Source organism: Mucilaginibacter yixingensis, assembly GCF_041080815.1.
GTDB classification, from domain to species: Bacteria; Bacteroidota; Bacteroidia; order Sphingobacteriales; family Sphingobacteriaceae; genus Mucilaginibacter; species Mucilaginibacter yixingensis.
Genome location: NZ_CP160205.1, coordinates 519,045 through 576,715 on the forward strand (window position 1 = coordinate 519,045; position 57,671 = coordinate 576,715).

The window sequence follows — 57,671 nt, forward strand, 5'->3', positions numbered from 1 at the left end:
ATACGGTCCGGTCGGGGTAAAGATCAAGGGCGGGCGCACCCTGCGTCATGAAAAGGAGAGTCCTGTTGCCGTCCCCGAAAAACAAAGAGCCAAGGGCGTTATCATCTGCACCGCCGCACTCGAGCTTTCCACCAATCAGGTGCACCATTTTTACTCCGAAAAGAAAAACACCTTTGAGATGATCAAGCTGATCGACCTTCTGCTCGCACGGTATGCCGACCAGTCCAGGATCTACCTCTGCTGGGACGCCGTCAGCTGGCACAATTCGCTCATCCTCAAACAATATATTCAGGACCACAATGCCACCGCGAAACCCGAGATCAGAATAGCACCTTTACCCGCCAGTACCCAGTTCCTCAATGTGATCGAAGCCGTCTTTGGCGGTCTGGCCAAAGCCGTCATCCATAACAGTGACTATCCAACACTGGAAGCCTGCAAACAAGCCATCGATCTGCACTTCAGTATCCGCAACGCCTATTTCCTGGCCAACCCAAAAAGAGCCGGCAAGAAAATATGGGGCCAGGAACATATCAGAGCCAGATTCAGTGAATTGCAGGATACCCGGAAAAGAAGCGCCATGCACGGCGCCAGGTGAAATGATCGCCTTGGCTGTAAAAGACTTGTGTTCTGATAGGGGGCTAATCGTTCATTCCATCGTACATCGCTTCCCATAATGCGGTTGGACGCCGGCTGAGTATCTGCTGAATCCGGACCCGCAATTCAGCAGATGTTTCCAGAAGCTGGTTGAGCTTCCTGCCGATGACCCGCGCACAAACCAGCTGAAGATAATTCATCCGGCCGGTATCGTAAAGATCCATGGTGTCAAAATGGTCCTCATAGATACGAGTGGCATACAGATCGAAATAGACTTGGATGATATGTTCAATATCCGTGATATCGTGCGTCCGTTGTGGACGGTCATTATTGGAGATGAGTTTCAGCAGCACGATCCCTTCCAGCGTACATACCTTGATCTTCTGACCCCCGATCTGCAATTCTTCCACAAAAGGATAGATTTCCCGGAACCCCGGCATGTTGATGATGAAGAGCGAAGGTTCGGTGAAAGTGATCGCACGGTCCGGACCTTCAATTTCCCCAAATGGCAGCAGGTCTAGTTCGATGCCGCCTTTGTAAAATACTTTAATCGCTTCTGTCGGATGGGGCTCAAAGTTTCCGGTAGCAAAAAGTTTTTGTTTCAGCGCTTCATATTGGCCTGCATCGTTGATGGATATGGCGAGGTCCACATCGTCCGTCTTCCGCTTAGCAGCGGCTGTGCTGTCAGCAGATAGATGGATGTCCCTGGCAATGGCGCCGACCACATAATAATCGATGCCGAATTCTGAAAAGATGGTATTCAAATCCTGGATCATATCCGCGATCTCAGGATTCAGTAAAAAATTATTCAAAGTAATCTGCTTTAATACGTTTAGCGGTTTCTCTGTTTCGGCTGTCAAAATTAGTGCTCAGTTCCGCATAAACAACCAGCGGTGGGGCGCTGTTGGGCCCTCGTTCAGGGTTAGGATCTAGTCTCCAGAAAGGCTTCAATAACTCAACATTGCCATCGGGATCAGGCTTTAGCAATAGCTTCCTCATGATTTCCGTTTTAGGTAAGTCGCTGTAAAGTGTGTGTCGTTCAGGATGCAGGAAGCCGGTCAAAAGATGGCCGCCGTTTTCGCCCCCCCATTGTATGTTATGATCTCCTTTATTTTTCCAGTATTTATTGGCGCTGCTATCAATGAATGAAAATCTTCCTTCCGTTAATTTGGGGCGCAGATTGGCCATGAAATAATCTGACCAGCGTTGAATAAGCCTTTCCTGCCCCTCCAGTAAATATTTAGGGCCAGTAGTCTGGCCGGTCTCTTTCAGAAACTGTTCCTGTTTTAATTCATCCAGCAAGCCGCCAATAGTGCCTAAGGCGATCTGCGCGTGATCGGCAATTGCGCGATAGGGCGCATTCAACAGCCCGGGTTCCGTTATAATGGAGAACAGAAATTTTAATCCTGAACTGCGCCATAGTTTTCCTTGCGCCGGGACCCTGGTCTCGGTGACTTGCTGGTCATTGATCAATATATACAGCCCTTCGGTATGTATAAAACAGTTTCCTGATGCTTCCAGGTAATTAATGCCGTTTTCCCGGAATTCCAGTTTGAGAGGCTTGGGTATATAGCGGGCAACGATTAGCAATGGCCTGTCAGTTTTGAACGGTTTGGCTACCGTGAAAACTTTGCTTTGTCGTAGTTCATAGCGGATGTCCGCTAAGAATTGGGCTTCATATGCTCCGCTCTTTAAATACAGAATACCATCATATCCGGCATCCTGATGTGCAGGATCGCCGGTTGTTTTAAATGCGGTCCCCATACCCGTAAGTTTAGCCAGCTTTTGAATGCCCTCGTTAAGTATCTGTAGATCGTTGTTCATTTAAATTTTTTGTTCGTGTTTCATGAACAGTCAAATTTAATGAACATGATTAAGTAATGCAAACAAATGTTCAGTTTTATTTAATGTTCATGATTCACGAACATTGTAATTAAACGAACATTTGTAAGACACTAACTCAGGAAATGATTAGGTATATGGCGTTATAAATGTCGGGTATTTAAAGGGCTTTACTTGCGTCAGCAACGCACGTCTGTTGCGAAGCAACAGCGGGCGACCGGAGTTTTTTTGTCTAATATGGTGGGGTAGATCTATCCCGCCAAGCTGTTAGCAAATAGAGGCAGGCTGCTGTAGCCCGCACCCTAAACACTCAATTGAAATTCAATACCTCATTACCATATTTGGCAAAGCCCGTACAAAGGTCAAAGCCGACTGATTCTTTTTCAGCGCATCGCCATAGAATAGCGAACGAAATTTGATCTCATCGTCTTTGAAATTGCGGACATTTTGGAGATAACCCGTTACCGCGTTATACGCCCCGAACAAAGTGCCCCGGGTAGTGTTTTCTAGTTGGCTTTCCGCCGTTAGGGCGTACTCCATCACGCCATTTACCAGGTTATTGAACTGGCCGGAAAGCTCCTCCTCTTGTCCCAATTGCAATTTGCTCAGCGCCTCCGGGTTAGGCGCCATGGCCAACTGAACCAGTCGTTTTAATTCCGGGTCGCGCAGCGTAATGCGTGACCAGCGGTTATAGATCGCTTCCAGTTCAACGGCCAGTTGATAGACAAACCTAGCATCTCATGCGCGGTCCTTAACTTATCCGCTGCGCTCACCGTGTGCCGGATCTTGATCGCGTTGGTACAGTTCTTTAACGCGGCATTCAGCGTATTGCGGCAATAGATCCGCACCGGCGTAAAAGCGATCGTAATGCTGCCCGAACCATCGTGCGAAGTGGTCAGGAAGTAGGCTCGAGACCTGGCGCCTTGCACTACATTGCTGTAGTAGGTTTCCCTGAATCTGCCCCCGAACCGTACGTACCCGTCTCCGAGTATACGGCTCTCCATCAATTCATTCAGTCTAACTTTCCTGCGTGTAATTTGTCGTGACATGTTGAACATACTGCTAAGGTTTTTCTTCTTCTTGCAATCATTTTCTTTTCCCATTCCGTTTTACCCTTAAGGTCTTTCAGTTTCCTTACATGGTGCATTTCTATATCATCCGTGGCTTCGCAATACTCACAAATGCGTGCTTTTAGCCTGTCCGATAAGCTGTTTCTGCCCCCTGTGTAGGTTACTGTTTTGGCAATGGTGTCTACTTCGCTGTCGTACGTAGGTGTCTTTCGTTTGAAACCCCCATTGTAGAGAGGACGATACTTTGTCTGGCCCTTTTTATTAGTGTAGGGTATAGAGAAAGTTTTATTTACTCTGTATTTGTACATCAACTTCGATATCGTGGAGCGGTATTTACTTGCATAAGTACTATACATACTGTATCGCATGATGTAATAAAAAGAGTTGATAATGTGGCTGTTATTGGCAATTGAATAGTAATTATAGAAGCCTAATATCTCGGCATTGTATTGGGTGATTATTTCCAGTGCATCAAACCCTATCATATTTCCACGGGACTTGCCTCTCCAAACTTCTTTCTTATTGGGCGTTGTTATTTTCAAAGCCTTATATTCCAGTAGTTTATTTCTCATTACCTCTGTGGTGACGTAAAGTACCACCTTACTATTGAAGCATCTGATAGGATTACCAGTTTTATCCGTTAACGTATTATTTGATTTACGTACGAATACATCGTAGCCCAAGAACGTTGCATGACAATTCGCATTGGTTATCAGGGTCTTTTCATCTGAAAGTTCCAATTTAAGTGTGTCATTAAGGAAAGCCTTAATGTCTTCTTTTACTTTTCTGCAATCATCTTTGCTACCTATGATACCTATGAGAAAATCGTCTGCATACCTGACATATTTTAGTTTCCTGAAACCTTTATCCATATCATCCATAGGAGGATATTTCTGTCGTTCCTTAACTATTCCCTTAATTTGTTCAATTAACTGCTTTCTAACATTCTCGTCCTTTTCAATTTTGAGTTTCTTAACTAAGCGGTGTTTCTTTAGTACCAGTTGGCGGAGTACGGGGTTAAGCTTTCTTGATGTTCCAATATCAAACTGGCTAATGTAATTTTTAATATACTTGTCCAGTTTGTCAAGGTATATGTTAGCCAGTATTGGGCTAATGATACCACCTTGAGGTGTACCACTATATGATCTGTGATATACCCAATCTTCAACGTAACCTGCATTGAGGAACTTTCTTACTAATCGAATGAACCTTTCATCTGCGATACGTTCACCTAAAACATGGATGAGAACGTCATGGTTAATATTATCGAAGAAACCTTTTATATCTCCCTCGATAAACCATTTTGCTCCTGTAAATGTCTTTTGAACTTTGGTCAGCGCTGTGTGACAACTTCTTTCAGGTCTGAAACCATGAGAAGTATTTTCAAAACTACCGTCATATATTGCATTGAGTATCATCCGGATGACTTCCTGTAGCAGTTTGTCGATGAATGTTGGAATACCTAAAGGACGTTTCTTGCCATTTTTCTTGGCAATGTATATCCTTTTGGATGGTGCTGGTTGATAAGTTTCGTTTTGCAACGTAGCTATCAACCGTTTAACTCGGGATATACTCATGCCATCGATGGTTGTGCCATCGGTGCCTGCCGTCATATTACCTACTTTGCTGTAGATATTCTGATAAGCAGTGTAATACATCTCTTCGTTAAACAGTAGCCTGTACAGCCGTTCAAACTTGTAGTTTAAGTCACTGCTGTGTTCGGTTAGACTGTTTAATACTTTTTCGGGACTTCTCATGTCTCTCACAATTTCCTTTAATCATATTAAACTGAATCAACTGCATCCCCTTCGCCATGTACAAGGCTTTCCCTTGCTCGGACTACTACGGGAGCTCCGTTACCATGTCGAATATTCAGGGGCTATCCCCATAGCCACGCCAGTGGCATTCCGATTTAGGTAATCCCCATTTAGATATATAGTGACCTGGCTTTGTAGATTGTCGGATGCGATTTAACCTGTTTCTACTTATTGTAGCTGCGATTGTGATACGTTATGCTACATCCGCTATCTGTTTACGTTGTAGTATCACAATACCGACGTTTATAACTGTCTTCCGTCCGTGCTTAGACAACTAACCGCTAAGGCTCTCGTTCAATCAGAATAGATTTCATCCTCATATCTACTTTTCAACTTGCCATTCAGTCGCAACACGACAATTAGTTGACTTATGGCTTTTCCGACATGCTACACTCCCTGTCCAGTTTCCCTTTCAGATAAGTCGGCTGTTGATAGGCGATATAAACACTTGCCTAATAGCTTGCCAAAGCTACATTCACTATATACCCTTATGGGCGCACAATATATTGCTCGATCAGGTCATCCCGGCCCACCCGGATATGCTCCGGCAGTTTGGCTGTGATATAAACCACCTCCCCATAACCCAGCGCACCCGCACTTTCGTAATGGACGCCGCCATACTCCCGCACAATACTGTCAAAGAAAGCAAAAGCCTCGCTGTTATTCACCACCTCATAGTCCGGACCGATCTTATCGCCCAGCACCGCCTCCGTATCCGTTCGGAACGTGAAATAACTGTTCTCCGAAATCACATTCATCCCGCTCGGCAGCGGATGTACATTCGGACGTTTCAATACCTCAAAATCCAGCCCGGCCTCCGCCATCGCCTCCGCACTGGTCTCGCACTTCGTGATCGTTTTACCTAATAGCTGCCAAACCTTTGGTTTAACCGCTGCATTATTGATCGTTGTCATCGTTCTTAATATTAATAGTTTTCAGATAGGCAGGCTACAACCTGCTTTTTAATTTGTAATCCATGGCCTTCACGGCCATTACCTTCACCTTACGGGTATTAGATACACGGATAGTCGCCTGGTGCTGGCACATACTTTCTTGTTTCCCGCCCGTATTGGTCATAGGCTATTGGCGTTACTATATCTTTGTCCCCATTTCCTGAGGCCTGCCAGTTCACCTGTTGCATCGGGCGGCCCAGGCCATCAAAAAATTGAATTATATTTAAGAATGGATTTTTAGTGGAGAATTCGCTGATATTGACCACCTGATTTCGGCGCAAACTGACCACCGATTCCGCGGGAAAGTGACCACCTGATTTCGGAGGAAACTGACCACCCCGAACGAGCCACATATGCTGTAGAAGCAGGCCTATTTTTGAGGTTTAACAACTTCACTAATGGCCAACACTACGATAAGCATGAGTAAGATAAGACAGATCCTCAGGATGTACAGCCAGGGCCGCAGCAAGCTATCGATAGCGGCCCAGACCGGCGTGTCACGCAATACCGCAAAGAAGTACCTTATTGCGTTCGATGCCAGCGGCTTTACGTTCGAGGAAATCAATACCCTTAATGATAAGGAGCTGGAGGACTTCTTTGGCAAAAGCAGTGAACGTCCCCCGGACAAGCGAATGGTGGCCCTGCAACGCTGTTTCCCGCAGATAGATAAAGAGTTAAAGCGTGTCGGTATGAACCGCCGCATCCTGTGGGAAGCTTATATCAAAGAGTTCCCTGACGGGTTCAAGTACACCCAATTCTGCTTTTATTACAACCAGTGGAAAGCCCGCGTGAACCCCACGATGCACCTGGATCATAAAGCCGGTGATAAGCTGTATGTGGACTTTGCCGGTGAAAAGCTAAGCATAGCGGACAAGGATACCGGTGAGGTCATCGAGGCCGAGGTGTTCGTTGCTATCCTTGGCGCCAGCCAACTAACTTACGTAGAAGCTGTGCTGAGCCAGCAGAAAGAAGACTTTATAGCAGCCTGTGAGAATGCCCTGCACTTTTATGGCGGCGTACCTGCCGCCATCGTTCCCGACAACCTGAAGGCTGCCGTTACCAAGAGTAACCGCTATGAGCCAACGCTGAACGAGACCTTTGCTGACTTTGCCGACCATTACGGAACGACCATCTTACCAGCGAGGGCGTACCGCCCTCGTGACAAAGCACTGGTAGAAGGAGCCGTTAAGATCGTTTACAGCCGTATCTACGCACCTGTTCGCAAAGAGGCCTATCATACCCTTGCAGAACTGAATATCGCGATCAAGGTCGCTTTAGAAGCACATAACAGCCAGCCGCTGAAAGGCCGCAATTACAGCAGAAAGCTCCAGTTCGAGGAGATAGAACGCCAGGCACTCTCGCCATTACCGGCATTACGTTATGAGTTCAAACGGCAGCACCAGGCCACTGTAATGAAGAACGGACATGTTTGTCTGGGTATCGACAAACACTACTACAGCGTACCGTACCGCTTTATCGGCAGGAAGGTCAAACTGCTGTATTCCCGCACCAACGTAGAAGTCTACTACCACTATGAACGCATCGCCATGCACAGGCGCATCAAAAGCCCTTACAGCTACACAACGGATAAAGATCACCTGGCTTCGACACACCGCTTTATGACCGAATGGACACCCGATAAGTTCCTGGAATGGGCAGCATCCATTCACGAGGATGTGAGGCTTTACATCCTGAAGATACTGGACCGAAAGCAACATCCGGAACAAGCTTACCGCTCCTGTATCGGTATCCTCAGCCTGGCGCGCAAGGCAGGTAACGAAAGGCTGGCCAGCGCTTGCAGGCGTGCGCTCGGCTATGGCGTGTACAACTACAAGACCATACAGCAGATACTGGAGAACAAGATGGACAGCTACGAGGAAAGCTTATTTGCTGACGAGCTGCCTATGCCCAGCCATGACAATATCCGGGGAGAGAACTACTATAAATAACCATTAATGAACAGATCGATATGAACACGAACACCTTAGACAAACTTCGCAAACTGAAGTTCTATGGCATGTACCATGCCTTTAAAAGCTGCCTGGAAACGGGACAGACCGCAGAATACACCACTGATGAACTGCTGGCCCACCTGGTAGAGGCCGAATGGGACGACCGGCAGAACAGGCGCATAGAGCGTACGATCATGTATGCTAAGTTCCGCTATAAGGCCTCGGTAGAGAACATCCACTACCATGCCGACCGTAGTATCGACCGCAATCAGGTAATGCGCCTGGCAGACTGCCACTTTATTGACCGGAATGAGAACCTGTTGATCACAGGCAGCACCGGTATCGGCAAAAGCTATATCGCTTCTGCTATCGGACACCAAGCCTGCATACTGGGTTACCGCGTGTTCTATGCCAGCACACCCAAACTCTTTGCTAAGCTGAAGATGGCCAAGGCAGATGGTTCCTACATGAAGGATGTAGCCAAACTGGAACGCCAGCAACTACTGATCCTGGATGACTTCGGTATACAACCTTTTGATGCGCAGAGCAGGGCCGCACTGATGGAGATCATTGAGGACAGGCACGGTAAGACATCCCTGATCATCACCTCTCAGCTGCCGGTCAGTAAATGGTATGAGGTCATTGGTGAAAAGACGATCGCTGATGCTATCCTCGACCGCATCGTGCATGATGCGCACCGGATGGAACTAAAGGGAGAGTCGATGAGAAAAAGAAGGCCCGCAGAGCCCGAAAAAAGCTATCTGCAAAACACACTTTAAATAACTACTTTTGACAACGCTTCTACAGCGTTCGCTGCGCTCGTTCGCCAGCACTTTGGGTGGTCAATTTGCCACGGAATCACCTGGTCAACTTCTCCGTATTATACATTTTAGCGCCATACCGTTCCCGAAGTATGAATCCATCCATATTTATTTTTTATTATTTATCCGCTTTTGAAAGAAGTAATTAAAAATAGTAGGGAAGATTGGAGCGTCTAGCAGTTTGCCAAACTGTCCTGTAGTTTTTTATCAGTGATTGTTTCCTAAAGTTTGTTTCAAACTTGTATGGAGAAGCACCTTGCATGCATAATCACGTTACCATAAACGGTATTTTAACAGAAAAGCCAGGCATACTGCCCGGCTTTCCTTTGGAATAAGTTAATACTATTATTGATTATCAACTACAGTCTCCACCGCATCCTGAACAGATTGCGGAAGTGCTGACAGCAGGTTATAACCCGTAGCCGATTCAATGCTTCGTACGGTACAACGATAAGTTTTCCAGTCACTGTTGATGGTATTAATGTTCGGCGTATTGATCGCGATCACACGGGTCGAGGAAGTGATACGCGCCAAATCACCGTTACCATTCGGGATCACCACGGCAACTTTCCAAACGTTTGACGGCACAGCAACGTGACCATTATCAACTGAAGTAACGGTACCACTTGAGCCAGTACCACCGGTACCATAGCTGCCCATCACGATATAAACCTCGTTACCGGCAGTTACCAGTGAGCGCAGATAATTTTCAAAGTTCGCCCAGGTCTGCTGGTTATTGTTCGGTGCCTGCGGGATCATATTGGTCATCAGGAAAGTCGCCTCATTCGCGGTGGTGGTAGTCGTACGATCCGCGCTTGGACAGTTATGACCACGGTCAAAACCGCTGCCTGAATAGCTCGTGCTTTGTACCGCATACCAGCCAGCAGGCAGGTTAGGATCCGCACGGAAAGCATCAGTACGGGCGGTAGAACCCAGTGAAGTAGCACCCAGATACCAGCTCACCCAGTTCGGTTCGCCGCGGGTGCTGTTATAGCTTTCCACAAAATAGGTCTGATCCCACAGATAGTTGTTCGGAGCGGTGGTCGTGCTGGCTACCGCACCACTTGGGTTACCCAGCAGCAGGTTAGTATTGTCGCCGGTAGAACCGCCACCACCAGTACCACCACCCGTGCCGCCACCAGAACCATTATCATAACTGTTAACTGTAAAGTCATCGATATTGATACGGTTCGAGCCGCCCGATACCTTACGTAACTGGAAGCGGATCGTGCCCGCAGTGTTCACCGTAAAAGTAGCCGTAGCTAAAGTAGCCGATGAAGCGGTGATCGTTGAACCTACCTGGCTATAAGAAGAACCGCTGTTGGTCGACTGCCACAACTGGAAAGTTGATGCACCATCAGAACCGTAAACCGCATATTGCATGGTCACGGTCGATGCGCCGGTGCTCACATTAAAATTCATGGTCATGGTACCAGTGCTCGTGATACGCACGCTCTTGCTACCGTTCTTATGGTCAGTGCTCAGCGTTCCGATCAGCGCATTGTCCAGATTCCAGCTGCCGCTGCTCAGCGTAACATCCGCTGCTGCATAAGCACCTTTTGTACCGGACTCAAAGGTCTCGTCAAAAGTCTGGGTGATCGTTTCGGTTTTCAGTTTGGCCACGGCCGCTGTCTGCTCAGCAGCGGCTACGGGTGCAATGGTTTGATTTTTGGCGCAGGATGACAGCAATAGCATAGCCGCCGCCGGCAGGGCCAGTAAATGTTTAAATTTCATGTTAATGTTTGTTTTTGAGCAGAAAGGTAAAAGTGCAACCCCTATATGAACCGGGTGTTAAGGAAAGATTTTCAGTTTATTACCCTTGCTGGCTTGCTGCCAATGGATTGCTTATACGTTAAACTTTACGGGAAGGTTTTGGTTTTTTATCAAAACCCAAGCGTCGTTCAATTACCATAATCCATGTACACCATACCATGCATTTGCTTTCCCGAAGATCCAGCAGGCAGGATCTATATCTACTATCATTACAACGGAATCCGGCATCGCGAATACAACGGAAAAGGCCTGGGGCTGGCGATCCACCCCAACCGTTACCGGGATCATGAAAGTCGGGAAAGGCTGGCCGTAGCATTACAAACCGCATTCCATCAGGCGCTTCTGGCAGGCTGGCAACCTAAAGGAACCCCGCCCAAGGGGCACTCACTGCGATCCGCCCTGCAGTTGGTACTGGAAGAAAAGCAGACCTCAGAACTTTCAGACGTCTACAAAAAGAATTTGAAAGCCCTACACCAGCATTTTACCGATTTTCTGTTACCCCATGAACTCGCCAGTCCCTACGATTATTTGCTGCCAGGCAGGGTAGAAGCTTTTCTCAGCAAGTATCACACCAAGGAGCGGAGTTATACCAACTACCGGAGATGCCTGAGCGTATTCTTCAAAGCCATCGTCAGAAAAGGTTACGGCACCAAAGACCTGATCGCACACACACGGCCCGGTCGTCCCAAAGCTGTCCGGAACATCCCGTTCACTGATGAACAACTCAAAGGCATCCTAAAATACCTCGAGCCTCATTATCCTCAACTTTATTTATACTGCCTGCTCACCTACGGCAGCCTGCTGCGACCGCACAAAGAGATCCGGCTGCTCCAAAAACAACACATCGTCAAAGACTGCACAGAGATCGTATTGTCAGGCAAAGAAAATAAAAGTGGCAAAGTACGCATCGTTTACCTGCCGGAATACGTACAGCAAAAGATCCGCCCGAGGTTCCAGGCGATCAGCAAACCCGGCGGCAACCTGTTCACAGTGGCAACCAAGCCCTACAACACCAGCTACTTCAACCTCCAATGGCGCAGAGCCAGCATCCAGCTAAAAAAAGATGGCTTACTCCAACCAGGCCAAACGATCTATTCCTTTCGCCATACTGCCGCCATCCGGATCTATCAGAAATGCAAAGACCCTTACGTCCTGCAGCAACTACTACAACATTCCAGTTTAAAAGTAACCTTGGATTACCTCCGCGGCCTTGGCGAGCTCCGGCAGGAGCACCTGAGAGCATTCCTGCCGGAGCTTTAGTTTGGTCTCAGCATCATTTATTAAGGTATAGTCGGCGCCCTAAAGCTTATTTTTCGCATACCAGGGCAAAAGCGGCCATCGTGACCTTTCCGGCCTGCGTTCCTGATCAGGGGAAGCTGGATAGCGCTCCTTTCTGACCCCTTCATACCGCATCACCTCAGCCGGATCGATACCTTTCATCCACTCATCCGGACCCATCACCAGCGGATCAAACCAGTCCGCCTTCTGCCTCGCCCAGGAAATCCAGGCTAAAACCTCCTCACTCAGCTCACCTGAAGCTTGCGCCCGGCCTTCGACCTCAGCAATATAACCTCGTAAAGCATCAGCCTGCTGCCAGCGCTCCGCATCGCTTACCGCGCGCTGAAAGGCCAGTATCTCCTGTTTTTGACGTTCCGCAGCTAAAGCCGCCTGTTTTCTTTCCTCTTCCTGCCTAGCCCAGCGCGCCCTGTTCTCTGCCATCAGGATCCTGACCTTTTCCATCATCAGCTCCAGCCGGGCAATGATCTTGACTAACTGCTCCTCCATTGGAACTTTTCCATCACGTCCCGTGACCGACTCCAGACTAATGAACTTTAGCTCTAATTTACCCTGTCCTGGTTGATCCTTTGCTACAATAGACACTCCCGCTTCCCGCATTGTAAACTCCGCGCGTTCCTGGCCAAACACGACAAAGCTTTTATCGCCCTGGAGATCAAAATCCCGCCCGCGCTTCCGCATCACCTTCACGAAAGCATCCAGCAAACAAAGCCCCCGAATCTGCTGTCCCGCCGTTAGCCTGACACTCAGCATCCCCGGACCGCTGAATAAGGTGCCTCCCGGCTCATAATGTTTAGCTTTCTTCTGCTTTTCAAAAGCATCCTGCAACGCTACGGTCAGCGGATCAGGATCCGTTAGCACCGAGAACACCCGCAATTCCGCCGCACATTCCCGCTCGATCAGTTGCTGCATGGCAGCCACCGGCGTCATACCATCCACCAGCGCCGGATGCGCCTCATCCCGTAAGTACAACGACACTTTAACCTGCCCTGAATGCACCGGGGGCAATGACGTCACCTTCGGCTTATGCCCATGCTGCACCTTAGCCCAATAACCCGCCACAGGCATCGGCACACCCATCCGCTTACAGATCTTCCGCAAGCCAACATCCGAAATAAGATATTTTTTAGAAAGCGTCAATAGCGAAGTAGACCACACCAGGTCATACAACTGCTGCCGGTCAAAGGTGTCCTGATCGTTTTTCACTGGAAATGATTTGAAGGTAATGTGCTACAAATGTAGCGTTTAAAGCCGCACCCCACCCGCAATGTCAGGATGAAAACATTCGGAAGGATAATCACTTTAAGACCAACTTATATGTATGGACCATTGAAATGGTCCATACATAACTTAGGATCTATCTTCGTTGCTACATTACATGCTTTTCTGGTACTTGCGAGAAGTACAAAATCTCTATGAACGGTTAGTTTCAGACTAAGCTAAACTAATTGGAGGACTGTTACTGGTGGACTGATGGAAAGCGAACATTTAGTTGCGCTGCGCCTTTTTGATCTCTTCTTTCTTCAGTTTTTCAGAATTGTAGGTAGAAATCGCCCAGAAAAATAGGCCAGACACACCCGTTATGACACCCGCGATCATTAACCAAAGCGAATAGTGATCATATGCGAGGGAGTGTTCTTGTAACAGGTTTATTTTTTGTTGATTATACTTTAATATTATTTGCTTAACGGTGACTTGCTGTTGTTGTTTTTCTAAGGAGTCAAGCTGTACTGAAAAAGTTTTCTTAATTGTCGACATCTGAATGTCAATCTGCTTCGACTGCTTATTGTCTTTAGCTTTGATAGATTTAAGCCTTTTTAGATCCTCCATCGAAGTTTTAGACAAAGCCTTACACTCTTTAACTTTAACGTAAAGATCCTTGATGTTTTGGTTAAGGAATTCAGCCTGTTTATTATAAGTATTGATCTCAATCTCAAGTTCCTGTTTTTTTTGCAGGGGGTAGACCATTGAAAAACAGAACATAACAATTCCACCAACAAATAGGAATTTGTAAAGGTTGTCACCGCTTGAAAAAAGACTACTAAAATCCATGGTTACTTAAACGCATTTATTTTGTCCCTGTCTACCTTAAGTTCATCAATACCTTGTTCCGCTTGTTGTATAGTATCCTGATGGATGGTTACAAACTTTTCCAGTTTGTGGTTGTCTGCAGTGGAAATCTGATCACTGTTTAGCGTGCACCCACTTGCAATGCTCAAAACAGCCGCCAAAATGATAAGTGTCTTTCCCGAATGAAGTTTAAATTCAATCTTTCCGGGTGATTGCAAATTTAATCTGATAGAACTCGAGTCAATGTTTTCATTCAGATTGAATTCAATATTTATTTGTTTCGCAAGTTCTTGTAAGGATTCTATTAGCGTTAAAAGGGCCTTCACATTAATATCATCTTGTGTTTTGATGTCTAACACAAAGTGACCATAGCCTTCCTTGATGTAAAGATGATCAGTCACATTATCGATATACTTTTCAAATCTTTTGATATTGCTGATTGCATGCCGCGAAACTTTGATCTGATAAAATACAGGATCCAGCGAGCTCACTTGCTTAATGGCAAGCCATTTTACTTTTCGTCTCTTATGATAAGAACAGTCATTGGTTTCTTTGCTGTCCACATAGATGGTTGAATCTTCGATGACACCGAACGCATAGCGGCTCGAACTTGCACTTGGAATAATAACGATATCTCCTTTGGCTAAACTATCAAATCTTTTAAGTTTATTATAAATTGCCGAAACCTTACCCTTCCCTTTGGTGATACCTAGATCATAGCCTTCTGATTGTGCAATTTTAGTTTTAATCTCAACTTCACTGCGTTTATGTAAATCCTCTACAGTGATCTGATTCCAGCCAATTCCAATAAAATCATGTTTAGTATAAGTATCAAAATATAGACCGCTATCTGTTCTGACAAACCAGTATTGCTTGTCAGCCTGCAGGTTATTTACATGATTTATTAATTCTTCAAAGATCATTTAATTATAATTAGGGTACTTGAACGGTTAACTGAGCAAATTTAATATTGTTAAACTACATTAATATTGTGCGCTTCAATATGTGGATTCCTTATTCACTTTGAATGGTAGGTTTTCAGGATGGCTCACCCATCATCATAAGATAATGTTCTTGGTGGCGGGAGTGTTCAAAGATCTTTTTAAATACCTCAAAATAACGCTCCGTCACATCTTCAGGTTGTTCCACAAAAAGGTCGTCGGGTATTGTATGGGACCCATCATTGATCCAGCAAAGCAGGGAACGACATATCTGCTGATCATCTTGATCTTCAAATTGTTGAATTATCTGATCATCGCCAAGTTTTCCCAGAATCTTAAAATAATGTTCAATAATTCTACGCATCGTGTTCTGTAGCGTAAGAGGCGAGCTATGTTGTCTGTTTTGTAGTTCCTTCCACAATAACTGATAGGCAGTTTGTATCGGATTTTTACGACCATGTGCTTGAAGTTCCGACTGGCTACTGTTTTTTCGAAGGATCCAAAATGCAGTATCTGCGCAGTCTTTAGTCCTGCCATCTATAAAAGATACCTCCTTGTGAAAATAAGTATTGTGAGTGAGAAGGATCAGTTGTTTAATACTTCCCGAGCCTTTTTTGATATCCTTAATGATTTCCTTAACGAGCGAACTCACTACATATAATACATTGCTGTCCAAACTGGAGATCGGGTCATCAACGATCAAGATACGGTCTTCCGTTATGGTTTGTTCAGATAGCCCGCCTTTGCATAACTGGAGGAAATATAAGAAGGTAATAAAAGTAATTTCGCCCTCACTTAAAGTCGTTTCCGCAATTTCCCCATCTTGGCGTTTAATCTGGTATTTATTTTTTTCAGGAGATGGAACGATCTCAAAATTACGGAAGCCAAAAGCTCTAAGCGTTTTGTTGATCTTGTTAATAGATGGCTGTACGCTGGTTACATTATCACTTAGGTTAATGATTTCCTGTTTAACCGTGTGGTAATTTTGTTTGGCTGTTCTGACAGTCGTTTCAATTCCCTTAATAGCCTTTTCCAAGTTCGCCTTTTGATCAACGAATTGTTTTAGCATTGCTTGGTGATCGTCTATAAGCAACCGCCAGATATCAGCGACAAGTTCTTGTCGTTCCCGGGCAAAGTTGACAACTATTTGATTGTGTTTGTTAATTTCATCATTGGCAGCCGTGATCAAGTTACTAATGTTTTCCAGTTGCACTTTTACAGAGATCAGTTCAATACTACGGCTGGGCTCTTTTATCTTATTGTTTAATTGCTCCTGATTTGAAAGTATCTGAGTGGAGAAAGTATGCACATAAGCTTTAAACAAAGTTAGATCAAGTTTTCTTCCTGCGTTTTGTTCTTCTGTTACAGTAATCTGATTTAATATGGCCAGGAGGTTTTGGGTCTCGCGCTGATAACTAGCAGCTTGTTCGCCAACTTTGGCTGTATCAGTAAGAAAAGTTTGATCAAAATAGGATTCCAGCTGATCTCGGAAATTCGAAGTGATGGTGTTCTGCTGACAAAAAGGGCAAGTATCGCCGGTTTCCTCCAAAAACTCACGACCGGTATTAACCCAATCGTTCATATTCAGACGCTGGATAAGTTGAGCAATATTAACATCTGCCTTACCAATGATCTTTTTTTGCCATATCGGGTCATTTTCTAAAGCAATTATTTTTTCTGGATCAAACGTTCCCAGTAAATTAAGCGCGGTCGGTGGTTGTCCAAAGATTGTATTCGCTTTCTCCGTAAGAACTTCCCTTGTTTTTAATGTTCTTGCGCTGCTTGCATATTCTTCCAATATCTTCTTCTTGAAATTTTCTTTGGTCATAAAACCAGAAAAAGCATCTTTGAAGGTCCCTTCATTTTTTTTATAAATATCTCGCCATACTGTTTCTCTAAAATCCTCTTCATGTATCGCCAACTCAGAAACCTTTTTATCATGCGTTTCCTTTCGGTTTTCCCAGTCTTGTTTATGTTGCTGTCTTATCTTGACCTTCGCTTCGATCTCTTCGATCTCTTCTTTTGTTGCCTGTCCCAGCGTAAACACACCGTCAATCTGCCCATTGCCGAAATTCTTTTCCCTAAAGTCCTTATTGTAAACTAAGGTGCGCAAAGGGAGTGCATTCTGCCAAGTTATACGGCACTGTGCATATTTGTTCTGTTTAGTATCCGATAAAAAATTACTGATCGTTGTTTTACCGCTGCCATTGGTTCCATAAATAAAATTGATTTTTTTTAGGTCCTGGAATTCAGCGCCATCGCGATCATAGGTCGCGATTTCTTTGAGGGAAATACCGGTGATCATAGAAGTGTGATAAAAGGTTCGGTCAAATATAACAGTTTCTTTAACAAAAGAAATTACTTAAGATGTTCGTATGTTTGATTCTTGTGGACAAGCCACTCGTGTTGCCTCTTTAGAATCCTGATCACATCAGTTATTTTTTGGTTTACTAATGGTGTTAGTAAATGTAATGCGCAATTCGTATCATTGAAAACCGGCAAACGCCGATAATGATACCATGAAAATAACCAGCATTCCCCGAAAAACATTCTTTACCTGCAGCCTGACTGCCATTACCTTACTACTAGCCTCCTGGGGCTTCAAAGGTCATCGGGCAGTCGCTAGCATCGCCCAAAAACATCTCACCTCTAACACAGCCTATGTCGTAGCGGCTTACCTGAGAGGAGAGCGGATGGCCGATGTCAGTACTTGGGCCGACGAGAACCGCAATCCTAAAACAGCCCCCTGGCACTTTCTTAATTTACCATTGGGGCTAACCCATGAACAATTCGTCAAAGCCGTTACAGAAAGCGACAACAATGTTTACAGCGCTATCCTCAAAACAGAAGCCCAGCTCAAAGACAAAAGTCTGAGCACGGATGAAAAGAACGAAGCACTCAAATATCTTATCCACCTGGTAGGGGATGCCCATCAGCCTATGCACATCAGCCGCAAGGAAGACAAAGGTGGCAACACCATTCAGGTGCGTTTTGATGGTAAAGGCACCAACCTTCACAGCCTCTGGGACAGTAAGTTAATTGACCATGAAGGAAAGTCAGAAGCGGACATCGCCAAAGATTACGATACCGCTACACCCGCTGATATCAAAAAATGGCAGGCAGACAGCCCTATGGAATGGATTTGGGAAAGCTACCAGATCTCCAGCGAACTTTACGCAAATATTAAATCCGGACAGACCATCGACGAAGCTTATTACAACAAATATATACCAACCATCCGTAAGCGCATAGACCAGGCTGGCATTCGCCTGGCAGGAGAGCTCAATAAGCTGTTCAACAATGAACCCGTACCGCAAATTAGCTCCACAGCCCAAACGATACAAAGCGGCCCAACAACCGCTCAGACCGTAGCGGTCATTACTACTATCAAAGCCGAAGAGGCCAAAAACAACATTGGAAAGACGGTTACCGTGAACGGTAAAACCTATAGTAGTAAAGATATTGGCAGCATGATCCTGGTCAATATGGGTGCCGCTTATCCCAATCAGTTGCTGACCATCGCTATCAAAGGCGAGGCCAAAGCAAGCGCTGACAGTCTTGAAGGAAAGACCATTACCGTAACCGGCCAGCTCATTAACTATAAAGGCAAACCAGAGATCATCGTCACCGATCCTAATCAACTCAAGATCCAATGAACGAGCCATTTATCCTGGAAGTCAGTTATCAGAACAAAGCACTGGAATTCCCAGCAGCTTTCCAGCGATACGGCTATACCTACCGCATAGCTGTAGCTATTAGTGATGAGAATTATGTGTTTGAACTCGACGAGGAAGGCAATTACCGCGTGCTGAACAGCAATCATAACAATCAGCAGGCGCCAGACCCTGGCCTGTTGGAAGCCATTGCGGGAAAACTCAAACGGTTACAATAATAACAATACCAGTGGTTATATTACGTATCCGAACTTGAAACCTAATCAGTTCAATTGAGGTAAGGTTTAAATCTACGCCTTCTGCATTCACTGTAGAAGGGCGTTCTTTTTTACCGCAATTTATTACAACTCCACAGATTTATTTAACTTCAATACATGACCCTTTACGAGTTCAATATTCTAAGCCCTAAAGAACAAGAGATCGCTACCGTCAACGGTGAGTTTCTTGAAACCCGCAAAGAAGCCGGACAGACCGTAGCGCTTTACAGCATCAGCAACTTCTTCGTCGAGCTCTGGTACGACTGCACTCAAAACAAAATCACCAGGCTCAACTCTTTTAAGTCTATCAGCCGACTTGATCCCTATGTATCACAAATTCATCTGAAAATAGATCTTTACTAAAATCATCGAATCTAATCAACAAGATGATGCGGAGAATAAATGCATTATTCTCCGCAATATTGCGGTGAATAACCCAAGATCGGATAGAAAAGAGGATGGGAAAAAGAACGAAGTGGTGAAAGGAATACAACTTATAGCCTATCGGCATTGACAGATCAGTATCAGCTAAAGTAAATATGTGATTGATTTTTAGTTTATTATAAGGTTCTTCAGAGAAAAGATTATCTTTAATAAGATACTCGATAACCTACTTAATCAATTCGCCATGAAACCTCTACTTTTATTACTAGCAATAGCATTAGGCACGACCAGTTTCCATTCTTTAAATCCATCGACAATAAAAAAACACCCAATGGCAACCTGCACTGGAGCGAGTCCATGTCAAGCGTGCAAAAATTGTAAGTACTGCAAGCATTGTGCGAAAGACAAAGGAACCTGTGGCGTTTGTAAAAAATAACCAGTTTAAGGTTTTGTATTTACACTAGACTGCAAAGGCGTGGAGAGCAGCTGATTGTTCTTATGCAAAATGTACTTGTCGTACATATATTCAGTCAACGGTTTTAGCCACCTAACCGTATCTATCGGATGAAAGCCAGCCGTTGTATAGAACTCCAAATGACCTTTGTTCTTAAAATACCAGACCTTTCCGACGGAGGCTTTAGTGATGGTACTATAATCTTTTATTGCATGAAAGCGAGCTAGACGCACACTGTCATAGGGAACAAGTGGTACAGGTCGCTGGACGTGACAGGCAGATCTTTCGAAATGATCATCTTTCCAAAACATACATCCGTTAGCATAAGGATCAACAACCTTAGTAGGCCAGTAATAATAAGTAATTCCCCCTAAGAATACAGCACCTAATAAAACAACTAAACGGTTCCTTACCTGAGTAACACGTTTGTTTTTTCCAGGAAGTTGAATGACTGTGCCCATTGGCGCAGCAGGAATATCTGGCTCGTCCGTTTTTGGTGCTTTTTCAGTAGTAGGATCAGATATATCGATAATGGCTGCTGAACTTTCTGATTTGACTGGCTCATCGGCCAGGTTCGTAAAATCAGCAATCTCCACAACCGGCTTTGTTTCCTGATTCGGGCGAAATTGATAAGGGCGGTCTGGGTAATCGATCAACCAAGCCAACAACTCTACGTTCTTGTCTTCTGTATCATCAGTGTCTCCTTTCAGGTAGTTATCTAAGGGTTTAAACTTGTCCCTGTCATGTCTTCTAATGATCTGCATATAATCCGCCCCGTCCACTTCGGTCTCAAAAAAATCTTTTAGAATTCTAAGATCCTGTTGACGATATCGATCTCGAAGTACAATAAGACATTCTTTCCTAAGCTTACCAGCGGTAGAGTGCAAAAGATTAAGAGAGAGCTGATTCAGCTCTCTCTTTTTTTTATAGGTCAGAAGGACCTGTTTCTTATAATCAGAAAACATTTTTCAAAAAATAATAGGTAAAGCTAACTCATTTTCCGGAATCTCCAAGGCGTTTGCGGAATTCCATCGGAACGCGCGGAATCTTCGGAATCGCTTGCTGTATAGCTGTTTACGTCGCTCTACATTTGCTTTCGAATTCAGACGGGACCCACATTCATGATCAGGTCACTAACCAGCTGAATTCACGACGAGCGGAGAAAGCGGCAGCAGGTATCCGGTTTGGGAAGCAGGTACAGGCTTCCGCAATCAACGCTCGGACACTTCCCAAAAAATGTGAGAGGCGCCTCTTACGCGGTTGCAGCGCTACCCCGGGAACAGTTCCCGGGGCACCTGCAGAATTTATTCACCTTTTAATTTTTTGAAAAATGATCGAGTTATTTTTTGCACTCTTTATGGCATTCTCATGCCCTTCGCATACCCCTACCAAGTGCCACAACCATAATGGTACTACTGTACAAGCTCAGGACACCTTATCGCCGGTCGACGGAGATGACGACGGCGGCGATAACGGACACGTTCCTCCAGGCTTTACCTCAGCACCTGGAAATTGATCTTTACGCAACGATAAGGCAAGACTAGCTCTTGCCTTATTTTTTGTCTTTACCTGAGCGGTTTGAACAGAAAGATTGATTACTATCTTTATTCAAAAATCTAAATCTTGAGAAAGCCGCTTTACTTATCCTTATTCTTCTTATTCCTTGCGGCATTTTATGCTTGTCAGAAAAAGATGCCTACAACGCAGCATCCGATCTCGACTGACTATGAAACGGCTAAATCATTCCTCTGGCACCAAAACGATTCTGCCTTTTATTATTTCAATAAGTTTACCACTAGCTCAAAAGATAGCCTCCGTATGGCCATGGCCTTTAACCAGATGGCTGCCATACAATCCGATGCCGGTGATTACTATGGTGCACAAGAAATTCTAGTACAATCCCTCCGATACCTGCATGAGCAAGACACCAGTGATCGTAAATGTTTAGCCTCCAATTATAATGAATTGGGTATGGTCAATTATAGTCTAAAGAATTACGACGCGGCTATTGCTTATTATGATGAGGCTATTAAGCTTTCTGTGGTACCCAACTATACGGCCATTTTCCAAAATAACAAAGCGAACGCCTACCAGAAAAAAGGAGACTACCAGCATGCCCTGCTTATTTATCAACGTGCTTTTGAGCGTACTGATCAGAATAAAGTAGAATACGCCCGGACGCTAACGAATGTGGCGATGACTCGCTGGCTACAAGATCACCATTATAATGCGAGCATTCCACTTCAGCAAGCGCTGCATTTGCGTTTGGCGGCAAAAGATCGATGGGGGCTGAATTCCAGCTATTCCCATTTGGCAGACTATTATTTGCAAACACAACCAGATTCTGCGCAATATTATGCGCAGCAAATGTATGTAGTGGCTAGTCTTTTAAAAAGTCCCGATGATCGCTTAACGGCATTAAAAAAACTGATCCTATCCAGCCCGCCGAGAGATATGCGCGGGTATTTTGCACGATACCAGTTATTGATTGACAGCTTACAAAAAGCACGAAATGCCGCTAAAAATCAATTTGCATTGATTCGTTACCAAGTTGAACAAAAAAAGGTGGAAAACCTACAGCTCCAAAAGGATAACAATGCAAAAAACTACCAGCTTTTTAAACAACAACTATTGCTTTTTGCGTCTTTGCTACTCCTCATTGGTGGTTTGATCGGCGGAAGTTATTGGTATCGGAGACGCAAAGAGCGACTTATTTTAGAGAACCAAAAAGTCGTTCGGGAGAATGAGCTGAGAACATCGAAAAAAGTTCATGATGTGGTGGCCAATGGGCTATACCGGATCATGTCCGAAATTGAAAATCAGCACGAAGTAGATAAAGAAAACCTGTTGGATAAAATTGATCTGCTCTATGAGCGTTCGAGGGATATCTCTTATGATCCGCCTAGGATGGAAACCATCGATTTTCATCCCAAAATAGCAAAACTCATCTTGTCTTTTGCGACATCGAATACCAAGGTGCTACTCGTCGGTAATCAGGAAGATTTTTGGCAACACACGACCGCAAAAGCCCGGGAAGAATTGGAACACATCCTACAGGAGTTGATGGTGAATATGAAAAAGCATAGTCGGGCCAGTAACGTAGTTATCAAATTTGAAGCACAAAATGACTCGCTTCAAATCACCTATTCCGATGATGGGGTAGGCTTTGCCGAAGGGACAAAACCTCGAAATGGTTTACGGAATACGGGAAACCGTATAAATGGCTTGGGTGGTCAACTTATTTTTGACAGCATATTGGGATCAGGAGCGAAAATTCAGCTGACTTTTCCTAAGGCCTAAAAGATAGACTATGTTCAAACGCGTACTTATTACAGAAGACCACGAGAGCGCCAATCTTTCCCTACAAAAAACCATGAAAGATTTGGGCATCCCACATGTACAATACGTTTATTATTGTGATGATGCCTTACTGCAATTAAAAAATGCCCTACTAGCAGGTGATGCTTATGATTTACTGGTTACCGATCTCTCCTTTGAAGAAGATGACCGCCCGCAAACCATCAAGTCAGGGACTGGGCTAGTAGAAGCCGCTCGTAAACTTCAGCCGGATCTAAAAGTATTGGTTTTTTCAGCAGAGCACAGGGAAGCCATCATTGCAGGACTTTTTAATGAATTCGCAGTTAATGCTTATGTACGAAAAGCTAGACGTGACGCGCAAGAACTCAAAATAGCAATAGAGCATATTTTTAAAAATAAACAATATTTCCCGGCAGCTTACCGACAAGTGATCCGTCAAAATAACGCCCATGATTTTACACCTTATGATGTAACGATCATTACCCAGTTGTCAGGTGGAATGCTGCAGAAAGATATTCCGGCCTATTTGCAGGAAAAACAAATACGACCATCAGGGCTTAGCAGTATTGAAAAGCGGCTTAGTCAAATCAAAGAAGCGCTGGGATTTACCAAGAACGAACAATTAGTGGCCTATTGCAAGGACAAAGGGATTATTTAACCTAACGATAAACTATGATGGAAGGACAGCCTTATGGGCTGTCTTTTTTTATGCCAAAAGTGCAAACATCCTTTAACATTTCTTTAAGTCTTTTTTGTGTTTACGGTTTCCCGTAAGGAATTAGTGTTGTGTCGCTATAGTTTTGAAGCATAAACTCAAATCAATCACAATGGAATCCACCACAACCGGCGAAGTTACCTTTTACCAGGACCGCAGCGTGACCGTAACCCAATCTCGTTATATCACCAACTCAAAAACGTATGCCATGAGGAATATCTCCTCGGTGCATATTTTCGAGATCGTCAAAAGCCGAACGTTTCCTGTTTTATTGATCATTGTAGGCGGTTTAATGATGTGTGCAGATAGTGCGCGGGTCTTAGGTGCGGTGCTATTAGTTCTAGGCATCGCCTTATTGTTCGTCATTAAAAATGAGTTTGCTGTGCGCATCAGCACCAACTCCGGCGAGGCCAACAGTTTTATTTCTAAAGACCGCGCCTATATACAGACCATTGTTGACGCCTTAAACGAAGCAATTATTCATCGGGGATAAACAGTAACTGACCAGCGGCCATGAAACTAGGCATGATCGTGTTGTTTTTATTGATCAACAGCGCTTGCACGGAATCTACTCCGGTTTATATCTGTAGCAGTCCGCACGCGACGCGGTATCACTTCAGGGAAAATTGTCCGGGGCTCAGCAATTGTACCTATAGAAAAGTGAAAATTACGCTGGCAGAAGCAAAAAAACAGGGTAAGACACTTTGTCACTGGGAAGTTGATCGCCCCTAGCAGCTAAACAAAAAATAAGCTAATAAAGAATTTATATATGTCAGTAAGAATCACTTGCATCAGAAAAGACAATAGTCTCCACGATAACCCGTATGTCGCAATCAGTAGTATGAATTGGATCAACGAAGACACCCATGCTACAGGGAGCACCAGCCGGGAACAAATGTATGACTATGTGAAGGAGGGGGGCGAGGCCTACGTAAAAGATGCCGCGGGTAATAAAGCGAAACTGCTTGCCAAGATTACTGAAAAAGGTACCAAATATGTAAAAACTGTAGCCGACGAAGTGGCCTCAGACAATCTTTTAAAACTCCCGGAGTGTAAATAAACCTAAACCTTATCACAATTTACACTAAATGCTATGAGAAAATTGTACCAGCTCAGTTTATTCATCTGCCTGTTGACGCTTTACTCCACATTAATATCGTGTTTTTCTACGGATATAGATACAGATAGGGACGGAGTATTAGATGGCGCTGATAGCTGCAAGTTGGTTGCAGGCAGTAAGACCAATCATGGTTGCCCGGTGATTCCCAAAGTTAAAGGTATTCATCTTTACCTGGACAACTCCGCCAGCATGGGCGGTTATTACCAAGCCCAAACCGAATACAAAACAATTGTTTCGGACCTGGCGATGAAAATGAATGAGCAGATCCATCCAGTACAGATTTCCTTCATCGCAAAAGAGAATTTGCCTTATAAAAAAAGCATCTCGGATTTTACGAGTGACCTGGCCACTGCGCCAATGGCAGCCCAAAAAAGCTCTGAATTACATCGGATGATTCATGATATCGCAGCGCACTGCGCCAAAGATGAAGTGTCTTTATTGGTTTCAGACTGTATTCTATCGTTCCCTGATAGCGATATCAAAGTTAACCCCAATGTGAACGTACAAAATGCAGCCAGTACCCTCAAAAACAATATCTACCTCTCCTTCGCGGATCTACGCAAACAAGGTTTTGCGGCCAGCATTTACGGATTTAGGTCTAAGTTTTACGGGACCTATTATGATTACCAGAATAGTAAAACAAAGCTTAAGGGAACGATGCGCCCGTTTTACATCTGGGTAATTGCCAAGCAAGCGCTATTGCTACAATTTAATATGAAATTAGAGCAGATCGGTAGCTTCAAACCAGATCAAGCCCTGCATTTCGGTTTAGTTAACAGAGCGGTTACCAACTACAACATCCTGCCACAATTAACGCATGAGGGGGAATGGCTGAAGAGCACTCAAGGTATAAGTGATATTAGCCTAAATAAAGGACAATCGCTACAATTCGGATTAGTATTAAACTTGGATCAATTGCCGTCCTATGCTCGATCGTTATCCTATTTGCAGAAGAACCTAGTGGTTAACACTACCGGTTGTAGCGCCCAGCTCTCCTTTCAATCCAAGTCAACTGTTGACCAATCTAAACTGCGTTCCGATAGCCAGAAGGAGGCCTTCGCAGCTTGCACGCACGTCGCGGTGGTTCGTGTGACGGATATGCCTTTAACCAAAGCCAATATTCATTTCTATCTGCCCCTGAAATATGATACCTGGTACCAGGATTGGTCGACCATGGACGATCGGGCAGCTAAAGACCAGGTAGAAAGAACCTTCGCTTTGGAGCACCTGATCACTGGGGTGAAAGAAGCCTATGAATTGCCTAATACAAAATATATCGACTGTTCACTCTTATTGACTAAATAATGCAAACCTTATTTACGAGTATTTATGAATTTATCTGCGGTAAAAATCAAAATTATGATGAATACCGTGCGGAAATCTATCGAAATGTAGGATGGCTTTCCTTTATCGTCGCCTTGATCTTGGTCCTGTTGTTTTATTTAGCGCTTGGTCGCTGGCGCGGCGTCTGGTACACCCGCGTACATTGGGTAATTACTTTGGTGCTAGCGGCTGCTATCGGATTTGGCCTGGCCTTCGGCCTGGGGAAAGGTACGCTTGGTATTATCGACGCTTACCTCATGCAGTTCGCACTATTCAATGCAGTGATCATCGCCATTTACTTTATTGCATTTTCTCTATTGTTCAAGCGGTTTTCAATTTTCTCTAAAAGAACTCCTTTTTAATCACTATATGAGAGTATTTATTTTCGGCATCGGCGGCACGGGCTCCCGTGTACTCCGTTCGCTAACCATGTTATTGGCCAGCGGTGTAAAGTTTTCGCACCCCGACCTGACGATCGTCCCTATTATTATTGATACGGACGCCCATAATGGAGACACTGCCCGTACAAGAGATCTGCTCAGGGATTATTACACCATTAGGAAAACCTTTACAGACAAAAACACCACATCAAAAAGCGATAGCTTTTTTAATACCGAAATACGCTCGTTCAATCGCTTGGATGCCACATTGTCTGATGCGGCTGATTTGGACGTACAGTTCAATTTTCAAAATCAGGATAATACGTTTTCAAACTTTATAGGTTACAACGGTTTAAGCCAAGCCAATAAAGATCTCATCGAGCTCCTTTACAACGATTCGCTGGATGAACATCCAGAATTGCACCTGAATCTAAATGTTGGTTTTAAAGGTAATCCGAATATCGGCAGCGTGGTATTTAACGAACTCAAAGATTCCCCACAATTCAGGAACCTGGAAAGTGGCTACACACAAAACGATCGTATCTTTATTATCAGCTCTATTTTTGGCGGTACCGGAGCCTCCGGCTTTCCAACCTTGGTCAAATTGATCCGCGAATCAACGACCAACAGTAACTTGGCCAAAACAAAGATCGGCGCCATTACTGTTATGCCTTACTTCAATGTAGAGGCGGTAGAAACCAGTGCGATCAATTCTGCCATTTTTGACACGAAAACCAAAGCCGCTCTAGCTTTCTATGCAGAGGATGCACAAATAAAAACGATCAATGCATTATATTATATTGCAGATCCGAACCAATCAGGCACCCTGCCAAATGTGGAAGGCGGTCAGGAACAGGTGAATAACAGCCACCTGGTCGAATTGATCGCCGCAACGGCGGTGACCGACTTTATTCAAAAGAACGACGAAGATCTGAGTTATCCCCAATGTTTTGAATTTGGCGCAGAAAGCGGAGACAACCCTTTTAGTATTGCCCATTTTAGCAATGATACCAAACAACGCTATATCAAGCCATTGGTCGGTTTCGCTTATGCTGCTAAGATTGCAACAGATTTGGTGCCCACTTTTACGAAAGAAGCCTTTTATGGTCCTAAAGAGCTCAATGTGGAAGGTATGCTCGGTGACCCAACCGCTTACCGTAAACTGCTAGGCTTTTATTTACAGTTCAAGAACTGGAGTGGGCGTGAAATGTCCAGTAGCGATAATGGAAGAGCTTTTAATTCCTTTTATTTCGATTCCAGTAAAGACCTCAATCACCTGATACACGGGAAACCCATTAAAACAGACTGGCTATCAGCCGGGCTCAGCGAAAAAAAACTCAGTGATTGGTTTACCAAAACCGCTTTGGCCGAGCCTAAAGATCTGCGAACTACGGAAAAATACCTGAATACCCTTTATAAAACTGCGCAGGCTTGCCTGGATAAACTTGGTCAATTACCCTAATCAATCTTATTGCTATGCCATACATTTTTAGGTTCCATAAAGGGACGAATAATAATATCTATGACTGGAGGGCCTCTGATCGGATCAACGCCAGCCATCTACAGGATATCAACGAAAAGACCAATATTCTTTCTTCGTCTGCAGGTACTTCTATACCCACGCCGCTTGCACGCCTGTTTCTCTTTAAGACGGCGTTTGAGATCATGGCCGCGCAGATCCAAAAAAATTCGGTTGAGCCGGGGAGCATTTATGCCGGATTGGTATCCGAAACGTTGGACTTACTGGAGTTGTTGTATAAAAATGGCTCGGATAGTACCCGATTCCGCTATCAACGCTGGACATTTGAGAACAATGATGATGCTATCCATCATTTTGGTCAAAGCTCCGGACATCGGTTATTAGCAACCTCCTTTAGGCAAGCTGCCAGCCAATATCCTTTTCAAAAGAAAATCGAGCTTACACTGATTTACTTTAGAGAGGGCAGCAAAGAAGTGCTGATTGGAGGTACCTCGCCTTTCACCTTTGTATTTACGTCACCCAATTTTAAGCGGAAAATGCGTGATCGGGGATTCAAAGCAGTACAAGGCCTGGTGTCTGATGACATCCTGTTTGATTCTAAGTACTTGCAGTTGCACGAACGGGACCGTGCCTTTATCAAATACTTGGAGTCCCTTTCCCATACACCGGGAATTGGCGAGTCTTTTAAAGGGTTTTCGGCATATGTGACCAACACACGCAGTAGGTATGAACGCCAGTTTGATGGCTCGATACCCGCATTAACGGATATCAGGATCGGTGAGTCAGTGCTAATCGCCGATAACATTCCGCTTAAACAAGTTCAAGTAGCTGATTTGCGGGAAAAGATCAATGAATGTAGCGACTTTAAATTACAACTACCGGAAGACACACATTACCAAGAACCGCTAAAACCGTTGTTCTTATTACATAAAATGAGTATGAACGGCCAGTACTCATCGCCAACAAGTACCTGGTCTTCGATTACCCCGATATCGGAAATGGAATATCCGGAAAATACAATTGGCGAAATTGTTCATGAAAGAGAGCTGCCAGGACTATCTGGTATCAAATATCCGTTTTTTACTTCGTTTGATTTTTTTGAATCGGCGCTGATCAAATTACCAGGCTATTTGCTAAACGATGAGCGATTTCTGACCCTAAAAAATAACCAGGCTTTTGTTTATCCGATTAAACCCTTGTTTTTTCATTTATTTCCCGCGCACCGTATTAAAGAATACCTCAGTGTAGAAGAAGTAAATGGCGAAATAAAATTTACGTTAAAAATTCCGATTTACGGGCCGACCCAAGGATCGCGGGTCATTACGTGCAGCAAAACCTACCAAATGGACACGGAGATCGAGTATCATGGGATTTTGGGTATCTTTCCATTTACACGAACCGCTGATGAATCCTTATTGTTTATCAATCAATATACGGTGGCTTCCTATGAGAAAACCAATGCGATCAATCCATTAGAGGCTTTAAAGTTTTATAAAGCAGATGCCATCAGCTCCATTTCCCCAACGCCGGTACAACGCTCCAACTATAGTGACATCAATACCCGGACCGTGTATTATCAGTTGAATCGCTCATTCGACCTGATTCAGCTGAACTTTAAAAAGAATAATAACAAAGTAGGAGGGATCATTCTGCCGCTTTTTCGCCAGGTTCAAAATGGTGAAGCAGAATACATCTACGCCATTGACTTTGGTACTTCCAATACCCATGTAGAGTATGGCCGGGTACAAGATAAACGGATACAACGAGCGATGCCATTTGCTATCGAGGAAAACAAAATGCAAATGTTCCTGCTCAATAAGCCCAGTCCGTTTCAACAAAATGATGGAGACAGCTATTTAGATTATGAACGCAGCACTGGCCCAAGAATTGATAAGGCCAGACTGGTCACTATGCGTGAGTTTGTGCCTTTCCAAGTTGGGCCTCAAAAAAGTGCTTCCGTGCGGTTCCCTTTCCGCACCGCAACAAGTGAAAGTGCCAGCTTTGTTAATAATCCCAATAATGACCGACTGTTTTTGGACGCTAACATCGGTTTTCTGATAGACGAAGATCAAATGGCCGATCACGCGGCCTATAAGACCGATCTAAAATGGCTGCTCCAAAAATCCAGCAGCGATCCATTTAATGTCAACCGGGTGTCTTTGTTTGCCAGACAACTGCTGCTCATGATCCGGACAAAAGTGTTGTTGGAAGAAGCAAACGGCAATCTGAAAAAGCTAAAGATAATTTTGGCATTTCCGATCAGCATGGGGGAAACGCTGAAAAACAAACTGATCGAAATATTTGATAAACAGCGCCAGGAAGTCTTCGGAGCGACCGCACTGCCACTGGTCAATCCGGTGACAGAATCAATCGCACCCTACTATGAGCTGAAGTCAAAGAATGGTAATATTCAAAACGATAACTTCTGTAATATCGATATTGGTGGGGGAACAACTGATATTCTGCTAACCAGCACAACAGAGGGAAATAACCTTCATCAACTGAAATGCTATTGTTCATCCTTCCGTTTCGCTGGCCGTCAACTTTGGAGCAGCGGTATTGCTGAATACATCAACAGCAACAATGGCTTTATCGACTATTATAAGCGATTTATCCCAAATGTACAGGTAGATCAGGAAAGTGCCGGTAACTTGGATAAGCTACTTAATGGCTCGCATATTCGGACAGAAGATCTTGTGGGTTTGTTATTCAGTAGACCAGCTTATAAGTTCAAAGATATCTTTTCAGAGAAACCGGCTTTCCGAGTGGTGCCACTAATTCATTACGCAGCGATCTTATATTATATCAGTAAGTTATCAGCCTGGAAAAAAATAGCGCTGCCGCGTACGGTAAGTTTTTCTGGAAAAGGCAGTGAGTATCTCAACCTCATTTTTCCAGCTAGTGCTAACAATAACAACGCGGATCTAAAGGGCTTTACCCGTAAAATGCTTAGCATTTTTGCAGAGCAGGCAATACGGCCTGATTTTATTATCGAGAAAAGCAAAGAACCCAAAGTAATTACCGCTCGTGGTGCAGTTTACTATGCAGCCGAGGACGTACTTGATGAAGACAGTAATGATTGGGGAAATGCACCAGAAACGAGTTCAACCAATCACCAAAAAAAGCTCGTTAAGGAAAATGTGATTTATAAAGGGTTCAAAACATTTGCGTACGAGGATCAATCCATGATCTATGGGGACCTTATCAACGATGAGATCCTTTATCGCGACATCATCGATAACCTAAAAGATTTCTTCGAATTGCTATTTGGCGATACCGAATTGGTCGAAGGCATCAATCGTAAACTGGAGATCGCAAATTTCTCGCAATACAAACGTTTCTTTTTGCCCGTGAACCAGGATGTGTATGACACCGGGGTACTCCGTGATAGTTTCAAAACAACCTTAAGCAACGCTAATCCGGGAGATAAAGTAGACGATTCTCTCTTCTTTTTCCCTTTGAATTACGCACTCATCCAATTGTCCGAAGAAATCGCAAAGACCGCTCAATCCTAAACCAATGAAACGACCTATTGTAATTTTGTGGCTGCTACTAATGCCAGGCGTCTTGTGTGCACAGCCATTGATTCAAGCAGATGAAGCAGGCTTGATGCGCCAGCTTTTTGATAGCGTTAGTGGCTGGCTAATTTGTTTATCCCTAACGTTAGCTATCATAGCTATTTGTCTACAGCTCTTTCGGTCGCCTCGCGCTAGAACTAGTCAACGGAACGATTCCGGGGCAGAATTAAGGCAGCTGCAAAAAGAGATTATGCGCTTGCAAAATAAACTTGATGATCGGCCAACGATAAATGATCTCAATGGCCTCGCCGAACGCATTAAACTTGTAGAAGGAAAATATATTGAAAGAGACAGTTACTCCAGGGAGATCAGCTGGGAGCGGGACGATATCCAGCGGACCATTGCTGGGGAGCGTAGTACTACACCCGAAAAAACAGAAACTACGATTGTCTCCGATCAACCCCTATCCCAACAAGGGGCTTTTTATGCGAAAATGGCCGACTTGGAAAACGGCTTCAGCTCGAAGATCATCACTAGGCATCAGGATGGAGAGCAATTGTTTGAAATTTTTGAACAGGAAGACCGAGCGATCTATAAAATAACGAACGATATCGATGCACAACGTTATGCGCTGGCGGAGCCTGGCATGTTAAGCAGAGCGTGTGAATTATTAAACCAGCCGTTCAAAGGTTGCCGGATCGAAATGAAAAAGGAGGGTATTTTAACTAAGGCCGGTGATCAGTGGCATATACAATTAAAGGCAAAAATCGAATTCAAATAGGTGGAACGCACGATCATTATATTGTTAGTGGAACAGGTCAAGGAGCATCTAAAAATGCTTCCGATCAAGGATCGCGTGCGCGAATCGATCTATAATCATTTTTTGCCACAATGTGATCAGTTTGGGCTTTCTGAAGAGGACTTTTACAAGCTCGTTCTAAAACCTGCATTTCGCGAAGCCGACCCGGCCCCCGAAGAAGACCCTGATCCGCCCAATTCCAAAGGTACTTCCGTAAAGCTGTTTGGAACGACAATACATAGTCTCAAACGTTTGGGAGAGGTGCTGTTCGAAGATCCTGTTCGTCAGCAAATTTATCTAGAGGATAGTACGTTGTTAAAAGCGCACGTTGATCAACTGGCAGATGCAGACACTGCGATTGCTTTTGCCCTGTTGTATAAGTCAGAAGCGGACATTGAAAAACGCTACCTCAAAATTTGTTACCGGCTAAATCCGGGCTTACCTTATCGCATTAAAAATCAGTTGTTTGGTCAACTGCCAGATTTGATTGATGCTGCCTTCGCAGAAAAGGCATTGATGGATCAACTTTACGCGGATTTTGGACAAGGAAGACTGCACCTTTGGTTACATGAGCGTGATCCCCAGGACTATCCAGTTATTCCTGTCGAAAAGAAAGCAGCAGCATTCCTCACCTTTATCTATAACGTAAACTCGGCGTTTCCATTTGCGATTTCCGGTGAGTTTTTTTATTCACCCATCGAATTGGTTGCTAAGGCACAAAAGGATTTGAGTTTCTGGCCAAAACTACTCACCCAGTGCGCGACTGGCCATTTATTTATCTGGTTTAAAGCACAAGGATACCCCGGTTGGCAAGACGCGTTTCAAAAGAATATAAATCGCATCAAATGGAAAAAAGCAGGGGAGGATAACCATAAAGATTATACACTGATCCAGCAACTGTTATTGCTAATTGATCCGGACACCATATGTCCGCAGTTGGCGTTCAACGAAACAAAAGTGGAACTGTTGGCTTTGCCTGCCACTCAAACCGTTGAAGTAATCCTCAACGTTCGTCTGAAAACTTTGGGTTACGTGAAAGCACAAATACAGCTAGAATCAGAGCAGCCAGGGATCACTTTAGATCAATCACAGATCATCTTGTTTGATCTGACCGGGCAAAACAGTACGTCGCTGACCTTACGCATAGACCCCCTGAAGTTTGGAAAGAACGTTCTTCATCAGACATCCTTGCAACTCGTAACCGATTATGAGAACATCAGTTTGCCGGTGTCGATCAACGTGGTCTTCCCGATACGTAGTTACGTGCTTTATTTGTTAAAATATGCAGCTTTTGGTGCTTTATTTTTTGGTGTTATGCGTTGGTTGATCGCTGCAGGAAGGGGTACAAGCAAGGGGCTGCCCTCTGCTATTATCAATCAACAAGTCGGCCGTTCCTTGCCCGATAACTGGCCCTTGTTTTACTGGGTTTTCTTATTAATGCTACTTAGCTTATTGGGCTCATTTTTATGGATTAAAAAGGCAGAGAAAATATGAAAACAACAACGTCTGCCGCTATAAACAAATCATCTGTGACCGACACCACCACCGTAAAGCCATTTTGGGTGCTGCTTGGCCTTTTTATTTTTATCTTTTCTGTGCTGGGTTATCAGCTCATGGCCGCAGGAAGTTATAATTTCTTTGTCTGGGGAGATCACCTTTTGGGAGCTGACCTGGGTAATCCGCCTGTCGTCATGTGGCTATTAGCCGGCGCATTTTTAGGTGCGGGCGCTGGCGCATTAGTGATCTGGAGAAAATACCAAGTATCTCTAAAATGGTGTTTGGCCACCGTGTTACCGGTTATGCTGTTATTTTTTATTTTGGAACTAGTCGCTAGTCCTTTAACTACGGTCGAACCAAGGTCATTGCCAATAGCCAAAGACACGACTACCACTACGACGAGTCCTACCCAAGCATATTCCGCGCCTATCATCAGGTCACATCATAGGCCAAAACATGTTCCACCAGCGCCGCCTGTTAAGCCCGTCGAACCGCCAGAAGATGCTTGTGCTGTACAACTGGCCGATATCAATATCAATGCACGGACAGACAGCGTACAGGTTTATTACCGAATCGCTATGCAAAGGGACGGGGCCTGGAGTGCTTGGCGATCCAAATTTATCCCTCAGCAAGGTCAATTCAGGCTTACTGAGGACGGACCGGTCAAAGCAAACAGGATACAATATTACTATGAAATCAAATCGGTACTAAGCCGTTCGGCACAAAATCCTTATACCCGAATGCTTTGTGACGGGCAACTAGTTATCGACACCTATTAGCACCTTATCTTATGAAAACTTGTTTTAGTTATCGCTATCTCGGCTATATCCTTACCCTTGGCTGCCTTTGTTTTTTACTGCCTGCTCACGCACAGTTGAATTGGAAATCGAAAGGACCGCTTTATGAAGATCCCTATATTACCGTAGAGATCGAATATGCTTTGAACGAAGATCCTTGTATCGCCGGCGCCCAACCTTCTCAATTCCGTTACCGGATCACTAAGCTCAAGCCGCATGGAGAATACTTTATTAACTGGCACTTTGATTATTTTAATTGCGAACACCAGCTTAAAACCCATCTAACGAGCTTAAAGATCGACCGTAATACACGAGTAGGTTATACGCAGACCGATAATAGCAATATTTTTTTTGCATTGCAACTGGCCAATAGCGCTAATGATGTGAACAGGGCATTGCACCTACCGGAAGTTGGCAATTATGAGCCAAAGGCGTCCTTTTCACTGGTACCCAAAGAGATCACTGGAACCTTCAACATCAACCGAGGGGATAAAACAACTTTAAATCTGAATGGTGGGTATCTTGCCGGTAGCACCGTTTGGCGATGGTACGAGGGAGATTGTGTCGGTAAATTTATCGGAGTCGGAAGAACGTTAAACATTCAGCCGGACCATACCACTACTTACGCTGTAAGAGGTGAAGGCGAATACCCAACATCATGTATAACAGTTACCGTAAACGTAGCAGACATAAGTGTGATGCCTAGTGGTATTGAGGGCCGTCAACAGATTTGTAATGGTGAAAAAAACATTAAGCTTAGCGTAGCCGGCGGACAGTTAGCTAAAGGAGACCAATGGCGATGGTACCAAGACCGATGTGATGGCACTGCAATTGGTACAGGGCCTAGCATCGACGTTAGCCCGTTGCAGACGACCCGTTATTTTGTGAGGGCTGAAGGGCCGCAGGGTCATTCGGAATGCCAGTCGCATGAAATACAAGTCGCTGGTAAATCTAAATCTGCCGATTGGGTAGATGGAGCTGAGCGTGTTAGTTACGGTCAATCAGTGACCTTAAGTGTTCATGGTGGTGCATTGGCCTCGGACGCCCAGTGGGTTTGGTATACCGGGAGCATCGGTCACCAAACAATGGTTGGCCGTGGTAGCACGTTTACGGTTGTCTCGGCAATTGCTGATGAAACTTATTACGTTAGGGCAGAAGGCAATTGCGATCGGTCTGCCTTTGTTAGTAAAACGGTTCGTGTATCTGGCGCCCGCTCTGCTCATTACAATGGAAATTCTACAATTAAACTAACGACCATATTTTTTATCAATGGTGGCGTCGTTGCTAATGATCCCCAACGGCTCGATAACTTAAAAAACTATGTCATTACCCTGGGCGGTGGCAAACGTATCGGCTGGTTTGTACGGGCGAAGATCGCAGGCGATCAGACGAAAGCTAATTATGAAACCAGTGACCCTCACATTGCCAACTACCCATCAACTGGTTATTACCGCTACAATGGACAAAGTATTGCCAAAAGAGCAGCTTACACAGGAGGCGTCTACCTTGGCGGTAAGCACGTGGCTATTTATTTAGGCGGAGGCTACGGTACCCGAGAACTCATTTATGGCATTGGTCGGTATCTGTATGACAGCCCTTATTCCTATCAGTCTGATTGGGTCAAATACCAAGGTTACAGTTATACCGGAGCAGAGTTTGAAGCCGGCCTGATGTTAAAAGTCGGAGCGGTCAACATAATGGGAGGTGCCAGTTCCATTGAAGGCAAATATACCGACTATAATTTAGGCATAGGCATCAATTTTTAAGCTATGAAAATCAACATCAAAATCTGGGCTGGTTTAGTAATGATCATAGGTGTTTGCACCAGCTGTTCCAAAGATCCACTGGTACCAGTTAATATATCCAGTCAACTGATTGTGAACACCCAACCCATTTCCAATATTGGCCAGAATAGTGCTGCAACGGGAGTACAAATCACTGGCGGTTTTGCGAGTGACATCATCGATAAAGGGATCTGCTGGGCAACCACAACTAAACCGCAAACTTCGCAGAACAAGCAATCTGGTGGAGCAGGCAGTGGCTTGACTAGCTTAAATATATCTGGCCTGACACCGGGTATTACCTATTACGTACGCGGCTATGTGGTCACCAAAAACGAAACCATTTACGGCGACCAACAGCAATTCACTACGATGGGTTATCTGGCGGCAACGCTCACCACCACATCGATCAGCGGCATTACACAAACCGCCGCGCAAAGCGGCGGGAATGTTACCGCCATGGGAGGCGGAACAGTTACCGCAAAAGGAATATGTTGGAATACGACAGGAACGCCGACCATCAGCAATATTAGGACCAACGATGGTTCTGGATTAGGCGCTTACACCAGCAGTATCACCAGTTTGACGCCAGGCACCACCTATTATGTTCGTGCCTATGCCACCAATCAAGCGGGTACTACTTATGGTTCGCAGGTAAGTTTTACGACGGTAGCCATCATGCTTCCTTCGGTATCGGCGACCTCCATTACCTCGATAGCGCAAACTTATGCGATCGCATCGGCCAGCACCACTGCAGATGGCGGAGGTACCATATCTGCCAAAGGGTTTTGCTGGAGCATGGTCACAAACCCCACAATCAGCAATGCCCATGTTATTTACGGCAGCGGTTTAGGCAGCTATGGCAGTCAACTGAGTACATTGAGCCCAGGAACCACTTATTATGTTCGTGCTTATGCCACCAACCAGGCTGGAACGGCCTACGGCATACAAATTAGTTTTACCACAAGCCCCGTACAGCTAGCGACGATAGGAAGTTTAACCATATCCACTATAACCAAAAATTCGGCCTTTGCATCCTGTAGTGTTACTGCTGACGGTGGCGGCACTATTACCAGTCGTGGAATATGCTGGAGTACCAGCAGTAGTCCTACTCTTTCAAATGGCGGCTTTTTCACCAGCGGCACGGGAACTGGAACGCTTTCGGGTACGATGTCGGTTCTTAACAGCGGCGTCACCTACTACGCTAGGGGTTATGCCATAAATGCTGCTGGCACCGCCTATGGCCCAGTCTATTCATTTAAAACCTTGTAAATCCAAAATTAAGGCCTTAATTAAATGTAAAGAATGTTCCAAAGACGTCATCAGAAGCTGATAAATGTCCTCATTGCGGTATCAACATTTCCACGGCAATCCGCTGTAAAAACTGCAATTCCAACAATGTAGAGCGGGTCAGCAATGCCAGTAAAGTCGGCAGCGCACTCATGTGGGGCGTTTTTGCCGCCGGTAAAATGTCAAAAAACTATAAATGCCGTGACTGCAAAGTAAGTTGGTAGCCGGTTACGGTTTCCCGGAAAAAACGCTGATAAACCCATAGTAATTTTGATTCTAATCAATTACTAGAAGCAAATCACAATGGATTTTAAAGACCAAATCTTACAACTGGCATCACGCATTGAAAAGTTGCTTCCACAGATCAAAACTGAGGAAGCAACAAAAAACGCACTTATACTACCGTTTATTCAGGTACTGGGATATGACGTATTCAACCCTTTCGAAGTAAACCCCGAATTCATTGCCGACATCGGTATCAAAAAAGGAGAGAAGGTTGACTACGCTATTTTGAAAGATGAAGAGCCTATGATCCTCATCGAGTGCAAACATCATCTCGAAAAACTGGATCCCCACAATTCTCAACTATTTCGTTACTTCCATACGACCAAGGCCAAATTTGGTCTGTTGACCAATGGATTGACCTATCGCTTTTACACAGATCTCGATGAAAAGAACAAGATGGACAGTACGCCCTTTTTTGAATTCACGATAACAGAAATCAAAGAAACCGAGATCGCCGAACTCAAGAAGTTCCATAAATCTTATTTCGATGTAGAAAACATCACTAACACGGCCAGTGAGCTCAAATATCTCAATGAATTAAAAGTGCTACTGAACAAAGAAATGATCACCCCATCAGATAATTTCGTTTCTTTCTTCACCAAGCAAGTGTATTCAGGCGTGCTAACTGCCAAAGTCAAAGAACAGTTTGCCCCAATCATCAAACGATCATTCAATTTGCTAATCAGCGACGCTATTAACGAGCGTTTGAAATCCGCGCTTAACCAGGAAAAACAATTAGAAGTCGCCGAAGCCGATAAAATTGAAGAAGCCGCCAACACACCACAGGGGCCGGGTATCGTCACCACAGTACAGGAATTGGAGGGCTTTTATATCATCAAATCACTTTTACGCCAGCATATCGACGCCAAACGCATTACCTACCGAGACGCTTTATCCTACTTTGCTATCCTCCTCGACGATAATAACCGCAAAACCATCTGCCGCCTCTATCTCGACGGTAGTAAAAACTACTTGGCGGTCCTAGACGAAACGAAAAAAGAAGTTCGGCATGAAATTAAATCGCTCGACGGGATCTATCAATTGGGTGATTTGCTATTAGAAGTTATTGGTCGTCTAGAAAAAGTTAAAAGCTGATCAAATTGCCTTACGATTTATCGTAAGGCAATTTGAATTGATGAGATTTTAAACCATATTTCCTGTTTAAGCAGCTTTTAAACAGGAAGTATAACCATTCAGCCCATATATTATGATTATCAAAAATGTAACAATTAAGCAGCTAGCAGAATTCAGAAGATTGTCAGATCGGCGCAGGCAGAGTTTTGCTCGGCAAATACAAACTACACCAGCAATGAGTTCCGGTGATGGCGGCGGCGATTACTGGATCTCAAGTTCAAGCGCGATAAGCAACGCCTTTAAATTACAGAATAATCAATTTATTGCAGATAAAATTAGTCAGTTGAATGACAGCTATAAGGCAGCAGATCACATGGGTTCCAAAATTATGTATAAGCGAAATTTGGAGATTTTACACCTATATGAATATTTTAATCTCTCCGCGTGGGCTCCGGCTACTGCATTAACCTACCTGACAAGGCCCAAAGTCACGTTGATTAAACAAAATGTACCGTTACAGATACTTCCGCAGCTTGTTTTTAGCTTTGAGCAAAATGGTGAGGCGATGCTGGGCGGGGCTTGGTTCGTGACTTGGCTTGAAAAGTTTAATATTGGAGATCTGGGGATGTATACAGAAGCATTATTTGAATATCTGATGCTGGTCTATGGTCGCGACCATCAAATAGACCCACAATTTTGCTTTACTGCTGATCTTATTGAGCGAACGGTCGTTAGTTATGATCAGCTTCAAAATGGAGCAGTGTCCGCAGTATTGTCGCCAACATTAGACGAATTGAATGCATTGATTTGACCATTAAAAAGCGCAATCGTAATTCTCGCTTGATAATACAAAAACACTTTATCTGCTTGGGTCAACTGCTCATGTCGCAAGAGATAGTTTTATAATTACAAATCAATAAGTTCTTGTGGCTCTGTTTTCGGTCGCCATTTAGGGTACCAACAGAAATTAATATATTTACAGCTTACTAAACCTTCTCCGAATTATGCCTTTCAAACACTTTTTAAACACTTCACTCAAGTTTGAGCGAACACATCAGTTGATTCTGCAGTGCCTTTTTAATGATGCTTTATTTTTAAAAGCCGCAACCGGCCTGGAAGTGGAAAATCCCCAGGTAGTTTTAGAGCCTGTAAAAAGTCTTTTTGATATTGGTATTCTAGATCCTGACGGTAACATGATCTGTCTGATTGAGTTAAAGATGTGGTCCAACTTATCGAACGCTCAACTCGAAAGGCAACGGAGGTATTTGGAACTCACACAATGTCCTGGTGTGCATATTTTATTGGGTGCCTCGGACCTCCAGTTTTACCGTGATGAAAGTTATGATGACATTGCTGAATTCTCTGATCAGCGCAGCTGTAAGGTTGGGTACAAAGAACTAATCTCAATACTGGAAAGATTCGCAAGTCTAAGTCCAGCAGGTGCTCCTATAACTATCATCGCAGAGGATTATAAAGAAGCTTTACAAAAGCAGGAGAAATATATCAACGACGCATGGCTGGATAGTTCAGCTAGCCTACACTTGCGCAGTTACTCGGCCTATAGCAAGATCCGCAAATATCTGATTAATGAAGCTTTTTATATTTATTCTGTCAATAATCCTGGTGGCACCGCACATATCCTGAATGACGACCGTTCATGGACGGAATTTCTTTATCAAGGGCATAAATTTAAAATGTATCAGGAAATACTTGACTTAAAGCTGATGATCAGGATAGAGAGCTTTGGGGCGCCTAATGCAGTAAAAACTTCGCTAAAACAAAGGGTGATACAACTACTTCAGCAGAAAGATCCCAACCAAATATCCTGGTCGTTTAGCAGTCGTACCAGTAAATATCACAAGATCGCGATTTATCATCCCGTAATGAAAACAGAAGTTGACTGCGAACAAGTCGCAACTATTATGCGCTCATTGAACGCCATTATCAAAGATATCGTTCGGATTGTTGAAGATAATAAGACCGAACTGGAAGTTGCAGAATAACTGCCTATATCAGTACATTGAAAGCCGAAAGGCTGCGCAGTTAACTGTGACAATCTGTGCTTCGGTAATAATAGAGTTCTTCATTGTTGACTGTTTAAAGTTAAGACTTTTCGCCCTTTAAGAAGTCCGACTTTTAGGAGGGGTTACAATCCGATTCGATATAGAGATGAGGCCATAAATTATATTAAGGAAAAACATAGCTTAGAAGATAAGATCATTGCAATGTGTTCAATGACGAGTTTGCCCACAAATCAGTACATTGATCTTCTGAATAGCTACTATGCTTTATTCCGGGATCATAAAATCAGCGAATCTTTACTTAATAGAGGTTTATTCAACGAATTTGATACCCAATATAAAGTGGCCAAGCTATATAACGACCCGTCATTACGTAAACTTCTAAAGAAGATGCTGAATGATGACTCTTTGTCTAAAGCGTTTAGAATGGACATACGTAATGAAATATTAAATGGAAGATGGCTGCATGATTTACAAAGAACAGGACACTTGAAATGATAATTTTGCGATTAATGCATACACTATTTCGAGGTTGTAAAGGGAGAGATAAATACTACCACATCAATGGCAACTGATGCACCAAATATAAAAGTAACTTTATCCCATACTGTTGTAGGTGAATATAATAGTAATTCTGGGATTCGGATCGCAATTAGCGCAATCTTTAAAAAAGCGCATTCCTACTATGTTTTCGCGAACTTTTTTATTTGACTGAGATTCGGATTGCGATTAGTGTAGAGTTGTTATCCTCTTATAATAATGATAATTAAAAGGTCTTTTAATAATGTTACCGGGCAACCAAAGCTTTCGTTAGAAAGCTCGATGTTATGATTCGATGTTTTTAATTACTAATTTTTTTAGTATTTTTAAACATGGAACCAAAACAAATCGCCTGGCTCACCGGCCTGGCCGGGTTAGCCGGTGCTTTACTGACACAGCTGATGTCAGGCCTGTTCAGCTATATGAATGACCGCCGCAGGCAACGACTGGATCTGCAAAGGGATTACCGGAACAAAAGGACCGAAATCGGCGAGAACTTTTATTTTATGAATGGTGAACTGATGGCCATGATCAAAAAGAATATTGCCTACTGGCATACGCGCCTGCATTACCGGAGTGATGTTACGCTTAGTTTTTTACAGCAGGAAATGGATCGTTTGGATGCTTACCAGACCAAACTCCAGAATGAAAACTGGAAGTATAACCTGATCGGGATCTATTTTGATACGCCCTTACAGTTTTGGCGAAATGCTCGAGGACAATAAGCGTTCGCATGAGCTATACCTGAAGGTGCTGGATCAGTCAGAAATTATCAGGCGTACTTTACCTCAAGAAAGGGATGATCTCTACCCGGAGTATCAGGCGGCTTTGAAACTGTTGTGTGAACATTATCAAATGATCTATGAACGAATGGGAAGCAATATGAGCGCGGTAAAAGGGGCGTTGGTTGCTGGGTTTGAAATGTAAATAATTGTATATCAAAATATTGATTTGTTTTGGTGTTTCCCCATGATTACATTGTTAGCAACATTTGCTTATTCTCTTTTCCATGAAGATCACCAGAGAAAAAAGACAATATCCGCCAATATTATATTGATGGAAACCGGGATACTAAACACTGTTTTGTATTAAAGCAAGCCATGTTTCGACTTTGTCAAAACGGCTTGCCGGTATACCCGGACCCGATATGCCTCACTTTGTTCAGCATAATTTTTTATTTTCTTTTATAAATTACTTATATTTGAGTTCCGTCAGTGGGCACCCCCTAATTTGTATTTGGCTACTCTGACAAATGATTGTACCTTTTGTACGGTCATCTAAATGCGGCCCGTGCGTCCGCAGTGTCCCTTTGGGGCATTCCGAGAGGTCGTTTCAGTTGCTTCGACCCACTTCAACGTAAATTTCCTTTTTATCGATGGCCAGACCCAAGGTTTCGTCAGCGGATAAACGCTCTACCAGATTCATGTTACAACTGAAGCTGGCAGAAAAGAAAAAAATAGACGAGGCTGCCTCCGCCTGCGGCCTGCGCTCTGCCGTATGGGCACGTGAAAAAATCCTTAAAGGCCGTTTCCCGGAACCCAAAGCCGCACGGTTAGATCTTTATACTTATACCGAACTGAAAAAGATCGGGGTTAACCTCAATCAACTGACACGGCTGGCGAACGGTGGCCATTTATCCCCGCAACTCATCGGGACGCTCGTCCGGCTGGAACAAAAGCTGGACGCCATCACCGCAAAGCTCGTATATGATCGCTAGTCAACGTATCGGTAAAAGCTTTCTTGGCGCATTGAACTATAATGTGAAGAAGCTTCATAAGGCAGCTCATGAGCGGGCCGAGCTACTTGGCACCAACTTTTCTTCAGTTGCGGTAAAGAACATATTGCGGGAGGTTGATCTAATGCGGCAGCTCCGGCCTCAGCTAGGCAGGTATGTATACCACACCAGCCTTAACTTTTCCGCCGCAGATATCAGCAATCTGACCAATGAAAAACTATTGGACATTGCGCTGGACTATCTGACGGGAATGGGATTCACTAACAATCAGTACCTGATATTCCGGCATTATGATGCCGGGCACCCCCACATTCATCTATTGGCTAACCGGATCTGTTTTGATGGCAGTGTCGTGTCTGACAGCAATAATTACAATCGGAGCGAAAAATTGGTAAGAGCACTGGAATATCGCTATAACCTCACACCTGTAGGACAGAGTAACTATGTAGTGAAGGAGCGTAATAACCATGTAAATAAGTATCGGAGTAATACGGTAACCGGTGAACCAGGCACCTCCATAACTAATGAGCTGGATAATTATGTAACCAGGAATCAGCCTAACAATATAACAGCAGAGCGGAATAACCCTGTAAATATGTATCGGAGTAACACAGAAACCGATAAGCCACGTAATCCGATAACTAATAAACGGGGTAGCGGTGTAACAAGCAATCAGCCTAACAATATAACAACCGAGCGGAACAACCAGCAAAATAAATATCTCGGTACTCCTGAAAATGAGGGGAGAAGTAACCCTATAATTGGCCATCAAAGTAACCCTATGATGGAGAACTCTTATAACCAGGTAACGATAGAACGGAATAACTACCGATCTCTCCGCGCACCCAAAAAAGGTGAGATTGAAATGTCTATCCGCATGGGCAAACCATCGGATAAAATGCTTTTGCAGGAAAAACTGGCGCTTATCCTGAAAAGCCAAAGCCTGAGTATGCAGGATTTCATCCAGCAATGCGAAATGAAAGGTGTTTTGCTATTATTCAACCAGGCCTCCACGGGCAGGGTCAGCGGCATAACCTATTTCCATGAAGGCTTTAAGGCAAAAGGCCAGGCACTGGGTGAACGGTTCAAATGGATGGAGATCGTCAAACAATTGGATTATGAGCAAAACAGAGACAGCGAGGCAATTAGCGAAACAAATCGCCGGACAAGGCAGCGCTACGGGCTACTCGACCAGGCGGGAGCAATTACTATCCCAGGAAGAAGCGGAGAAAGAAATGCTGAACCTGTTTCAGGCAAGCGCAAAGATGTTACAGGACCTGAATTTGATCAGGAGCATGGTCCAACGGCAGGAATCACGGCAGACCAGCTCACAGCAAAAGCAGCAGATGCTTTGGATAGTAATGTTATTACTGTTGCTGATTCAAATAATTACGATGGCAGTTACGATCAACATCTGCATATCTCGATAGCAGAGGATATCGATGACGAAGCCATCAATGGGAGAAACAGGAGACGCCAGCAGAGAGCCAGAACGAACACCCGTTAATTTTTTAATAATGAAACAAATCGTCACCCCCAAAGGATCAGGCCGAAGCCCATGAGTGAAAGCTACAGTTAATTTGTAAACCATTGATTAATTTATTATATTCAGGAAAGTATTTATACTATGAAAACGCTGATTTTCTTCGTGATTACCACTGTTGTATCCTATGGCGTTATGATGTCTGCCATCTACAAAGGCACCGATATGGATATCGTAAAACATGGGGTAATTGCCTTTACGATTTGGGGCGTTTGCCTGGTGTATCTAAACAGACGCATGCGGAAAAGGTCGCCCCGTGAAGAGAATGAGCAAATGCTCAATGTTTATCTTCGGGATCGCCTTAAACGCAGGCTGTAGACTTTCCGGGCCGGTTAATCTGTCGGCTACTAAGTTTCTGGCAAAAACCGGAAGCTAATACCCTGAGTCAATTCTACAGGGGCGTTAACATTTAACTTTTATCGTATGCGACGTTTACTTGTTAAAACAGGCATTTTCGTATGGTTCATAGCAACCAATGTCATTTCAGCTGCAGCCATTGAGGCCGCCATTCATTTTCATCGGTACAGGTTCGGTTATATCAGTTTAGCAATTGGGCTTTTTGCTCTTTATGCAGGAGGCTGGTATTACCGGATCAAGGGCGATCCCCGGAGAGGAGCCACCGAGTCGGTTATTCGCTATTACTGGCGAACTCGTTTGTCGAAGGGGGCTTTCTGAGTATATATCGGAAACCTTAGACGAATAGCAAAGCAAGAGCTTTGAATCAGGTAGCCGGCACGAATTCCGGCTACTTCAATTACAAAAAAACTTCAGGAATGAAAAAGTTAGTATTAACACTGATTTTATCACTTTGCACCATCTGCGTATTTGCGCAGGATGAGAGTGCGGCTGGACAAACTTTCAAAATGATCCAGGGGGCCGGCGTATATGACGATGGTATGATGGGTATGCTAGCCGGTTTGAGAGATTTTATCTGGAACGGATGGTCCGATTTTATAGGCGATGCCAAAGCCCTCGCCGCGATTTTCACCATTGTTTTTTTTGCTATTAAATCCTATGAGATGATGGTTGGGGACAAACAGCTGGAGATCATGCCGCTGTTACGTCCTTTTGGCCTGGCGATGATCATCCTATGGTGGAATGTATTTGTTAGAATGATTGCCTTTCCCTGTGACTTAATCCAGCAACAATCACAGGATAAATGGAAGGAGGCGCAGGTTGCTGCTGACGATCTGCGCGTAAAGCGGGCAGAGCTCCAGCAAGAAATGGCGGACAGTCTTTACAATTTCCAGGCGCAAACGCAGGTCGCAGAGAAAGAGTCTGACACCTGGTATGGCGAAGCCTGGGATGCGGTTACCAGTACGGTTAAGCAGGGGATTTCTACCGTTGTTACCCCGTTACTCGAAATGAAGCAGCGACTGCAGATCAGTTTGCAATTACTTATCACGCAGCTATTAGAATTGCTTGCGATCTGGATACTCAGGATAGCAACTTATTTTGTGCTCTTTCTACAAGTGTTCTATTCCAGCGTTTTAGTGATCCTCGGGCCTTTTGCTGTTGCGGTCAGCATCCTGCCTGCCTTCCGGGATAGTTTTTCGACATGGATAGCTCGTTTTATTTCGGTCAATCTGTACGGAGCTATCGCATTTTTAATCATGTGGTTGTCGGCCTATATCCAGCAATATGCGATGACAGCTGAGATCAGCCGTTATCAGGAAATTCTACATGGTGGGGTAACAGCCAATAAAATGGCCGAGATTACCGTATTTGCATCTAATGGCATATTAAGCTTTGGAACCGTGATCATTACTTTTTTGGTCGGCGCTATTGCGATGTTTACTGTACCAAGTATTTCGACCTGGATAGTTTCAACCTCGGGCGTAGGTTCTGCCACGAGCTCGTTCGGTAGAAATGCTGCCGCCGCTGCTTCATTGGGAAAAAAGGTGGTTAGTGGTATGTTTTGAGATGTTGATAGATGGAAGATTCGTAGAGAAGCCGCCTTGTGCGGCTTTTCTTATAAGTAACAGTCTTACTTATGAGCATTAAGTTCTCCCGGTAGTGGTTGCTCAGGAAAGAAGTCCTTAATTGAACATTGGAGTATTTCAGCGATCTTATTAAGGTGGTTAATATTATATTTTTCTGCGCGGTTTGTGGTTTCAACTTTGCTTACAAATTTTTCATTTAACCCCATCATTATCGATAGTTTGTCCTGCGAGATATTCTTGCTGATCCTTTTGAGCTTGACCTGCTCAATGACATATTGTTCTATGTGTGTTAGCTCTCGCATTAGATAGAGCAATAACACAATTAATATAAAAATAATTAGGGGTATATATACCACTATTCGTTTTTCTTTTTTAGATTTGATGTAGTTGAAAATGCGACTTATGGGTTTTGATTTCACTACTAAAGAAGGCAACAACGGTCATTTTTATGACGGGGATTTCGTCAGGCACTACGCTGTGATGAAAGACAAAGCCATCTCGTTTGGGCTCATGCTTTTAAATGACACCTTTACTGTCGAGACCATTGTGCAGGACGCTTTGCTTAAACTATGGAACTTCAGAGATACAATCACCAGCATTGAACATGCAGAACGCTTCGTAAAGCAAAATGTAAAGTGGGGGTGCTATAGCTATTTTCGACAACCCGCAAGCCGCTTTCAAAGACAAATGGTACGTCTTGATGATTTTGAACGGAGTGATAATATCTCACACCTTGCTGATAGTAATGATTTGTTTTTCGAGGACGATGTTGAGTTATCGGATAAGCGCTTAAAGTCAGCAAGAGAAGCAATTAGCTTTCTATTTGCAGGTCGCTTAAAAGAAGTGATCGAACTATATTTTATAGAAGGACAAAGTTCAAAACAGATCGCCTCACGCTACAGCCTATCTGTTAGGACAGTAAACTTGTTACTCGACAAAGGTAAGGCCAAGCCTAGAGCAATGCTTGTAACGTCAGCCGAATGTTTTGATAAGCCTAGGCTCCAGGCATCAGTTTCGCTCCCAAAACAAGAAATACAATTCACCCGCATCGATGGCCTTACCTTTGACCAATCCCGTATCTACCACCTACGGACGGTTGATAAATGTGCTTTTGAGCAAATAGCAGCGACCTTAGCGTTATCGCTGAATTCTGTACAGCAGGAGTACGTCCGAGCCTGGAAAATTGTTAGTAGAAAGCAGCAGGACAAGCGCCGTGGTCGCAGGACAGCTAATAGTTTTTCCGACTTGCCGGTTACTTTAATTGCATGATATGGCAGCACCATTACATTTTACCCGTAAAGTGCAGATACTTGTCAATAGCACAGACAAGGACTTCGTATATGCGACTATTGGTAAGCTCATGGAATGGCAAGGTCTCTGCCGTCGGTGCGCCAACCTCATCTATACCCATCAATTTGTCCAGGAGCAAATAAAAGATATGGTTTATTTGACAGAAGGTATACGATTGAAGGTTGCAGATCACAATAAAGACACGGACGGTATGCTGGTTTCCTCGCGAACCAACTCGACTTATAAAATTCTGACTGCTAAGTTTAAAGGCGAATTGCCCAGCAGTATTTATAATAACCTGAATAATCAGTTAGCCGCGACTTTTATGCAGGAAAAAGCACTTTACTATACTGGTGAACGATCTATAAAGAATTTCAGGCGTTCAATAGCAATGCCATTCAGTGCTGAATGTATCCGGCAACTTAATGAAAACCATGAAGCGAGGTACTTTGCATTTACGCTATTCGGCATTCCCTTTAAAACTTACCTCGGTTCAGGTTATGACGATAAGCGGGATCTGCTGCGAGAGGTGGCTTCAGGGACGCTAAAGATGGCGACCAGCTATTTGAAAGTCGAACAAAGGAAAGTTTTTCTGTTGGCGACCTTCGTTCGGGAAAAGGAGTTGCACCTGCTTCGCGAGGATATTATAGCAGAGGCATCTCTTTCGATGGAGCACCCATTGACTGTTAAGATTGGTAAACACACGTATACCATCGGTAGTAAGGAAGAATTCTTATACCGGAGATTGGCTATACAAGCAGCGCGCCAGCGGGTACAGGCTTCGGTAGGAATGAATCGTGCTGGGCATGGTAAGAAAAGAAAGAGGAAGCCATTAGAGCATTATCATCATTTAGAAAAGGACTACATCGCCCATAAGCTTCATTTATATAGCAGGCGATTGATAGACATTTGCCTTAAGAATCAGGCGGCCACATTAATTCTGACCGGCCAACAAGAAAAAGAAGAAATAGCAAAGACGGAAACTTTTATTTTGAGGAACTGGAGTTATGCCGGCCTAAAAAACCTGATCGCTTTCAAGGCGGCAAAGGCCGGTATTACACTGATCGTAGAGTAAGGCTTTGGTATAAATAATTTGAGGCTGCTTGTACAGCCGTAGGGTGAGTGCCTGTTTTCCCTCACTAAGTAAGAGCAAAGCTTAGGCTATGTTCAAAACATACAACGGCTCGCTTGTCGTGTTTAGAACAAACATGATGGCTACGCTCCTTATTATTAGCTAGCACACATTCAAATGAGTTTTTAGAGTGGTTTGCTGCATTTCCCCTTATTGCAGCCGGTATAAAACATACTAACGGAAAGACTACTGGCTTGACCGGCAGATTGCCAAATGTGTACGATATGTCAAAGAGAAATTATGGACAAAGTGACAAACGTAATAAGTTAGACTTATAATTTAAAAGTTGGACGAATAGTCAGCAACGTAACTAATAAATACATGAACAGTTATATTGATATAGCAAAGAGGGATAACACACTATAGCGGATCGATCCATTAAGAAATAATGTTCGGTACTACCGGAAAACTACCGAAAAGCCCATGGCGTGAATTATAAAATTTGCAACATGGATCCATTTAACTTTAATGAGCTTCCCGATGTCGTACGACGTTTATTTGAGAAAGTAGAGCAGATAGAGCTGCTATTGCTCCGTCTTCAGCCTAAAGAAGATACCGACGATGAGTTTTTAAATATCAACGAAGCCGCCGCGTTTCTAAAAGTGTCCGTTGCCTCGCTTTACTCCAAGGTTAGCAGAAAAGAGATACCAGTAAGTAAACCCGGGAAACGATTATATTTTAGTCGCACTGAACTTCATGAATGGGTTCGGTCGGGTAAACAAAAAACAAGTCTGGAAATCCTCTCAGAGTATGGAGGCCAAAGAAAGATTACCTCGCGAAGTAAGCTCTATAAATAGTAAATCCGTGCTGCCGGTCCCAGCAGCATAAATCCCGTTAGGAACGTGATAATAAATTATGACTTGGCTGATCATTCAGGCAATGCTCGGGTGACGATATATAAAACCGGCAATGCTGGCCAAAACCATTGTCCTTATAATAAAAAAGAACTACGCCGGATGCACTTGGAATCTATATGGTGCAAGGCCGGGTCTTTTTTGCTGTCGAACAGGCTTGCATTAATGTAGCTTTCAGATAACCCTTCCTCGCAATCGATCTTTACTATCTTTTCCAAATACAGGTAATAAGAGTGACATATGCAAAGTTTTTTATAGAACGGGTAAGATCGCAGATGTTTGGGATCGCTTACATTCTGTCCTTAATGTTACTGGTCTGGTTTGAAAGCTCATCGAATTTATCTGCCAATAACATCGACCCTACTGAAAATTATTACTCATCTGAAACAACGGCAAATACATCGCAATAAGAATTGTTCCTACCACTGCGCCTAAAAAAAGAATGATTAGCGGTTCCATCATGCTGCTAATGGTGCCTGTTTTGAATTCGACTTCTTCGATATATTGTTCGGAGATAATACCAAAAAAGTAATCGAGCTTGCTGGTCTCTTCGCCTACTTTGATGAGCTGGATCATTTTTGCAGGATAGACTTTAAACTGCCGAAAACTTTCGTGTAGTTGGCGTCCGTGCAGTATGTCGTCTTCTACTTTTTTGAGGGAATGTTCAATGGGATAAAAGCCGATCATCTGCCTAACCAAAGTAATGGCTTTGAGTAAGGGTAGGCGTGCGTTTATGAGCAGACGCATAGAGTTACAGAAACGAGCCAGATAAATCTTTTGTACCAGCTCACCAGCCAATGGAATGCGCAGTAAAATACGCGAGGAGACACTTCGCACTTGCTCATTTTTTCGCCCCACATAAAGAACGGTTGTGAGGCCGATTACTGCAAGAAAGACAGGTCCGGCCCAGTTTTGTAAGGTATTAGATACCGAGATGATTTTTTCGGTAATCCAAGGTAGGTGCCCGCCGAAACGTTTGAAAATATCGCCGAACATGGGTACGATGAATTTTAACATAAAGAATACCGCACCGAGGGAGGTGAGCATAACGATACAAGGATAAGTAAGGGCCGAGATCACTTTGCGGCGTTGTTTGATCTTATTTTGAAAGAACCGCGCCATATCTTCCAAAACTTCGGTTTGCTTACCTGTTTCCTCGCCGATCTGAATGCTAAAAACTTCATATAGCGAAAACTTACCGCTGGCCTGAAGTGCTTCAGAAAATTTACTACCTTTTTTGACTTTCGCTAATACCTCCTCAAACAGCTTAATATCTTTTTCTTGTTTTTGACCCGACGTAACCAACTCCAGGCTATCCTTCAGATTGATACCGGCTTTCAGCAGGGAGCTTAATTCCAGGTAAAAAGCTTCCTTCTTTTTGTCGCTCAGTTCTTTGCTGCCGAAGCTGATATCCTTATTCATGAAAGCCAGCAGGCCGTTTTCGTTTTTAGACGATTCAGGCTTGCGTGCTACTTTGGGCGGCTGGTATTTATTCAGATCAATGGTTGGCATGGTTTGGTCGCTCTATCAGGTTAGCAGAACTGTAGATTTTATAGTAATGATAAGGGATGCTATCTGTTCCGGATAACAGTGTAAAACTCAATTCGTCAATCCGATGATCTTCTGCTTCTGTTGCCTGTTGGTCGATAGGTTGGCCTTCGAACAAAAGTGAGGGAACCGTATGATTGAACTTGAAGGTATCGGTAATGGCTGCCCTGCGGATAATGCCGTCAGCAATAAACGCATAATTCACTTTTGCCGAGTCTTTAACCAGGGTAATTCCGCTATCGGTTTGAAATACCCCCGAAGCCCGGTTAAAGTCTTTAGCCAACAGCTCGTCGAGCAATAGCAGGTTCTCTGTGGTTTTGTTCTTTTGCAGGAAACCGCTGAATGACCCGATAGCGATCTGGTAAATGGTATAGGCCATCCCAATCACAATAGCGGAGATGAGCATGGCAATACCCATCTCCATCAGCGTAAATGCTTTTGTCTTTTTCATGGGCCAGGCTGGATCACTTTTTTCATTAGTGCGATCTGCTGATCGACATCATCAAAGACCGCGATATCAAATTCGCTTAATGCCGGGTTGTCCGCTAAAGGTTTAATGGATGTTTCAATACGCCAGGTACCTTGTTTAAATGTCGTAGCCGAGAAATTATGACGGGCTTCGGCTTGGATCATTAAATCATTAGCCAATGCGGCGGCTCTTACTTTCTGTCCGGAAAGCGTACTGCGGGAAACATTGGTGAAAATGGTCATAGCCAAGCCAAACACCACCAGCAGCACGATCATGGCGACGATGACTTCCATAACGGAAGAGCTTCGGACTTTATTTGTCAGTTGAGCCATGCCAAAACCTTTTGAGTGGGACCGCTAACCGGGAACAAATCGCTGCTGAGATAGTAGGGAGATAACCTCGGGCCGTCTAAATTAATATTGATGAGATAATTCTCATAACGCGTGTAGCCGGACGTGTACACAAAACGATTGGTGAAAATTCCACCTTTGATAATAATGCCCGCATGTAGCCCCACATTGCCTTTGAGATAGACAATCCCCCTGATTTCCGTGTCTTTACCCAGATCGACAAACGGCAGTACCTTTCCCGGCTGCTGTTCATAGGTAAACAAAGCGCCGGAGAGCAGATTGTTGTTCCCGATAGTTATTTTTTGTGTGCCGTTATCGTTAGCAAAGCGTAATAACCCAATACAAGAGGGATAGTCAAACTGACAGCGTGCGCCAGTGGTAATAGAATCTGCTGCAAATAGTTGGCAGCGACCTCTAAAACCATTGGCTACATGAATAGCCTTGGCAAAAATTAGCACATCTTTAAGATGAGCAGTACTGTCTATTGTTAGTAAGGTATCTGATACGATGACTGCATTACCGCCGATAGTACAACCGCTCAATGTTGTTACCTTTTTACCAAGATCTATGCGGTGCGCCGACTGGATCCAAGAATAGTGAATGGAGTCAACATCTGACAGGTTTTTCACCATCCCGGTAGTATCTTTCCATAAAGTTTCCAACGCTTTTAACCGGGTGGTGTTCAACGCAGGTAATTCTTTAGCGCTGTTATACTGGTGTCCCTGGATAATTTGTTTAGGCCCCTGGTAGGCTTGTCCGTCCACATACGCCGGCCGGATACCCGCCTTGGGTATGAAGACATTGCCTTTAACGATTGTTTTGCCACTGACAGATATAGACCGGTCCTCATCAATCATATAAAGCGTAGCCCATTTAGCGGAGTCCACCCCATTGGCAATCGTAAATGTTTTATCCAAGGTATCAGCCTGAATAAAGCTGCGTACTACGCCAACGTCAAATATGCCCCAGGGCTTACGGCAAATAGCAATGCTGTCATTGTCCTGGCCAAAAAGACTCAGTCGGGTATAGCCCTGGGTTAACGGACTGTGTAATACAAGATTAATACCCGATTGCAAATTGTTGCGCAACTGCTGATAACGCAGCTGCTTGCTGTATTGTAAACGGTAAAATCCGGCGGCCATAATCAAGGATGAACAGATCACACCGATCACCAGCGCAATAACGATCACCATATATAAAGCAGCAGACCTGACCATCGCCTTAATGTTTTTGCGATTTGGCGGCAGCAGTCCTTTTATGACCCCAAAAATGAATACGTTGTAAGAATGGTCTTTTAAGACTTGGAGGTACCGGCTTTCCTAAATGGTATTTTTGGATAGTAACACCATCCTTATTATAAGTTTTTATTTTCCCCTCCAACAAGCCGTTGCGATAAACGCCGGATTGTTTCAGTTTCCCATCCTCGTCAAAAACGCTGAAATCGCCCGATTGGATACCTTCATGCCAGGTCACTATGGCTAACAGTTTTCCTTGTTCGTTCCATTTTTTCCATTCACCTGATTTCAGACCTTTTTTAAACTTTCCCTGTTCTTTTAATTCTTTATTCTCATAAAACTCGCTATAAGCACCGTTCAGCAACCGCCCACTGTAACCGCCCTGAGTGGTATGGACATGATTGCTGCTGTACCAATAATAAGTAAGGTGAGGATCGATTTCGGGGCCGGAATTAACAGGATTCGTTTCCAATAAAATGGTACTGCCATTTTCAACTACGCGTACTTTATTTAAGCCCAGGTCGGGCATTTTCTGGCTATAACCAGAAAACACGATTAAACATAACAGTATGGAAAAAAAGAGCTTCATTGTGCGCTGCGATCTATGGTAATAAATTTTGTTTGGCCGTTATAGCTCAATTTGACAGAATCCCGGAGGTTCTTGATCAACCGTACGTTACCGGCTGACTCCCCTTCCTGCAAACTAACATTGTTGCCATTGACCAAGAGAATAGCAATCAGCTTTTTGGAACCGGCGTTTCGGATAAAGCCAGCGTATTTAATGGCGCTCCAGTTTACAGTATTGTTCATCGGTTTAGGATTGAATGCCATAGAAACAGGCAAGCTTTTATGTATAGAAAGCACAGCTGTGTCTTTATGCGCTACTGGCGTCGAGCCAAATGGATCAGGATAATTCAATTGTAAACGAGTGGTGTCCGTCCTTTCGCTATAATCGTCGTAAGGCGTTTTAGCCATTTGTGCCTGCCGCATGACAGCTCCCTCGTCATCGTCATTCTTAGTTGCAGCCATCACCCTGTAGAGGATAGTGCCCCACACCACCGCCACCAGCGTAATCAGTAAATAATTTAAAGCCTTGTTCTTCATCGTCCCGGTTTATTGAATCACAAAATGCCGCAATGTACTGGCCTGGCCTTCATTACCGGCCGCATCAATGGCCGACACCTTCCAGTAAATCGTTTCGCCGGTCGTACCAAGGTTAAAATTATAGTTGGTAGTGCTCAATGCAACCGGAAAAGTGGAATTATACAAAGTGGTAGAATCCGCACGCAGCACATACAGCTTGTATTTTGTTGCGGTTGTAGTAGCACTCCATTGCAAACTGGCGGGCAAAGACAAAGACTGGTTATTGGCCGGAGCTGTCAGATTCACTCGGTTCGGTGGAGTGTGATCGTAGGTCATTGTATTGATAGCGGACCATTGCGCCTGTGCGGTGTCATTTTCGGCACGTACCCGCCATTGATAAGTCTGATCTTTTTGAAAATTAAAATTGAGCTGTTGCGCCGGTGTTACCTGGTTATAAACCAGGGTGTTTTCATCGGCAAAGCTATTGGTGTCGATTTCCAGCCGGTACTTAGTCGCACCATATAAGGAACCCCACTGAAAAGCGATAGTCGCCTGATTAGTTAGGAATCCATTAGCAGGGGAAGTTAATTGCACCTTTTGCTGTTTAATGGACGAAAAGAATATGGTGAAGTTACGTCCAGTAGAAAAAGCGGTTTTTGAGCTACCATTCTCGGCTTGCACTCGCCATTGATAAACACCCGGCTCCAGGTTAATGGAAAATACGTTAGTTTTTACGACCGTGTCTAAAACCAGACGCGACACCGAGTCAAACTTTGGCGCTACCACCTGTAAGCGGTAGGTCAACGCGTCGTCTACCTGATCCCACCAAAACTGGACGTTGTAATTGGCACTCTGGTAATTATTTCCCGGCGCCTCCGGCTGGATTTTACTGCCGCTGATGTCTGATTCAATGAATTCTTTACATGATGACGCCAGCCCACCTACCAGTACCATCAACATCAAATAATAAGGGATAAGGTTCAATTTCATTTAGAGCAAATTTGCTGATTTAAATTTAAGATAAGAATCCATAGTTTAATAAATTTTCGACTATACCTTCTTTCACGGGCGTTCGATTATTTATCGCGGCAATGATGATTTTAAATTAAATCACTGACTTGGTTGTCAAGTTTTAATATTTTACCTTCGCACACTGATAATATTATAATACAACCAAAACTTAATCACACATTATGCAACCCTTCCATTATATAGTGCTGATTTAATATAGCCACTCCCAATTTACATCAATCAACAATTATCATTCACGTAATGCCGTTTGCTACGGCCTAAATTTTATCATGAAAAAGTTAGCTTTCTCTTTGCTGGCGATGATGTTCGCTTTTAATTTCTCCCATGCACAATGGAATAACGGTACTAATATTACGAATAATAATACCGGTTATGTTGGCGTTTCTACAAGTCTATTTGTTTCTGGAGGTGCTTACCAATATGCGATACCCACCGGTGCACTATTAGTTGGACATTATCCTCAACAGGGTGTCTACATCCCGCCACCAACGCTGCCCTCTTATCAGCATTCCATTGTTATTGATCAACCCAATGACCGGATCTATATAACGCATGGAAACTCCGATCAGGGTGGTGGTATTCAGCGCCCCGGAGAAAATACGGGTGAAACGCGATTCTTCAGTTTACCAAATTATAATGCTTCTCAGCCAGGCTATCTGACATTTTACAACAACACAACAGAGAGTATGCGTTTGGTTAATGGTTATTTGGGTATTGGCACAGTCTCACCAAGCCAACCACTTTCGGTTAATATAAATGCTAGTGGTAAGGGTATAAGTTTAGGTAATTATAATACTCTTTCCGCTGGTGGTTTTGCTTTTGTTGGTATTACTGGTGCTGATGGTACTTTTAACGGAGGCAATCTTTCTTCCGGTGATAATGGGTCAACAGGGATGGCAATTGTGCACACCAGTGGCGGCCTGGGCAATAGCGCTGAATTAGCTTTCGTAACCCATAATAATGGCTCAGACTCAAGAGAACGGGTGCGCATAGATCGGTTCGGGAACGTAGGCATAGGTACGACAACTCCGCAAAAGAGCTTACATGTTGTAGGCACAGGAGCCACACTAGATGGTGGAGACACCTTTCCTTTTTTGGGAGGAGGCGCCGTTATTCAGGCAAACACAGGTAATCGTTCAACGACTAATGGGGCTCAGTTAGAATTCGCTATTCCTGCAGATGTAAATGGTGGCAATGTTTGGGGACAGGCCAGAATCGTTACCATTGGGGACAACAGTCTTGATCATAATGCTACCGGAAAAATGATATTGGGAACGAGGAGAAGCTTCAATAAACTAGGAACAGGTAATCAATGGTACTATGGAAACGATATTACTATTGACGGTAGCGGCAATGTCGGGATCGGCACAACGACGCCTCGCGAGGCTCTTTCTGTTAATGGGACAATACGTTCAAAACAAGTTAAGGTTGAGATTGCCAATTGGCCAGATTTTGTCTTCAAACCCGCCTATAGTCTTAGTCCCCTTTCGGAAGTAAAAGCTTACATCGACCAAAACCAGCACTTACCTGAAGTGCCAGCAGCTGCAACAGTGGAGAAAGAAGGGATGGATGTAGCGGAGATGAATAAGATTCTGCTGAAAAAAGTGGAAGAGCTAACGCT

At 44.0% G+C, this 57,671-nt stretch carries 53 protein-coding genes and 2 pseudogenes (2 of these 55 cut by a window edge); 34 read left to right on the forward strand and 21 right to left on the reverse strand.

Translation table 11 applies throughout. The features are described from left to right. Positions 1–595: the 3' end of an IS630 family transposase gene (locus ABZR88_RS02255; protein WP_170113618.1), read on the forward strand. The gene continues 929 nt to the left of window position 1, outside the view; 595 of the gene's 1,524 nt are visible here — the last part of the coding sequence; the start codon falls outside the window, past its left edge; its stop codon occupies positions 593–595. A 43-nt stretch (positions 596–638) separates the two neighbouring features. Here the strand turns inward: ABZR88_RS02255 and ABZR88_RS02260 are convergent, their stop codons facing one another. The 7 genes and pseudogenes from ABZR88_RS02260 to ABZR88_RS02290 form a co-directional block, all read right to left on the reverse strand. Continuing rightward, positions 639–1,406 (reverse strand): hypothetical protein, encoded by a 768-nt coding sequence (locus tag ABZR88_RS02260; protein WP_146166548.1) that lies wholly within the window; start codon positions 1,404–1,406, stop codon positions 639–641. After that, the gene (locus ABZR88_RS02265) at positions 1,399–2,358 is read right to left on the reverse strand and encodes a type IV toxin-antitoxin system AbiEi family antitoxin (protein ID WP_369434702.1); all 960 of its coding nucleotides are present in this window, start codon (positions 2,356–2,358) and stop codon (positions 1,399–1,401) included. The genes ABZR88_RS02260 and ABZR88_RS02265 overlap by 8 nt, the downstream gene beginning before the upstream one ends. Before the next feature lie 399 nt (positions 2,359–2,757). Continuing rightward, positions 2,758–3,539, reverse strand: a pseudogene (locus tag ABZR88_RS02270) (DUF932 domain-containing protein). Continuing rightward, positions 3,449–5,263: a reverse transcriptase/maturase family protein gene (locus tag ABZR88_RS02275; RefSeq protein ID WP_107831787.1), complete on the reverse strand. Its 1,815-nt coding sequence runs from the start codon at positions 5,261–5,263 to the stop codon at positions 3,449–3,451. The pseudogene ABZR88_RS02270 and the gene ABZR88_RS02275 overlap by 91 nt, the downstream one beginning before the upstream one ends. A 548-nt stretch (positions 5,264–5,811) precedes the next feature. Next, a complete protein-coding gene (locus ABZR88_RS02280; RefSeq protein WP_369434703.1) occupies positions 5,812–6,237 on the reverse strand; it encodes a DUF932 domain-containing protein in 426 nt (141 codons plus the stop codon). A gap of 34 nt (positions 6,238–6,271) precedes the next feature. Beyond that, the gene (locus tag ABZR88_RS02285) at positions 6,272–6,400 is read right to left on the reverse strand and encodes a hypothetical protein (RefSeq protein WP_369434727.1); all 129 of its coding nucleotides are present in this window, start codon (positions 6,398–6,400) and stop codon (positions 6,272–6,274) included. 16 nt (positions 6,401–6,416) lie between these two features. After that, positions 6,417–6,629, reverse strand: a pseudogene (locus tag ABZR88_RS02290) (hypothetical protein); the annotation flags it as partial. Positions 6,630–6,695: 66 nt separating this feature from the next. On the opposite strand from ABZR88_RS02290, the gene istA reads away from it, so the two are divergent. Together istA and istB are read left to right on the forward strand one after the other, a co-directional pair. Next, positions 6,696–8,225 carry an IS21 family transposase gene (istA, locus tag ABZR88_RS02295; protein ID WP_369434689.1) on the forward strand — a complete coding sequence of 510 codons (1,530 nt, stop codon included), beginning with the start codon at positions 6,696–6,698 and terminating at the stop codon, positions 8,223–8,225. A gap of 20 nt (positions 8,226–8,245) precedes the next feature. After that, on the forward strand, positions 8,246–9,007 hold the full coding sequence (istB, locus tag ABZR88_RS02300; RefSeq protein WP_107831783.1) for an IS21-like element helper ATPase IstB: 762 nt from the start codon (positions 8,246–8,248) through the stop codon (positions 9,005–9,007). 387 nt (positions 9,008–9,394) lie between these two features. Here the strand turns inward: istB and ABZR88_RS02305 are convergent, their stop codons facing one another. Next, complete coding sequence (locus ABZR88_RS02305) at positions 9,395–10,783, reverse strand: DNA/RNA non-specific endonuclease (protein ID WP_107831534.1); 1,389 nt, start codon at positions 10,781–10,783, stop codon at positions 9,395–9,397. A 183-nt stretch (positions 10,784–10,966) separates the two neighbouring features. Here ABZR88_RS02305 and xerC point away from each other — a divergent pair, with 183 nt between their 5' ends. Next, complete coding sequence (xerC, locus tag ABZR88_RS02310) at positions 10,967–12,082, forward strand: tyrosine recombinase XerC (protein WP_107831536.1); 1,116 nt, start codon at positions 10,967–10,969, stop codon at positions 12,080–12,082. A gap of 39 nt (positions 12,083–12,121) precedes the next feature. Here xerC and ABZR88_RS02315 read toward each other — a convergent pair whose 3' ends face one another. The 4 genes from ABZR88_RS02315 to ABZR88_RS02330 all read right to left on the reverse strand — a co-directional run bounded on the left by ABZR88_RS02315 (position 12,122) and on the right by ABZR88_RS02330 (position 17,434). Further along, positions 12,122–13,324 carry a hypothetical protein gene (locus ABZR88_RS02315; protein WP_107831538.1) on the reverse strand — a complete coding sequence of 401 codons (1,203 nt, stop codon included), beginning with the start codon at positions 13,322–13,324 and terminating at the stop codon, positions 12,122–12,124. Between the two features lie 282 nt (positions 13,325–13,606). After that, positions 13,607–14,170 (reverse strand): hypothetical protein, encoded by a 564-nt coding sequence (locus tag ABZR88_RS02320; RefSeq protein ID WP_107831540.1) that lies wholly within the window; start codon positions 14,168–14,170, stop codon positions 13,607–13,609. A 2-nt stretch (positions 14,171–14,172) separates the two neighbouring features. Further along, positions 14,173–15,111 (reverse strand): hypothetical protein, encoded by a 939-nt coding sequence (locus tag ABZR88_RS02325; protein WP_107831542.1) that lies wholly within the window; start codon positions 15,109–15,111, stop codon positions 14,173–14,175. 115 nt (positions 15,112–15,226) lie between these two features. Beyond that, positions 15,227–17,434 carry an AAA family ATPase gene (locus ABZR88_RS02330; RefSeq protein WP_107831544.1) on the reverse strand — a complete coding sequence of 736 codons (2,208 nt, stop codon included), beginning with the start codon at positions 17,432–17,434 and terminating at the stop codon, positions 15,227–15,229. Between the two features lie 214 nt (positions 17,435–17,648). On the opposite strand from ABZR88_RS02330, the gene ABZR88_RS02335 reads away from it, so the two are divergent. The 3 genes from ABZR88_RS02335 (at position 17,649) to ABZR88_RS02345 (ending at position 19,423) form a co-directional block, all read left to right on the forward strand. Continuing rightward, entirely contained in the window at positions 17,649–18,785 is a 1,137-nt protein-coding gene (locus ABZR88_RS02335; RefSeq protein ID WP_107831546.1) for a S1/P1 nuclease, read from the forward strand. After that, positions 18,782–19,021, forward strand: coding sequence for a hypothetical protein (locus tag ABZR88_RS02340; RefSeq protein ID WP_107831548.1), 240 nt, complete (start codon positions 18,782–18,784; stop codon positions 19,019–19,021). The genes ABZR88_RS02335 and ABZR88_RS02340 overlap by 4 nt, the downstream gene beginning before the upstream one ends. Positions 19,022–19,177: 156 nt before the next feature. Next, a complete protein-coding gene (locus ABZR88_RS02345; RefSeq protein WP_107831550.1) occupies positions 19,178–19,423 on the forward strand; it encodes a hypothetical protein in 246 nt (81 codons plus the stop codon). 462 nt (positions 19,424–19,885) lie between these two features. Here the strand turns inward: ABZR88_RS02345 and ABZR88_RS02350 are convergent, their stop codons facing one another. Further along, positions 19,886–20,863 (reverse strand): hypothetical protein, encoded by a 978-nt coding sequence (locus tag ABZR88_RS02350; protein ID WP_107831552.1) that lies wholly within the window; start codon positions 20,861–20,863, stop codon positions 19,886–19,888. Between the two features lie 392 nt (positions 20,864–21,255). Here ABZR88_RS02350 and ABZR88_RS02355 point away from each other — a divergent pair, with 392 nt between their 5' ends. The 23 genes from ABZR88_RS02355 to ABZR88_RS02465 all read left to right on the forward strand — a co-directional run bounded on the left by ABZR88_RS02355 (position 21,256) and on the right by ABZR88_RS02465 (position 47,036). Further along, positions 21,256–21,414: a hypothetical protein gene (locus ABZR88_RS02355; protein ID WP_170113692.1), complete on the forward strand. Its 159-nt coding sequence runs from the start codon at positions 21,256–21,258 to the stop codon at positions 21,412–21,414. Positions 21,415–21,521: 107 nt separating this feature from the next. Beyond that, positions 21,522–23,198 carry a tetratricopeptide repeat-containing sensor histidine kinase gene (locus ABZR88_RS02360; RefSeq protein ID WP_146166612.1) on the forward strand — a complete coding sequence of 559 codons (1,677 nt, stop codon included), beginning with the start codon at positions 21,522–21,524 and terminating at the stop codon, positions 23,196–23,198. A gap of 10 nt (positions 23,199–23,208) precedes the next feature. Next, positions 23,209–23,874 carry a response regulator gene (locus tag ABZR88_RS02365; RefSeq protein WP_107831556.1) on the forward strand — a complete coding sequence of 222 codons (666 nt, stop codon included), beginning with the start codon at positions 23,209–23,211 and terminating at the stop codon, positions 23,872–23,874. Between the two features lie 169 nt (positions 23,875–24,043). Continuing rightward, positions 24,044–24,424, forward strand: coding sequence for a DUF6232 family protein (locus ABZR88_RS02370; protein WP_107831558.1), 381 nt, complete (start codon positions 24,044–24,046; stop codon positions 24,422–24,424). 276 nt (positions 24,425–24,700) lie between these two features. After that, positions 24,701–24,991 (forward strand): DUF3892 domain-containing protein, encoded by a 291-nt coding sequence (locus ABZR88_RS02375; RefSeq protein ID WP_107831562.1) that lies wholly within the window; start codon positions 24,701–24,703, stop codon positions 24,989–24,991. Between the two features lie 33 nt (positions 24,992–25,024). Then, complete coding sequence (locus ABZR88_RS02380) at positions 25,025–26,356, forward strand: hypothetical protein (protein WP_107831564.1); 1,332 nt, start codon at positions 25,025–25,027, stop codon at positions 26,354–26,356. Continuing rightward, the gene (locus tag ABZR88_RS02385; protein WP_107831566.1) at positions 26,356–26,736 is read left to right on the forward strand and encodes a hypothetical protein; all 381 of its coding nucleotides are present in this window, start codon (positions 26,356–26,358) and stop codon (positions 26,734–26,736) included. Before ABZR88_RS02380 ends, ABZR88_RS02385 begins: the two co-directional genes overlap by 1 nt. A gap of 7 nt (positions 26,737–26,743) precedes the next feature. After that, the gene (locus ABZR88_RS02390; protein WP_107831568.1) at positions 26,744–28,216 is read left to right on the forward strand and encodes a hypothetical protein; all 1,473 of its coding nucleotides are present in this window, start codon (positions 26,744–26,746) and stop codon (positions 28,214–28,216) included. 14 nt (positions 28,217–28,230) lie between these two features. Continuing rightward, positions 28,231–31,749 (forward strand): hypothetical protein, encoded by a 3,519-nt coding sequence (locus tag ABZR88_RS02395; protein WP_146166613.1) that lies wholly within the window; start codon positions 28,231–28,233, stop codon positions 31,747–31,749. Positions 31,750–31,753: 4 nt separating this feature from the next. Continuing rightward, positions 31,754–32,533, forward strand: coding sequence for a hypothetical protein (locus tag ABZR88_RS02400; RefSeq protein WP_146166614.1), 780 nt, complete (start codon positions 31,754–31,756; stop codon positions 32,531–32,533). Beyond that, a complete protein-coding gene (locus tag ABZR88_RS02405) occupies positions 32,534–34,045 on the forward strand; it encodes a hypothetical protein (RefSeq protein ID WP_107831574.1) in 1,512 nt (503 codons plus the stop codon). After that, a complete protein-coding gene (locus tag ABZR88_RS02410) occupies positions 34,042–34,827 on the forward strand; it encodes a hypothetical protein (RefSeq protein ID WP_107831576.1) in 786 nt (261 codons plus the stop codon). The genes ABZR88_RS02405 and ABZR88_RS02410 overlap by 4 nt, the downstream gene beginning before the upstream one ends. 11 nt (positions 34,828–34,838) lie before the next feature. Next, positions 34,839–36,611 (forward strand): hypothetical protein, encoded by a 1,773-nt coding sequence (locus ABZR88_RS02415; RefSeq protein ID WP_146166615.1) that lies wholly within the window; start codon positions 34,839–34,841, stop codon positions 36,609–36,611. 3 nt (positions 36,612–36,614) lie between these two features. Next, positions 36,615–37,898 carry a hypothetical protein gene (locus ABZR88_RS02420; protein WP_107831580.1) on the forward strand — a complete coding sequence of 428 codons (1,284 nt, stop codon included), beginning with the start codon at positions 36,615–36,617 and terminating at the stop codon, positions 37,896–37,898. A gap of 321 nt (positions 37,899–38,219) precedes the next feature. Then, on the forward strand, positions 38,220–39,296 hold the full coding sequence (locus ABZR88_RS02425) for a type I restriction endonuclease (protein ID WP_107831582.1): 1,077 nt from the start codon (positions 38,220–38,222) through the stop codon (positions 39,294–39,296). 112 nt (positions 39,297–39,408) lie between these two features. After that, positions 39,409–40,086, forward strand: coding sequence for a hypothetical protein (locus tag ABZR88_RS02430; RefSeq protein WP_107831584.1), 678 nt, complete (start codon positions 39,409–39,411; stop codon positions 40,084–40,086). Positions 40,087–40,279: 193 nt separating this feature from the next. Next, positions 40,280–41,278: a hypothetical protein gene (locus ABZR88_RS02435; protein WP_107831586.1), complete on the forward strand. Its 999-nt coding sequence runs from the start codon at positions 40,280–40,282 to the stop codon at positions 41,276–41,278. Between the two features lie 890 nt (positions 41,279–42,168). Further along, on the forward strand, positions 42,169–42,561 hold the full coding sequence (locus tag ABZR88_RS02440) for a hypothetical protein (protein WP_107831590.1): 393 nt from the start codon (positions 42,169–42,171) through the stop codon (positions 42,559–42,561). Continuing rightward, positions 42,545–42,763 carry a hypothetical protein gene (locus ABZR88_RS02445; RefSeq protein WP_107831592.1) on the forward strand — a complete coding sequence of 73 codons (219 nt, stop codon included), beginning with the start codon at positions 42,545–42,547 and terminating at the stop codon, positions 42,761–42,763. The genes ABZR88_RS02440 and ABZR88_RS02445 overlap by 17 nt, the downstream gene beginning before the upstream one ends. A 496-nt stretch (positions 42,764–43,259) precedes the next feature. After that, entirely contained in the window at positions 43,260–43,553 is a 294-nt protein-coding gene (locus ABZR88_RS02450) for a MobC family plasmid mobilization relaxosome protein (RefSeq protein WP_170113693.1), read from the forward strand. Beyond that, positions 43,543–45,078 carry a relaxase/mobilization nuclease domain-containing protein gene (locus ABZR88_RS02455; protein WP_107831596.1) on the forward strand — a complete coding sequence of 512 codons (1,536 nt, stop codon included), beginning with the start codon at positions 43,543–43,545 and terminating at the stop codon, positions 45,076–45,078. Before ABZR88_RS02450 ends, ABZR88_RS02455 begins: the two co-directional genes overlap by 11 nt. Positions 45,079–45,198: 120 nt before the next feature. Continuing rightward, complete coding sequence (locus ABZR88_RS02460) at positions 45,199–45,432, forward strand: hypothetical protein (protein WP_107831598.1); 234 nt, start codon at positions 45,199–45,201, stop codon at positions 45,430–45,432. A gap of 455 nt (positions 45,433–45,887) precedes the next feature. After that, positions 45,888–47,036, forward strand: coding sequence for a plasmid transfer protein (locus tag ABZR88_RS02465; protein ID WP_107831602.1), 1,149 nt, complete (start codon positions 45,888–45,890; stop codon positions 47,034–47,036). A gap of 65 nt (positions 47,037–47,101) precedes the next feature. Here ABZR88_RS02465 and ABZR88_RS02470 read toward each other — a convergent pair whose 3' ends face one another. Continuing rightward, positions 47,102–47,359 (reverse strand): helix-turn-helix domain-containing protein, encoded by a 258-nt coding sequence (locus ABZR88_RS02470; protein WP_107831604.1) that lies wholly within the window; start codon positions 47,357–47,359, stop codon positions 47,102–47,104. A 100-nt stretch (positions 47,360–47,459) separates the two neighbouring features. Here ABZR88_RS02470 and ABZR88_RS02475 point away from each other — a divergent pair, with 100 nt between their 5' ends. The 3 genes from ABZR88_RS02475 (at position 47,460) to ABZR88_RS02485 (ending at position 50,276) form a co-directional block, all read left to right on the forward strand. After that, positions 47,460–48,326, forward strand: a complete 867-nt coding sequence (locus ABZR88_RS02475; RefSeq protein WP_107831606.1) for a hypothetical protein — start codon at positions 47,460–47,462, stop codon at positions 48,324–48,326. 1 nt (position 48,327) lies between these two features. After that, positions 48,328–49,422 (forward strand): hypothetical protein, encoded by a 1,095-nt coding sequence (locus tag ABZR88_RS02480; protein WP_107831608.1) that lies wholly within the window; start codon positions 48,328–48,330, stop codon positions 49,420–49,422. 506 nt (positions 49,423–49,928) lie between these two features. Continuing rightward, the gene (locus ABZR88_RS02485; RefSeq protein WP_107831610.1) at positions 49,929–50,276 is read left to right on the forward strand and encodes a helix-turn-helix domain-containing protein; all 348 of its coding nucleotides are present in this window, start codon (positions 49,929–49,931) and stop codon (positions 50,274–50,276) included. Positions 50,277–50,693: 417 nt separating this feature from the next. Here ABZR88_RS02485 and ABZR88_RS02490 read toward each other — a convergent pair whose 3' ends face one another. Genes ABZR88_RS02490 through ABZR88_RS02520 form a run of 7 tightly spaced genes read right to left on the reverse strand, consistent with a single transcriptional unit; the run spans position 50,694 to position 56,008 of the window. Next, positions 50,694–51,845: a type II secretion system F family protein gene (locus ABZR88_RS02490; RefSeq protein WP_107831612.1), complete on the reverse strand. Its 1,152-nt coding sequence runs from the start codon at positions 51,843–51,845 to the stop codon at positions 50,694–50,696. Further along, a complete protein-coding gene (locus ABZR88_RS02495; RefSeq protein WP_107831614.1) occupies positions 51,832–52,332 on the reverse strand; it encodes a type II secretion system protein J in 501 nt (166 codons plus the stop codon). Before ABZR88_RS02495 ends, ABZR88_RS02490 begins: the two co-directional genes overlap by 14 nt. Beyond that, a complete protein-coding gene (locus ABZR88_RS02500) occupies positions 52,329–52,682 on the reverse strand; it encodes a hypothetical protein (protein ID WP_107831616.1) in 354 nt (117 codons plus the stop codon). The genes ABZR88_RS02495 and ABZR88_RS02500 overlap by 4 nt, the downstream gene beginning before the upstream one ends. Beyond that, on the reverse strand, positions 52,670–53,917 hold the full coding sequence (locus ABZR88_RS02505; protein WP_146166616.1) for a hypothetical protein: 1,248 nt from the start codon (positions 53,915–53,917) through the stop codon (positions 52,670–52,672). Before ABZR88_RS02505 ends, ABZR88_RS02500 begins: the two co-directional genes overlap by 13 nt. A 4-nt stretch (positions 53,918–53,921) precedes the next feature. Then, positions 53,922–54,464, reverse strand: coding sequence for a toxin-antitoxin system YwqK family antitoxin (locus tag ABZR88_RS02510; protein ID WP_369434704.1), 543 nt, complete (start codon positions 54,462–54,464; stop codon positions 53,922–53,924). A gap of 56 nt (positions 54,465–54,520) precedes the next feature. Further along, positions 54,521–55,039 (reverse strand): hypothetical protein, encoded by a 519-nt coding sequence (locus tag ABZR88_RS02515; RefSeq protein WP_107831622.1) that lies wholly within the window; start codon positions 55,037–55,039, stop codon positions 54,521–54,523. Between the two features lie 9 nt (positions 55,040–55,048). Then, positions 55,049–56,008, reverse strand: coding sequence for a hypothetical protein (locus ABZR88_RS02520; RefSeq protein ID WP_107831624.1), 960 nt, complete (start codon positions 56,006–56,008; stop codon positions 55,049–55,051). 311 nt (positions 56,009–56,319) lie between these two features. Between ABZR88_RS02520 and ABZR88_RS02525 the strand changes: the two genes are divergently transcribed. Beyond that, positions 56,320–57,671, forward strand: the 5' portion of a protein-coding gene (locus ABZR88_RS02525) for a hypothetical protein (protein WP_107831626.1). Its footprint extends 100 nt past the window's final position; the window shows 1,352 of its 1,452 coding nt (coding positions 1–1,352); its start codon is at positions 56,320–56,322; its stop codon lies beyond the right edge, outside the window.

Coding starts and splice junctions, on each gene's coding strand:
- istA (WP_369434689.1), top strand. CDS start 6,696: ATGAGTAAGATAAGACAGATCCTCAGGATGTACAGCCAGGGCCGCAGC.
- ABZR88_RS02400 (WP_146166614.1), top strand. CDS start 31,754: ATGAAACGACCTATTGTAATTTTGTGGCTGCTACTAATGCCAGGCGTC.
- ABZR88_RS02450 (WP_170113693.1), top strand. CDS start 43,260: ATGTTACAACTGAAGCTGGCAGAAAAGAAAAAAATAGACGAGGCTGCC.
- ABZR88_RS02375 (WP_107831562.1), top strand. CDS start 24,701: ATGTCAGTAAGAATCACTTGCATCAGAAAAGACAATAGTCTCCACGAT.
- ABZR88_RS02395 (WP_146166613.1), top strand. CDS start 28,231: ATGCCATACATTTTTAGGTTCCATAAAGGGACGAATAATAATATCTAT.
- ABZR88_RS02325 (WP_107831542.1), bottom strand. CDS start 15,111: ATGATCTTTGAAGAATTAATAAATCATGTAAATAACCTGCAGGCTGAC.
- ABZR88_RS02455 (WP_107831596.1), top strand. CDS start 43,543: ATGATCGCTAGTCAACGTATCGGTAAAAGCTTTCTTGGCGCATTGAAC.
- ABZR88_RS02485 (WP_107831610.1), top strand. CDS start 49,929: ATGGATCCATTTAACTTTAATGAGCTTCCCGATGTCGTACGACGTTTA.
- ABZR88_RS02410 (WP_107831576.1), top strand. CDS start 34,042: ATGAAAACAACAACGTCTGCCGCTATAAACAAATCATCTGTGACCGAC.
- ABZR88_RS02505 (WP_146166616.1), bottom strand. CDS start 53,917: ATGGTCAGGTCTGCTGCTTTATATATGGTGATCGTTATTGCGCTGGTG.
- ABZR88_RS02385 (WP_107831566.1), top strand. CDS start 26,356: ATGCAAACCTTATTTACGAGTATTTATGAATTTATCTGCGGTAAAAAT.
- ABZR88_RS02415 (WP_146166615.1), top strand. CDS start 34,839: ATGAAAACTTGTTTTAGTTATCGCTATCTCGGCTATATCCTTACCCTT.
- ABZR88_RS02345 (WP_107831550.1), top strand. CDS start 19,178: ATGACCCTTTACGAGTTCAATATTCTAAGCCCTAAAGAACAAGAGATC.
- ABZR88_RS02470 (WP_107831604.1), bottom strand. CDS start 47,359: ATGCGAGAGCTAACACACATAGAACAATATGTCATTGAGCAGGTCAAG.
- ABZR88_RS02350 (WP_107831552.1), bottom strand. CDS start 20,863: ATGTTTTCTGATTATAAGAAACAGGTCCTTCTGACCTATAAAAAAAAG.
- ABZR88_RS02445 (WP_107831592.1), top strand. CDS start 42,545: ATGCTCGAGGACAATAAGCGTTCGCATGAGCTATACCTGAAGGTGCTG.
- ABZR88_RS02465 (WP_107831602.1), top strand. CDS start 45,888: ATGAAAAAGTTAGTATTAACACTGATTTTATCACTTTGCACCATCTGC.
- ABZR88_RS02305 (WP_107831534.1), bottom strand. CDS start 10,783: ATGAAATTTAAACATTTACTGGCCCTGCCGGCGGCGGCTATGCTATTG.
- ABZR88_RS02275 (WP_107831787.1), bottom strand. CDS start 5,263: ATGAGAAGTCCCGAAAAAGTATTAAACAGTCTAACCGAACACAGCAGT.
- ABZR88_RS02430 (WP_107831584.1), top strand. CDS start 39,409: ATGATTATCAAAAATGTAACAATTAAGCAGCTAGCAGAATTCAGAAGA.
- ABZR88_RS02425 (WP_107831582.1), top strand. CDS start 38,220: ATGGATTTTAAAGACCAAATCTTACAACTGGCATCACGCATTGAAAAG.
- ABZR88_RS02480 (WP_107831608.1), top strand. CDS start 48,328: ATGGCAGCACCATTACATTTTACCCGTAAAGTGCAGATACTTGTCAAT.
- ABZR88_RS02440 (WP_107831590.1), top strand. CDS start 42,169: ATGGAACCAAAACAAATCGCCTGGCTCACCGGCCTGGCCGGGTTAGCC.
- ABZR88_RS02335 (WP_107831546.1), top strand. CDS start 17,649: ATGAAAATAACCAGCATTCCCCGAAAAACATTCTTTACCTGCAGCCTG.
- ABZR88_RS02355 (WP_170113692.1), top strand. CDS start 21,256: ATGGCATTCTCATGCCCTTCGCATACCCCTACCAAGTGCCACAACCAT.
- ABZR88_RS02435 (WP_107831586.1), top strand. CDS start 40,280: ATGCCTTTCAAACACTTTTTAAACACTTCACTCAAGTTTGAGCGAACA.
- ABZR88_RS02330 (WP_107831544.1), bottom strand. CDS start 17,434: ATGATCACCGGTATTTCCCTCAAAGAAATCGCGACCTATGATCGCGAT.
- ABZR88_RS02370 (WP_107831558.1), top strand. CDS start 24,044: ATGGAATCCACCACAACCGGCGAAGTTACCTTTTACCAGGACCGCAGC.
- ABZR88_RS02280 (WP_369434703.1), bottom strand. CDS start 6,237: ATGACAACGATCAATAATGCAGCGGTTAAACCAAAGGTTTGGCAGCTA.
- ABZR88_RS02495 (WP_107831614.1), bottom strand. CDS start 52,332: ATGAAAAAGACAAAAGCATTTACGCTGATGGAGATGGGTATTGCCATG.
- ABZR88_RS02515 (WP_107831622.1), bottom strand. CDS start 55,039: ATGAAGAACAAGGCTTTAAATTATTTACTGATTACGCTGGTGGCGGTG.
- ABZR88_RS02500 (WP_107831616.1), bottom strand. CDS start 52,682: ATGGCTCAACTGACAAATAAAGTCCGAAGCTCTTCCGTTATGGAAGTC.
- ABZR88_RS02380 (WP_107831564.1), top strand. CDS start 25,025: ATGAGAAAATTGTACCAGCTCAGTTTATTCATCTGCCTGTTGACGCTT.
- ABZR88_RS02340 (WP_107831548.1), top strand. CDS start 18,782: ATGAACGAGCCATTTATCCTGGAAGTCAGTTATCAGAACAAAGCACTG.
- ABZR88_RS02265 (WP_369434702.1), bottom strand. CDS start 2,358: ATGGGGACCGCATTTAAAACAACCGGCGATCCTGCACATCAGGATGCC.
- ABZR88_RS02390 (WP_107831568.1), top strand. CDS start 26,744: ATGAGAGTATTTATTTTCGGCATCGGCGGCACGGGCTCCCGTGTACTC.
- ABZR88_RS02420 (WP_107831580.1), top strand. CDS start 36,615: ATGAAAATCAACATCAAAATCTGGGCTGGTTTAGTAATGATCATAGGT.
- ABZR88_RS02490 (WP_107831612.1), bottom strand. CDS start 51,845: ATGCCAACCATTGATCTGAATAAATACCAGCCGCCCAAAGTAGCACGC.
- ABZR88_RS02520 (WP_107831624.1), bottom strand. CDS start 56,008: ATGAAATTGAACCTTATCCCTTATTATTTGATGTTGATGGTACTGGTA.
- istB (WP_107831783.1), top strand. CDS start 8,246: ATGAACACGAACACCTTAGACAAACTTCGCAAACTGAAGTTCTATGGC.
- ABZR88_RS02460 (WP_107831598.1), top strand. CDS start 45,199: ATGAAAACGCTGATTTTCTTCGTGATTACCACTGTTGTATCCTATGGC.
- ABZR88_RS02475 (WP_107831606.1), top strand. CDS start 47,460: ATGGGTTTTGATTTCACTACTAAAGAAGGCAACAACGGTCATTTTTAT.
- xerC (WP_107831536.1), top strand. CDS start 10,967: ATGTACACCATACCATGCATTTGCTTTCCCGAAGATCCAGCAGGCAGG.
- ABZR88_RS02285 (WP_369434727.1), bottom strand. CDS start 6,400: ATGACCAATACGGGCGGGAAACAAGAAAGTATGTGCCAGCACCAGGCG.
- ABZR88_RS02365 (WP_107831556.1), top strand. CDS start 23,209: ATGTTCAAACGCGTACTTATTACAGAAGACCACGAGAGCGCCAATCTT.
- ABZR88_RS02320 (WP_107831540.1), bottom strand. CDS start 14,170: ATGGATTTTAGTAGTCTTTTTTCAAGCGGTGACAACCTTTACAAATTC.
- ABZR88_RS02510 (WP_369434704.1), bottom strand. CDS start 54,464: ATGCCCGACCTGGGCTTAAATAAAGTACGCGTAGTTGAAAATGGCAGT.